This is a genomic window from Ruegeria sp. G2 (assembly GCF_056533505.1).
On the sequence record NZ_JBQFON010000003.1, the window covers coordinates 1 to 57,671 of the forward strand.

At 56.3% G+C, this 57,671-nt stretch carries 43 protein-coding genes and 2 tRNA genes (1 of these 45 running past the window's edge); 26 read left to right on the forward strand and 19 right to left on the reverse strand.

Going from position 1 to position 57,671, the window contains the following annotated elements:
• The first annotated feature begins 8 nt into the window (after positions 1–8).
• The 5 genes from ACR0DU_RS07105 (at position 9) to rpoC (ending at position 10,677) form a co-directional block, all read left to right on the forward strand.
• Positions 9–85, forward strand: a tRNA-Met gene (locus ACR0DU_RS07105).
• A gap of 939 nt (positions 86–1,024) precedes the next feature.
• Positions 1,025–1,543, forward strand: a complete 519-nt coding sequence (rplJ, locus tag ACR0DU_RS07110; protein WP_010441181.1) for a 50S ribosomal protein L10 — start codon at positions 1,025–1,027, stop codon at positions 1,541–1,543.
• 80 nt (positions 1,544–1,623) lie between these two features.
• On the forward strand, positions 1,624–1,998 hold the full coding sequence (rplL, locus tag ACR0DU_RS07115; RefSeq protein ID WP_010441182.1) for a 50S ribosomal protein L7/L12: 375 nt from the start codon (positions 1,624–1,626) through the stop codon (positions 1,996–1,998).
• Between the two features lie 250 nt (positions 1,999–2,248).
• Positions 2,249–6,385, forward strand: coding sequence for a DNA-directed RNA polymerase subunit beta (gene rpoB / locus ACR0DU_RS07120; protein WP_260024248.1), 4,137 nt, complete (start codon positions 2,249–2,251; stop codon positions 6,383–6,385).
• A gap of 50 nt (positions 6,386–6,435) precedes the next feature.
• Positions 6,436–10,677 (forward strand): DNA-directed RNA polymerase subunit beta', encoded by a 4,242-nt coding sequence (gene rpoC / locus ACR0DU_RS07125; protein WP_480873302.1) that lies wholly within the window; start codon positions 6,436–6,438, stop codon positions 10,675–10,677.
• A gap of 53 nt (positions 10,678–10,730) precedes the next feature.
• On the opposite strand, the gene fosX is transcribed toward rpoC, so the two are convergent.
• The gene (gene fosX / locus ACR0DU_RS07130; RefSeq protein WP_480873304.1) at positions 10,731–11,135 is read right to left on the reverse strand and encodes a FosX/FosE/FosI family fosfomycin resistance hydrolase; all 405 of its coding nucleotides are present in this window, start codon (positions 11,133–11,135) and stop codon (positions 10,731–10,733) included.
• 170 nt (positions 11,136–11,305) lie between these two features.
• On the opposite strand from fosX, the gene ACR0DU_RS07135 reads away from it, so the two are divergent.
• On the forward strand, positions 11,306–12,175 hold the full coding sequence (locus ACR0DU_RS07135; RefSeq protein WP_480873306.1) for a DMT family transporter: 870 nt from the start codon (positions 11,306–11,308) through the stop codon (positions 12,173–12,175).
• On the opposite strand, the gene ACR0DU_RS07140 is transcribed toward ACR0DU_RS07135, so the two are convergent.
• The gene (locus tag ACR0DU_RS07140; RefSeq protein WP_480873308.1) at positions 12,160–12,975 is read right to left on the reverse strand and encodes a putative rhamnosyl transferase; all 816 of its coding nucleotides are present in this window, start codon (positions 12,973–12,975) and stop codon (positions 12,160–12,162) included. The genes ACR0DU_RS07135 and ACR0DU_RS07140 overlap by 16 nt on opposite strands.
• A 397-nt stretch (positions 12,976–13,372) precedes the next feature.
• Here ACR0DU_RS07140 and rpsL point away from each other — a divergent pair, with 397 nt between their 5' ends.
• From rpsL to ACR0DU_RS07165, 5 genes are read left to right on the forward strand one after another with little or no spacing between them, the layout of a single operon-like run.
• On the forward strand, positions 13,373–13,744 hold the full coding sequence (gene rpsL, locus ACR0DU_RS07145; protein ID WP_005621086.1) for a 30S ribosomal protein S12: 372 nt from the start codon (positions 13,373–13,375) through the stop codon (positions 13,742–13,744).
• Between the two features lie 15 nt (positions 13,745–13,759).
• Entirely contained in the window at positions 13,760–14,230 is a 471-nt protein-coding gene (rpsG, locus tag ACR0DU_RS07150) for a 30S ribosomal protein S7 (RefSeq protein WP_010441203.1), read from the forward strand.
• Positions 14,231–14,248: 18 nt separating this feature from the next.
• Positions 14,249–16,366 (forward strand): elongation factor G, encoded by a 2,118-nt coding sequence (fusA, locus tag ACR0DU_RS07155; protein ID WP_170782203.1) that lies wholly within the window; start codon positions 14,249–14,251, stop codon positions 16,364–16,366.
• 60 nt (positions 16,367–16,426) lie between these two features.
• Complete coding sequence (tuf, locus tag ACR0DU_RS07160) at positions 16,427–17,602, forward strand: elongation factor Tu (protein ID WP_010441214.1); 1,176 nt, start codon at positions 16,427–16,429, stop codon at positions 17,600–17,602.
• An 8-nt stretch (positions 17,603–17,610) separates the two neighbouring features.
• On the forward strand, positions 17,611–18,531 hold the full coding sequence (locus ACR0DU_RS07165; RefSeq protein WP_480873310.1) for a hypothetical protein: 921 nt from the start codon (positions 17,611–17,613) through the stop codon (positions 18,529–18,531).
• Positions 18,532–18,680: 149 nt separating this feature from the next.
• On the opposite strand, the gene ACR0DU_RS07170 is transcribed toward ACR0DU_RS07165, so the two are convergent.
• Complete coding sequence (locus ACR0DU_RS07170) at positions 18,681–19,022, reverse strand: RidA family protein (RefSeq protein WP_260024731.1); 342 nt, start codon at positions 19,020–19,022, stop codon at positions 18,681–18,683.
• A 643-nt stretch (positions 19,023–19,665) separates the two neighbouring features.
• Positions 19,666–20,370: a lysophospholipid acyltransferase family protein gene (locus ACR0DU_RS07175; RefSeq protein WP_319546499.1), complete on the reverse strand. Its 705-nt coding sequence runs from the start codon at positions 20,368–20,370 to the stop codon at positions 19,666–19,668.
• A 132-nt stretch (positions 20,371–20,502) separates the two neighbouring features.
• Between ACR0DU_RS07175 and ACR0DU_RS07180 the strand changes: the two genes are divergently transcribed.
• From ACR0DU_RS07180 to ACR0DU_RS07220, 9 genes are all read left to right on the forward strand, one after another.
• A tRNA-Trp gene (locus tag ACR0DU_RS07180) sits at positions 20,503–20,578 on the forward strand.
• A 227-nt stretch (positions 20,579–20,805) separates the two neighbouring features.
• Positions 20,806–24,111 (forward strand): adenylate/guanylate cyclase domain-containing protein, encoded by a 3,306-nt coding sequence (locus ACR0DU_RS07185; protein ID WP_480873313.1) that lies wholly within the window; start codon positions 20,806–20,808, stop codon positions 24,109–24,111.
• A gap of 123 nt (positions 24,112–24,234) precedes the next feature.
• Positions 24,235–25,800, forward strand: coding sequence for an FAD-binding oxidoreductase (locus ACR0DU_RS07190; RefSeq protein WP_480873315.1), 1,566 nt, complete (start codon positions 24,235–24,237; stop codon positions 25,798–25,800).
• Positions 25,801–25,839: 39 nt separating this feature from the next.
• On the forward strand, positions 25,840–27,513 hold the full coding sequence (locus ACR0DU_RS07195; RefSeq protein ID WP_480873317.1) for a hypothetical protein: 1,674 nt from the start codon (positions 25,840–25,842) through the stop codon (positions 27,511–27,513).
• Complete coding sequence (locus tag ACR0DU_RS07200) at positions 27,506–29,266, forward strand: ferritin-like domain-containing protein (protein ID WP_480716501.1); 1,761 nt, start codon at positions 27,506–27,508, stop codon at positions 29,264–29,266. The genes ACR0DU_RS07195 and ACR0DU_RS07200 overlap by 8 nt, the downstream gene beginning before the upstream one ends.
• Complete coding sequence (locus ACR0DU_RS07205; RefSeq protein ID WP_480873319.1) at positions 29,263–30,573, forward strand: radical SAM protein; 1,311 nt, start codon at positions 29,263–29,265, stop codon at positions 30,571–30,573. The genes ACR0DU_RS07200 and ACR0DU_RS07205 overlap by 4 nt, the downstream gene beginning before the upstream one ends.
• Before the next feature lie 4 nt (positions 30,574–30,577).
• Positions 30,578–31,993 carry a flavin-dependent monooxygenase QhpG gene (qhpG, locus tag ACR0DU_RS07210; protein WP_480873321.1) on the forward strand — a complete coding sequence of 472 codons (1,416 nt, stop codon included), beginning with the start codon at positions 30,578–30,580 and terminating at the stop codon, positions 31,991–31,993.
• Between the two features lie 72 nt (positions 31,994–32,065).
• On the forward strand, positions 32,066–33,199 hold the full coding sequence (lptF, locus tag ACR0DU_RS07215; RefSeq protein WP_480873323.1) for an LPS export ABC transporter permease LptF: 1,134 nt from the start codon (positions 32,066–32,068) through the stop codon (positions 33,197–33,199).
• 85 nt (positions 33,200–33,284) lie between these two features.
• Positions 33,285–33,875 (forward strand): HD domain-containing protein, encoded by a 591-nt coding sequence (locus tag ACR0DU_RS07220; RefSeq protein WP_480873325.1) that lies wholly within the window; start codon positions 33,285–33,287, stop codon positions 33,873–33,875.
• On the opposite strand, the gene speB is transcribed toward ACR0DU_RS07220, so the two are convergent.
• From speB to ACR0DU_RS07270, 10 genes are all read right to left on the reverse strand, one after another.
• The gene (speB, locus tag ACR0DU_RS07225; protein ID WP_480873327.1) at positions 33,872–34,714 is read right to left on the reverse strand and encodes an agmatinase; all 843 of its coding nucleotides are present in this window, start codon (positions 34,712–34,714) and stop codon (positions 33,872–33,874) included. The two genes, ACR0DU_RS07220 and speB, sit on opposite strands and share 4 nt — an antisense overlap.
• Positions 34,711–35,880, reverse strand: coding sequence for a carboxynorspermidine decarboxylase (gene nspC / locus ACR0DU_RS07230; protein WP_480873329.1), 1,170 nt, complete (start codon positions 35,878–35,880; stop codon positions 34,711–34,713). Before nspC ends, speB begins: the two co-directional genes overlap by 4 nt.
• A 108-nt stretch (positions 35,881–35,988) precedes the next feature.
• Complete coding sequence (locus ACR0DU_RS07235; protein ID WP_480873331.1) at positions 35,989–37,200, reverse strand: saccharopine dehydrogenase family protein; 1,212 nt, start codon at positions 37,198–37,200, stop codon at positions 35,989–35,991.
• Positions 37,201–37,214: 14 nt separating this feature from the next.
• Positions 37,215–39,104 carry a biosynthetic arginine decarboxylase gene (speA, locus tag ACR0DU_RS07240; RefSeq protein WP_480873333.1) on the reverse strand — a complete coding sequence of 630 codons (1,890 nt, stop codon included), beginning with the start codon at positions 39,102–39,104 and terminating at the stop codon, positions 37,215–37,217.
• A gap of 102 nt (positions 39,105–39,206) precedes the next feature.
• Entirely contained in the window at positions 39,207–40,292 is a 1,086-nt protein-coding gene (locus tag ACR0DU_RS07245; RefSeq protein WP_480457732.1) for a DUF1513 domain-containing protein, read from the reverse strand.
• 3 nt (positions 40,293–40,295) lie between these two features.
• A complete protein-coding gene (locus tag ACR0DU_RS07250; RefSeq protein WP_480873335.1) occupies positions 40,296–41,306 on the reverse strand; it encodes an imelysin family protein in 1,011 nt (336 codons plus the stop codon).
• A 3-nt stretch (positions 41,307–41,309) separates the two neighbouring features.
• Complete coding sequence (locus tag ACR0DU_RS07255; RefSeq protein ID WP_480873337.1) at positions 41,310–42,800, reverse strand: di-heme oxidoreductase family protein; 1,491 nt, start codon at positions 42,798–42,800, stop codon at positions 41,310–41,312.
• Between the two features lie 16 nt (positions 42,801–42,816).
• Positions 42,817–43,302, reverse strand: a complete 486-nt coding sequence (bfr, locus tag ACR0DU_RS07260; RefSeq protein ID WP_010443342.1) for a bacterioferritin — start codon at positions 43,300–43,302, stop codon at positions 42,817–42,819.
• On the reverse strand, positions 43,250–43,543 hold the full coding sequence (locus ACR0DU_RS07265) for a (2Fe-2S)-binding protein (RefSeq protein ID WP_010443341.1): 294 nt from the start codon (positions 43,541–43,543) through the stop codon (positions 43,250–43,252). The genes bfr and ACR0DU_RS07265 overlap by 53 nt, the downstream gene beginning before the upstream one ends.
• A gap of 128 nt (positions 43,544–43,671) precedes the next feature.
• Positions 43,672–44,940, reverse strand: a complete 1,269-nt coding sequence (locus ACR0DU_RS07270; RefSeq protein WP_480873339.1) for an imelysin family protein — start codon at positions 44,938–44,940, stop codon at positions 43,672–43,674.
• Positions 44,941–45,212: 272 nt separating this feature from the next.
• On the opposite strand from ACR0DU_RS07270, the gene ACR0DU_RS07275 reads away from it, so the two are divergent.
• A complete protein-coding gene (locus ACR0DU_RS07275; protein ID WP_480873341.1) occupies positions 45,213–45,707 on the forward strand; it encodes a ZrgA family zinc uptake protein in 495 nt (164 codons plus the stop codon).
• A 6-nt stretch (positions 45,708–45,713) separates the two neighbouring features.
• On the opposite strand, the gene ACR0DU_RS07280 is transcribed toward ACR0DU_RS07275, so the two are convergent.
• Positions 45,714–47,024 (reverse strand): GH1 family beta-glucosidase, encoded by a 1,311-nt coding sequence (locus ACR0DU_RS07280; RefSeq protein WP_480873343.1) that lies wholly within the window; start codon positions 47,022–47,024, stop codon positions 45,714–45,716.
• 1 nt (position 47,025) lies between these two features.
• Positions 47,026–48,057 carry a LacI family DNA-binding transcriptional regulator gene (locus ACR0DU_RS07285; RefSeq protein WP_480873345.1) on the reverse strand — a complete coding sequence of 344 codons (1,032 nt, stop codon included), beginning with the start codon at positions 48,055–48,057 and terminating at the stop codon, positions 47,026–47,028.
• Between the two features lie 213 nt (positions 48,058–48,270).
• Between ACR0DU_RS07285 and ACR0DU_RS07290 the strand changes: the two genes are divergently transcribed.
• The 5 genes from ACR0DU_RS07290 to ACR0DU_RS07310 all read left to right on the forward strand — a co-directional run bounded on the left by ACR0DU_RS07290 (position 48,271) and on the right by ACR0DU_RS07310 (position 54,611).
• Positions 48,271–49,626, forward strand: coding sequence for an ABC transporter substrate-binding protein (locus ACR0DU_RS07290; RefSeq protein ID WP_480873347.1), 1,356 nt, complete (start codon positions 48,271–48,273; stop codon positions 49,624–49,626).
• 65 nt (positions 49,627–49,691) lie between these two features.
• On the forward strand, positions 49,692–50,699 hold the full coding sequence (locus ACR0DU_RS07295) for a carbohydrate ABC transporter permease (protein ID WP_170476810.1): 1,008 nt from the start codon (positions 49,692–49,694) through the stop codon (positions 50,697–50,699).
• Between the two features lie 12 nt (positions 50,700–50,711).
• On the forward strand, positions 50,712–51,860 hold the full coding sequence (locus ACR0DU_RS07300) for a carbohydrate ABC transporter permease (protein WP_480873349.1): 1,149 nt from the start codon (positions 50,712–50,714) through the stop codon (positions 51,858–51,860).
• A gap of 9 nt (positions 51,861–51,869) precedes the next feature.
• Entirely contained in the window at positions 51,870–53,525 is a 1,656-nt protein-coding gene (locus tag ACR0DU_RS07305) for an alpha-glucosidase (RefSeq protein ID WP_480873350.1), read from the forward strand.
• 3 nt (positions 53,526–53,528) lie between these two features.
• On the forward strand, positions 53,529–54,611 hold the full coding sequence (locus tag ACR0DU_RS07310; RefSeq protein WP_480457719.1) for an ABC transporter ATP-binding protein: 1,083 nt from the start codon (positions 53,529–53,531) through the stop codon (positions 54,609–54,611).
• A gap of 666 nt (positions 54,612–55,277) precedes the next feature.
• Here ACR0DU_RS07310 and ACR0DU_RS07315 read toward each other — a convergent pair.
• The 3 genes in view from ACR0DU_RS07315 to ACR0DU_RS07325 are tightly spaced (each overlapping or abutting the next) and all read right to left on the reverse strand, a layout consistent with a single transcriptional unit that may run on beyond the window.
• On the reverse strand, positions 55,278–56,789 hold the full coding sequence (locus ACR0DU_RS07315) for a mannitol dehydrogenase family protein (RefSeq protein WP_480873352.1): 1,512 nt from the start codon (positions 56,787–56,789) through the stop codon (positions 55,278–55,280).
• On the reverse strand, positions 56,789–57,562 hold the full coding sequence (locus tag ACR0DU_RS07320; protein ID WP_480873354.1) for an L-iditol 2-dehydrogenase: 774 nt from the start codon (positions 57,560–57,562) through the stop codon (positions 56,789–56,791). Before ACR0DU_RS07320 ends, ACR0DU_RS07315 begins: the two co-directional genes overlap by 1 nt.
• Positions 57,559–57,671: the final stretch of an ABC transporter ATP-binding protein gene (locus tag ACR0DU_RS07325; RefSeq protein ID WP_480873356.1), read on the reverse strand. It continues 892 nt past the right edge of the window; 113 of the gene's 1,005 nt are visible here — the last part of the coding sequence; its start codon lies beyond the right edge, outside the window; it ends in the stop codon at positions 57,559–57,561. Before ACR0DU_RS07325 ends, ACR0DU_RS07320 begins: the two co-directional genes overlap by 4 nt.

Consider the following 57,671-nt stretch of genomic DNA (forward strand, 5'->3'; position numbering starts at 1 on the left):
CTAAGTGTCGCGGGATGGAGCAGCCCGGTAGCTCGTCAGGCTCATAACCTGAAGGTCGCAGGTTCAAATCCTGCTCCCGCAACCAGCGTCAGAAAACCCCAAAACAGCCCGTTCAGACTACAATTGATCCACTGGATCAATTGCTTAACGTCTTCACCTCGGCACCATAACCAGATGCTCAGTGGGGCAAATGTAAGCGTTGCATCTGCCCCTATGGTGCGGACTGAATTGGAGTGCGTTCCCGACAATGACAAGCTGCGCGCAGCTTTGTGTATGTGCTGCCTCCTGGCAGTTCGATCTGACAACTACGCCGCCTCCAACACACCCAGACCGGACCCCGTGTTACAAGTTTTCGTCAGAGGCTATCTAGCCAAAGTTTCAAAGTAGTAGTTTGGTATCGGCAGATTTCTGATCAGTGCACAGGCGTCAATGATAACGTTCACTTGTCCAGCAGTTACGAACAGATTTGGTGGAGACCAAAAAGACAAAAGGAATCTCGGCTGCATTCAGCACTGGAAAGCGTGCAATACACCAATTCGAAGTGATAATAGGCGCTACAAACGTCGCAATCGCTTTGAGCTTGTGTTTGGTGGGCAGAAAAAAGGTGGAGCATAGCAACCCGTTACCACAAAGGTTCAAAGGTCTTTCTCTCGTAGTCGCTTTGGCTGTCCTCGTTATCTAACGTGTATGAGAGTTGCACCGAAAGTATGCTTATTTCTGAACGTTCGAAACGCACTCATAGGTGCAAATTACCTCTTGGAAACCCGGCCTATCTGTCCTAAGTAGACCTGCGGAATAAAGCGTGCGATTCGTCGTGCGCTTTATTTTGTTTCGTCCAAGACGGTGGGTGGTGCCATGCGGCCCCTTAATTCCCTGCCTGAGACGGGTAAGACCAAAGAATTCTGAGGGTCACGATCCTCGGGCGAGTTTTGGCCCATCCCGTAACAACGGACCTGAACGCCGGAGCGTAAGCTGCGGCAAATATGAGCCGGGGTGAGATATCGCCCCTAACTTGGAGAGAACTGTGGATAGAGCCCAGAAAGAGAAAGTGGTCGAGGAACTCGGCCAAATCTTCGAAAGCTCTGGCGTCGTAGTGGTTTCGCACTACGCCGGTCTGACAGTTGCCGAGATGCAGGACCTTCGCGCACGTGCTCGTGACGCGGGTGGTGCCGTGCGTGTTGCCAAGAACAGGCTCGCCAAAATCGCCCTTGAGGGTAAGCCGTGTGAAAGCATGGCCGACCTGCTGACAGGGATGACCGTTCTGACCTATTCCGAGGACCCTGTGGCAGCAGCCAAGGTGGCCGAGGACTTCGCCAAGGATAACAAGAATTTTGAGATCCTCGGCGGTGCTATGGGCGAGAACGCTCTGGACCGCAAAGGCGTCGAAACAGTTTCGAAAATGCCGTCTCGTGAAGAGCTTATTGCTTCGATCGTTGGCTGCATTGGCGCACCTGCTTCGAACATCGCCGGCGCGATTGGCGCACCTGCAAGCAACATCGCAAGCATCCTTTCCACCATCGAAGAGAAGGCGGAAGCTGCGTAAGCGGTTGGCACTGAATGATCTGCGTAGGGGAATACCCCTGACGTTGGAACACACACTGTAAAACGGAAAGAGCTAATACAATGGCTGATCTGAAAGCACTCGCAGAAAGCATCGTGGGTCTGACCCTGCTGGAAGCACAAGAACTGAAAACCATCCTCAAAGACGAATACGGCATCGAGCCCGCAGCTGGTGGCGCCGTAATGGTCGCAGCTGGTGGCGACGCCGGTGGCGCAGCTGAGGAAGAAAAAACCGAATTCGACGTCGTTCTGAAGAACGCCGGCGCTTCGAAAATCAACGTGATCAAAGAAGTTCGCGGCATCACCGGTCTGGGCCTGAAAGAAGCCAAAGAACTGGTCGAAGCTGGCGGCAAGATCAAAGAAGGCGTGTCGAAAGACGAAGCCGAAGAAGTCAAAGGCAAGCTGGAAGCAGCTGGCGCCGAAGTCGAGCTGGCCTAAGCCAACCGACAGGTGCATCGCTGATGCGCCGCAAATTTTGGCTGGGCCCGGAGAAATCCGGGTCCAGCCGAACCTGTCTTGGAAAGGGCCTCATTATCTGGGGCGTTTTCTAAGACACGGTTTTCGGATCGGGAGGCCACCTTCGGGACGGTGGCCACGAATTGATCCGGACGTGTCGTCTCGAATGTGCAAGATGCCGGGGCCCGACGGTGTCTTTGCCCGCTGAGAACATCGAAAGGTGACATCTGACATGGCTCAAACGTTCCTTGGCCAGAAACGTCTTCGTAAATATTACGGCAAAATCCGCGAAGTGCTGGAGATGCCGAACCTCATTGAGGTCCAGAAATCTTCTTATGATCTTTTCCTGCGCTCCGGCGATGCAGAACAGCCCACAGACGGCGAAGGCATCAAAGGTGTGTTCCAGTCGGTTTTCCCGATCAAGGATTTCAACGAAACCTCCGTTCTGGAGTTCGTGAAATACGATCTGGAAAAACCCAAATACGACGTCGAAGAGTGCATGCAGCGCGATATGACCTACAGCGCTCCGCTGAAGGTCACTCTGCGTCTGATCGTTTTTGATGTCGATGAGGACACCGGCGCCAAATCGGTCAAAGACATCAAAGAACAGGACGTATTCATGGGCGATATGCCCCTGATGACACCGAACGGGACGTTCATTGTGAACGGCACCGAGCGTGTGATCGTGTCCCAGATGCACCGCTCCCCTGGTGTGTTCTTTGACCACGACAAGGGCAAAACCCATTCCTCGGGCAAGCTGCTGTTTGCCTGCCGCATCATCCCGTATCGCGGCAGCTGGCTGGACTTTGAGTTCGACGCCAAGGACATCGTGTTCGCCCGTATCGACCGCCGCCGTAAGCTGCCTGTGACAACCCTGCTCTATGCGCTGGGTTTGGATCAGGAAGCGATTATGGACGCTTATTACAACACCGTGTCCTACAAACTGGATAAGAAGAAGGGTTGGGTCACACCGTTCTTCCCTGAACGTGTGCGCGGTACCCGTCCGACTTACGATCTGGTTGACGCCAAATCCGGTGAAGTGATTGCCGAAGCGGGCAAAAAAGTCACTCCGCGCGCGGTCAAGAAACTAATCGACGAAGGTAGCGTCACCGACCTGTTGGTTCCCTTCGATAACATCGTCGGAAAGTACGTCGCCAAGGACATCATCAACGAAGAAAACGGCGCGATCTATGTCGAAGCCGGTGATGAGCTGACGCTGGAGTACGACAAGGACGGTGACCTGATCGGCGGCACCGTCAAGGACCTGATGGATGCGGGTATCACCGACATCCCGGTTCTGGACATCGACAACGTCAACGTAGGCCCCTACATGCGCAACACCATGGCTCAGGACAAGAACCTGAACCGTGAAAGCGCGCTGATGGACATCTACCGCGTCATGCGCCCGGGCGAGCCGCCCACCGTCGAAGCGGCCTCGGCCCTGTTCGACACCCTGTTCTTCGACAGCGAGCGTTATGACCTGTCCGCCGTTGGTCGCGTGAAGATGAACATGCGTCTGGCACTGGACGCGCCTGACACCCTGCGCACCCTGCGCCGCGAAGACATCGTGGCTTGCATTAAGGCGCTGGTTGAGCTGCGCGATGGCAAAGGCGACGTGGACGATATCGACCACCTCGGCAACCGTCGTGTGCGTTCGGTCGGTGAACTGATGGAAAACCAGTACCGCGTCGGTCTGCTACGCATGGAGCGCGCGATCAAAGAGCGTATGTCGTCTGTCGAGATCGACACCGTCATGCCTCAGGATCTGATCAACGCGAAGCCGGCCGCCGCCGCTGTTCGCGAATTCTTTGGCTCGTCGCAGCTGTCGCAGTTCATGGACCAGACCAACCCGCTGTCGGAAGTCACCCACAAACGCCGTCTCTCGGCGCTTGGCCCCGGTGGTCTGACGCGTGAGCGTGCGGGCTTTGAGGTGCGCGACGTACACCCGACCCACTATGGCCGGATGTGCCCGATTGAAACGCCTGAAGGTCCGAACATTGGTCTGATCAACAGCCTCGCCACTTTTGCCCGCGTGAACAAGTATGGCTTCATCGAAACACCGTACCGCGTCGTCAAAGACGCCGAGGTGACCGATGAGGTTCATTACATGTCCGCCACCGAGGAAATGCGTCACACCGTGGCGCAGGCGAACGCGACGCTGGATGCCGATGGCAAGTTTATCAACGATCTGGTGTCGACCCGTCAGGCCGGTGACTACACGCTTGCCCCGCGCGAGAATGTGGACCTGATCGACGTGTCGCCGAAACAGTTGGTCTCGGTCGCTGCATCGCTGATCCCGTTCCTTGAAAATGACGACGCCAACCGCGCTCTGATGGGCTCGAACATGCAACGTCAGGCGGTTCCGCTGCTGCGGGCCGAGGCACCGCTGGTCGGTACCGGGATCGAGGAAAAGGTTGCGATCGACTCAGGCGCTGCGATTCAGGCGAAACGCGCCGGTATCATCGACCAAGTCGATGCCCAGCGTATCGTTATCCGCGCGACTGAGGATCTGGAACTGGGCGACGCTGGCGTTGACATCTATCGTCTGCGCAAGTTCCAGCGTTCGAACCAGAACACCTGCATCAACCAGCGTCCGCTGATCAAGGTGGGTGACACCGTCCAGAAGGGTGAAGTCATTGCCGATGGTCCGTCGACCGATATGGGTGAACTGGCCCTAGGTAAGAACGTGGTCGTCGCGTTCATGCCGTGGAACGGTTACAACTACGAAGACTCGATCCTGATCTCGGAACGTATCGCGCGCGATGACGTCTTTACCTCGGTTCATATCGAGGAATTCGAAGTCGCCGCCCGTGACACCAAGCTGGGCCCGGAAGAGATCACTCGCGACATCCCGAACGTCGGTGAAGAAGCGCTGCGCAACCTCGACGAGGCGGGCATCGTTTACATCGGCGCGGATGTTGAGCCGGGCGATATTCTGGTCGGCAAGATCACTCCGAAGGGCGAAAGCCCGATGACCCCGGAAGAAAAGCTGCTGCGCGCCATCTTTGGTGAGAAGGCATCTGACGTGCGCGACACCTCGCTGCGCGTGAAGCCGGGCGATTACGGTACGGTCGTTGAGGTCCGGGTCTTCAACCGTCACGGCGTCGAGAAAGACGAGCGTGCGCTGCAGATCGAGCGTGAGGAAGTCGAACGTTTGGCCCGTGACCGGGACGACGAGCTGGCGATCCTTGACCGCAACATCTATGCGCGTCTGCAGGGCCTGATCCTGGGTAAGACCGCTGTCAAAGGCCCGAAAGGCGTCAAGCCCGGCTCGGTTATCACCGAGGAGCTGCTGGAAACCCTGACCCGTGGTCAGTGGTGGCAGCTGGCACTGGAAGGTGAGCAGGACGCACAGATCGTCGAAGCTCTGAACGAGCAGTACGAAGTGCAAAAGCGTGCTCTGGACGCCCGTTTCGAAGACAAAGTCGAGAAGGTCCGCCGTGGCGACGACCTGCCGCCGGGTGTGATGAAGATGGTCAAAGTCTTCATCGCCGTGAAGCGCAAGCTGCAGCCGGGTGACAAGATGGCCGGTCGTCACGGGAACAAGGGTGTGATCTCCAAGGTTGTTCCGATGGAAGACATGCCGTTCCTGGCCGATGGTACTCCGGTAGACTTCTGTCTGAACCCGCTGGGCGTGCCTTCGCGTATGAACGTTGGTCAGATCCTTGAAACCCACATGGGTTGGGCCGCACGCGGTCTGGGTCTGAACATCGATGACGCTCTGGGTGAATACCGCCGTTCCGGCGATCTGACCCCGGTTCGCGAAGCGATGAAGCTGGCCTATGGCGAAAATGTCTACGAAGAAGGCATCACCGGTCTGGACGAGGATGGCCTGATCGAGGCTGCGGGCAACGTGACCCGTGGTGTTCCGATCGCAACCCCGGTCTTTGACGGTGCCAAAGAGGCGGATGTCAACGACGCGCTGGTGCGTGCGGGCTTCTCGGAAAGCGGTCAGTCGGTTCTGTTTGACGGTCGTACCGGTGAGCAATTCGCGCGTCCGGTAACCGTGGGCATCAAGTACCTGCTGAAACTGCACCACCTGGTGGACGACAAGATCCACGCGCGTTCGACCGGGCCGTACAGCCTGGTGACCCAGCAGCCGCTGGGTGGTAAGGCGCAGTTCGGTGGTCAGCGCTTTGGTGAGATGGAGGTCTGGGCTCTTGAAGCTTACGGCGCCGCCTACACCCTGCAGGAAATGCTCACCGTGAAATCGGATGACGTCGCCGGCCGGACCAAGGTCTATGAGTCGATCGTCAAGGGCGAGGATAACTTTGAAGCGGGCGTACCGGAATCGTTCAACGTTCTGGTGAAAGAAGTCCGTGGCCTCGGCCTGAATATGGAACTCCTGGATGCGGAGGTTGAGGAGTAAGGGCCTTGCCCTTTCTCCCGTCCCCCCTTCCGCAAGATTTGAGGTAACAAATGAACCAGGAAATCACCAACAACCCGTTCAACCCGCTGACGCCCCCGAAAGTATTCGACGAGATCAAGGTCTCGTTGGCGTCGCCCGAGCGGATCCTGTCTTGGTCCTATGGCGAGATCAAGAAACCCGAAACCATCAACTACCGGACGTTCAAACCCGAGCGTGACGGTCTGTTCTGCGCGCGTATCTTTGGCCCGATCAAAGACTACGAATGTCTGTGCGGCAAATATAAGCGGATGAAGTATCGCGGCGTTGTCTGCGAAAAGTGTGGCGTGGAAGTCACCCTGCAGAAAGTCCGCCGCGAGCGTATGGGCCACATCGAACTGGCCGCACCCGTTGCACATATCTGGTTCCTGAAATCGCTGCCGTCCCGCATCGGTCTGATGCTGGACATGACGCTGCGCGATCTGGAACGCGTTCTGTACTTTGAAAACTACGTCGTCATCGAGCCCGGTCTGACCGACCTGACCTACGGCCAGATGCTGACCGAAGAAGAGTACATGGATGCGCAGGATGCCTATGGCATGGACGCGTTCACCGCGAATATCGGTGCCGAAGCCATCCGTGAGATGCTGGCCCAGATCGATCTGGAAGCCGAAGCCGAGCAGCTGCGCGCTGATCTGGCCGAAGCAACCGGCGAACTGAAGCCCAAGAAGATCATCAAGCGTCTGAAGGTTGTTGAATCCTTCCTCGAGTCGGGCAACCGGCCTGAGTGGATGGTGATGACCGTGATCCCGGTCATTCCGCCGGAACTGCGTCCGCTGGTTCCGCTGGATGGTGGTCGTTTCGCGACCTCGGATCTGAACGATCTGTATCGCCGCGTCATCAACCGGAACAACCGTCTGAAGCGTCTGATTGAGCTGCGCGCGCCTGACATCATCGTCCGCAACGAAAAGCGGATGCTGCAGGAATCCGTTGACGCTTTGTTCGACAACGGCCGTCGTGGCCGCGTGATCACCGGCGCCAACAAGCGTCCGCTGAAATCGCTGTCGGACATGCTGAAAGGTAAGCAGGGTCGCTTCCGTCAGAACCTTCTGGGTAAGCGCGTCGACTTCTCGGGCCGTTCGGTCATTGTGACCGGTCCGGAACTCAAGCTGCATCAGTGTGGTCTGCCCAAGAAGATGGCGCTGGAACTGTTCAAGCCGTTCATCTATTCGCGCCTTGAAGCCAAGGGTCTGTCTTCGACTGTTAAACAGGCGAAGAAACTGGTCGAGAAAGAGCGTCCCGAGGTGTGGGATATCCTCGACGAGGTGATCCGCGAACACCCTGTCATGCTGAACCGCGCGCCGACGCTGCACCGTCTTGGCATTCAGGCGTTCGAGCCGGTTCTGATCGAAGGTAAAGCCATCCAGCTGCACCCGCTGGTCTGCTCGGCCTTTAACGCCGACTTCGACGGTGACCAGATGGCCGTTCACGTGCCGCTGAGCCTTGAGGCCCAGCTGGAAGCCCGTGTTCTGATGATGTCGACGAACAACGTTCTGTCGCCTGCAAACGGTGCGCCGATCATCGTTCCGTCGCAGGATATGATCCTGGGTCTGTATTACGTGACCCTGGAACGCGAAGGCATGCCGGGCGAAGGCAAGGTCTTTGGCTCGATCGAAGAAGTTCAGCACGCGCTGGACGCGGGTGAGGTGCATCTGCACTCGAAAATCACCGCGCGGATCACGCAGATCGACGACGAAGGCAACGAAGTTCAAAAGCGCTATGAAACCACTCCGGGCCGTCTACGTCTGGGTGCGTTGCTGCCGATGAACAACAAAGCGCCGTTCGAGCTGGTCAACCGCCTGCTGCGGAAGAAAGAAGTGCAGCAGGTGATCGACACCGTATACCGTTACTGCGGTCAGAAAGAGTCGGTCATCTTCTGTGACCAGATCATGTCGATGGGCTTCAAAGAAGCGTTCAAAGCGGGCATCTCGTTCGGCAAGGACGACATGGTCATCCCCGATGACAAGTGGGGCATCGTTGATGACACTCGCGGTCAGGTGAAGGACTTTGAACAGCAGTACATGGACGGCCTGATCACTCAGGGCGAAAAGTACAACAAGGTTGTCGATGCCTGGTCGAAGTGTAACGACCGCGTCACCGAGGCGATGATGAGCACCATCTCGGACGTCGCCAAGGCCGAAGACGGGTCGGATCAGGAACCGAACTCGGTCTACATGATGGCCCACTCCGGTGCGCGTGGCTCGGTTACTCAGATGAAACAGCTGGGCGGTATGCGCGGCCTGATGGCCAAGCCGAACGGTGACATCATCGAGACGCCGATCATCTCGAACTTTAAGGAAGGTCTGACCGTTCTCGAGTACTTCAACTCGACCCACGGTGCCCGTAAGGGTCTGTCGGATACCGCTCTGAAGACGGCGAACTCGGGTTACCTGACCCGTCGTCTGGTAGACGTGGCACAAGACTGTATCGTTCGTGAGATCGATTGTGGCACCGAGCGTGCGATCACTGCCGAAGCAGCCGTGAACGATGGTGAGGTTGTCGCCTCGCTGGCCGAACGTGTGCTGGGCCGTGTCTCTGCCGATGACGTTCTGCGTCCGGGTACGGACGAGGTTCTGGTCGCTGCAGGTCAGTTGATCGACGAACGCATGGCGGACACCATTGACGAAGCCGGTGTTGCTTCGATGCGTATCCGCTCGCCTCTGACCTGTGAGTCCGAGGAAGGCGTCTGCGCCACCTGCTACGGTCGTGACCTTGCACGCGGTACCATGGTGAACACAGGTGAGGCTGTCGGCATCATCGCCGCGCAGTCCATCGGTGAACCCGGTACACAGCTTACCATGCGGACCTTCCACATCGGTGGTGTTGCGCAAGGTGGTCAGCAGTCGTTCCAGGAAGCCAGCCAGGAAGGTGTCGTTTCCTTCGAGAACCCGCAGATTCTGGTCAATGCCGCAGGCGAAAGCCTCGTTATGGGCCGGAACATGAAGCTGGTGATCAGCGATGAACACGGCGAAGAGCGTGCCAGCCACAAGCTGGGCTACGGCTCTAAGCTGTTCGTCAAGGACGGCACTAAGGTTGCGCGTGGCGATAAGCTGTTCGAATGGGATCCGTACACCCTGCCAATCATCGCTGAGAAAGCTGGTACGGCGAAATATGTCGACCTTGTTTCGGGCATCGCTGTCCGCGATGAGACCGACGATGCAACTGGTATGACCCAGAAGATTGTGATCGATTGGCGCGCTGCCCCCAAAGGTAGCGACCTCAAGCCCGAGATCATTCTGGTCGGCGAAGATGGCGAGCCGGTCCGCAACGACGCGGGCAACCCGGTTCACTATCCGATGTCGGTGGATGCGATCCTGTCGGTCGAAGATGGTCAGCAGATCGAAGCCGGTGACGTTGTCGCGCGTATCCCGCGTGAAGGTGCCAAGACCAAGGACATCACCGGTGGTCTGCCGCGTGTGGCCGAACTGTTCGAAGCCCGTCGTCCGAAAGATCACGCGATCATCGCAGAAGCCGATGGTTACGTGCGCTTTGGCCGCGACTACAAGAACAAGCGCCGCATCAGCATCGAACCGGCGGACGAGTCCATGGAGACCATCGAGTACATGGTACCCAAGGGCAAGCACATCCCGGTCGCCGAAGGGGACTTCATCCAGAAGGGTGAATACCTGATGGACGGTAACCCGGCTCCGCATGACATCCTGTCCATCATGGGTGTCGAAGCGCTGGCGGATTACATGATAGACGAGGTGCAGGATGTTTATCGTCTGCAGGGCGTGAAGATCAACGACAAGCACATCGAAGTCATCGTGCGCCAGATGCTGCAGAAGTGGGAGATCCTGGATTCAGGCGACACCACCCTGCTGAAAGGCGAACATGTCGACAAGCAGGAGTTTGACGCAGCCAACGAGAAAACACTCTCGCGTGGTGGCCGTCCGGCTCAGGGTGAACCGATCCTCTTGGGGATCACCAAAGCCTCGCTGCAGACGCGTTCGTTCATCTCGGCGGCGTCGTTCCAGGAAACCACTCGCGTGCTGACCGAAGCTTCGGTTCAGGGCAAGAAAGACAAGCTGGTTGGCCTGAAAGAGAACGTCATCGTTGGTCGCCTGATCCCTGCCGGTACCGGTGGGGCCACTCAGGCCGTCCGCCACATCGCGCAGTCGCGTGACAATGTGGTCATCGAAGCCCGCCGGGAAGAGGCCGAAGCGGCCGCTGCTTTGGCCGCTCCGACATTCGACGACGACATGGTCGGTGATGAGCTGGACGTTCTGGTGGAAACACCGGAAAGCCGCGAATAAGCACCGCAGCATAAAACAAATGAGGCCCTGCAAAATTGCGGGGCCTTTTTAATTTAGCCCGCGGCGTACCGTTTTAATCGTTCCTCCAGCGTACCGCTGTGCAGTTCAAACATATGGTTGTCGTAGTCATAAAAATAGATTGATTGCCCTTCCCCGGGTACGCGGGATCGACCCTCCCGGATTTCAAGGCCCAGCGACCGGATGCGTTGCAACCTGTCGTCATATTCATCTACGCTCATCTTGAACGCGACGTGATTGTAGGTTTTTTCGGACAGCGGATCGCCCTCCATAATCGCGACCCAAACACCCCCGATATCGAAAAACCGCTCTTTTGAAAGCGAGAAAGTCCGATCGCCGCTATCGTAGATTTTTTTGGCATTCAGAATTGTTGTCAGTACCTCTTCCATCTTGTCCAGATTTCGGGTGATGAAGGTAATATGGCTCAGGCCCTCAATCACAGTGCACCTCTTCAGTTTGACCGGACTTCAAAATAACAATGTACCGGTCAAAGTCAGCCTCTAGGTCCCTCCTGACTCACCTGCGATGGCTGATTATCCATTGCAGAGTTGACATTGGGTTTGCCTGATTGGCCAATGGGCACATTGTAGTGGGATCGGGCGAAACCAGAATGACACCAAATCTAAGGGGCGCCTTGCTGATGATGGGCAGCATGGCTGCCTTTACTGTCAACGATACGCTCGTGAAGGTGGTGGGGCAGGATATGCCGCTGTTCCAGTTGGTCGCCACACGAGGGGCGTTGGCAACGATTCTCGTGTTCTTTCTTGCACGCCATCTTGGGGCGCTTCATTTGGATTTTTCCCGCCACGATAAGTGGTTGGTAGTGTTTCGATGCCTTGCCGAATTGTCGGCGACATTCTTCTTCCTGACTGCGTTAATGCACATGCCGTTGGCCAATGTAACGGCGGTGTTGCAAGCGTTACCCTTGACCGTGACCCTGGGGGCTGCGTTGTTTTTTCAGGAAAAAATCGGGTGGCGGAGGATTGTCGCGATTGCAATGGGATTTGTTGGCATGTTGTTGATCGTTCGGCCCGGCCCCGATGGCTTCAGCATTTACGCCATTTATGCACTGATCGCGGTTGCATCGGTTACGGCCCGTGATCTGATCACGCGACGCATGTCCGCAGAAGTGCCATCCATGGTTGTGACGTTGGCAACATCGCTTTCTATCACCACTGTCGCTGCAATCGTGTCAATTTTCGAGGGGTGGGTACCGGTTTCGACTGCATCAGGTGCGATGGTGGCCAGTGCTGCAGTCTTTGTTTTGATGGGGTACCTTTTCAGCGTCATGGTGATGCGTGTGGGTGAGGTCGGTTTTATTGCGCCATTCCGCTATTCCAGTCTGCTTTGGGCACTCGGGCTTGGATGGGCGGTTTTTGGCGACTGGCCCGACTCGATTACCCTTTTGGGTGCGGCATTGGTCGTCGGGGCAGGGATGTTCACACTGTTTCGCGAACGATCGCGTCAGGCGGAGGACTGATGTAACCGCACGAACCGCGGATTTATCGCGAAACGTGTGGCAAATTCGGATTCGATCTCCGGTGTTATCGGAGCAAGTTGCGCCTTCTGTTTCCCTGCGCGCGGCGAGTCGTTGGAATTGTTCAGCGACCTGATCCACATCGGTTGATCAGGATAGCTGATCACCGGCATGAAGCGCCCGATCCGGTTGTGGGTGAAGCTCATGATTGTATGGGTGCATCCGCCCGAGACCAGCATGCCCAGTCCAACCCCGAGCAAAGACTTGTAGACCTGCGCTGCCTGTGTGCCTGCGGGTTTAAAACTGGCCTGATACCCGTTATTGAAATCTATTCCGATCGCTTGATTTTTCTTGATCAAACCTGCGCCGTCATCTGCTGCTTCTCGGAGTTTTTCCACGAAATCTATGGAGACGCTGTCGTCGTCGTCATGACGGAACTGAAGACAAGGCCGGTCTGGATGCGAGCGCGCGTTTTGAAGGATTTGTTTCATGACCTGCCGGTGTTTCTGATCCGGATCGACTGCTCTTTGGATGATCTGAACCTGCTTGATGTCAGTGGTTAGATCTTTGAGGCGGTCGAGCGCCGTTTTAGGTAGACAGTCTCCGACGGCGATCAGAAGCTGGAAATCCTCATCGGTCTGTGCGCGAAAGCTGGGCAGGGTTAGGGATTCAAACAGGCGAAACCGCTCTTCCAGACGGGTAGGGTGGTATAAATGGCGGCGCCGCTCTTCAACCGTGTCGTGTTCGATTTGGAAATCGCCGAGGGCAGGGAATGAAAATCGGCACAGGCCAACGACTTGCATGGATCATCCAATGGATAGCGGGGCGCGCCCACTATGCACGCGGTAGGTATAAGCCGCAATGCAGGCGAACAGTGGAATTCCCAGCCCAATCCTGATAAATGGCTGATATCTTGATGTGCCACACGCCTTTGTTGCATGGCTGTTGACACTCGGGCCGACTCCCCCTATTACGCGCGACATCTCGGTACCGGGGGCCGCCCCGTAACCGATTTCAGTAATGAACTGGTCAAGGCCCGGACTCTTTTATCGTTCGCGCCCTCTGATAACAAACCGCGACGTTCACCTCGGAATGGGAACGCTCGCGGGTTTTGCGCTTGTGGACGCATAAGTGCAGCGAATTTAACCGCACGCAGCCGCGTGCATGTCATGTGTGTTGCAAAACGGGGAAGAAACCGGAATGCCAACTATTCAACAGCTGATCCGCAAGCCGCGGCAGCCCAAAGTAAAACGCTCGAAGTCCATGCACCTGGAGCAGTGCCCGCAGAAACGCGGCGTCTGCACACGTGTTTACACCACCACACCGAAAAAGCCGAACTCGGCTATGCGTAAGGTTGCCAAGGTGCGCCTGACCAACGGGTTTGAGGTCATCTCGTACATCCCCGGTGAAAGCCACAACCTGCAGGAACACTCGGTTGTTCTGATCCGTGGCGGCCGTGTGAAAGACCTTCCAGGTGTGCGTTACCACATCCTGCGCGGTGTTCTGGATACTCAGGGCGTCAAAGACCGTAAGCAACGCCGTTCGAAATACGGCGCGAAGCGTCCCAAGTAAGAAGGAGAGGCTGATATGTCACGTCGTCACGCCGCCGAAAAACGCGAAGTCCTGCCTGACGCCAAATTTGGCGACAAGGTTCTGACCAAATTCATGAACAACCTGATGATCGACGGCAAGAAGTCGGTCGCAGAGCGCATCGTTTACAACGCGTTTGACCGCGTTGAGAACAAGGTAAAGCGCGCTCCTGTCGAAGTGTTCCACGAAGCGCTCGACAACATCAAACCATCGGTCGAGGTTCGCTCGCGCCGGGTTGGTGGTGCAACCTATCAGGTTCCGGTCGAAGTCCGCCCCGAGCGCCGCGAAGCACTGGCCATCCGCTGGCTGATCACCGCTGCCCGTGGCCGCAACGAAAACACCATGGAAGAGCGCCTTGCAGGCGAGCTGTTGGACGCTGTTCAGTCCCGCGGTACTGCCGTCAAGAAACGCGAAGACACCCACAAGATGGCCGAGGCGAACAAAGCCTTTAGCCATTACCGTTGGTAATCCCAGAGGCTTAGACAAATGTCACGCGAATATCCTCTCGAACTGTACCGTAACTTCGGTATCATGGCGCACATCGACGCAGGTAAGACCACCTGCTCGGAGCGTATCCTGTATTACACTGGCAAATCCCACAACATCGGTGAGGTGCACGATGGTGCAGCCACCATGGACTGGATGGAGCAGGAGCAGGAACGCGGCATCACCATCACTTCGGCTGCGACCACCACTTTCTGGGAGCGCACCGAGGACGGTCAGACCGCCGATACCCCCAAGCACCGCCTGAACATCATCGACACCCCCGGCCACGTTGACTTCACCATCGAAGTCGAACGTTCGCTGGCGGTTCTCGACGGTGCCGTCTGCGTTCTGGACGCAAACGCCGGTGTTGAGCCCCAGACCGAAACCGTGTGGCGTCAGGCTGACCGCTACAAGGTTCCGCGTATGGTTTTCGTCAACAAGATGGACAAGATCGGCGCAGACTTCTTCAACTGCGTTCGCATGATTGAAGACCGTACCGGCGCACGCGCTGTTCCGGTTGGTATCCCGATCGGTGCCGAGTCTGAGCTGGAAGGTCTGATCGACCTGGTCACCATGGAAGAGTGGCTGTGGCAGGGCGAAGATCTGGGCGCAAGCTGGATCAAAGCTCCGATCCGCGACAGCCTAAAAGACATGGCTGACGAATGGCGCGGCAAGATGATCGAAGCGGCCGTCGAAATGGACGACGACGCGATGATGGAATACCTGGAAGGCAATGAGCCCGACGTTCCGACACTACGCGCCCTGCTGCGCAAAGGCACCCTGGACATCGCGTTTGTGCCGGTTCTGGGCGGTTCGGCGTTCAAGAACAAAGGCGTTCAGCCGCTGCTCAACGCTGTGATCGACTATCTGCCCAGCCCGCTGGACGTTGTCGATTACATGGGCTTCAAACCCGGCGACGAAGAAGAAGTTCGTGACATCGCCCGTCGTGCCGATGACGACATGGCCTTCTCGGGCCTAGCGTTCAAAATCATGAACGACCCCTTTGTTGGCTCGCTGACCTTCACCCGGATCTACTCGGGCACCATGAATAAGGGTGACTCGATCCTTAACTCGACCAAAGGTAAGAAAGAGCGCATCGGTCGTATGATGATGATGCACTCGAACAACCGGGAAGAGATCGAAGAAGCGTTTGCAGGCGACATCATCGCGCTGGCGGGTCTGAAAGACACCACCACCGGTGACACCCTGTGTGACGCGAAGGATCCGGTGGTTCTGGAAACCATGACCTTCCCCGATCCGGTGATCGAGATCGCGGTTGAGCCCAAAACCAAGGGCGACCAAGAGAAGATGTCCCAGGGTTTGGCGCGTCTGGCTGCCGAAGACCCGTCCTTCCGTGTGGAAACCGACCTGGAATCCGGTCAGACCATCATGAAGGGCATGGGCGAACTTCACCTGGACATCCTGGTTGACCGCCTGAAGCGTGAGTTCAAGGTTGAGGCCAACATCGGTGCGCCTCAGGTGGCTTATCGTGAGACCATCGGTCACGAGGTCGAGCATACCTACACCCACAAGAAACAGTCGGGTGGTTCGGGTCAGTTCGCCGAAGTAAAGATGATCATCTCGCCGACCGAGCCTGCCGAAGGTTACTCGTTCGAAAGCCGCATCGTTGGTGGTGCAGTTCCGAAGGAATACATCCCCGGTGTTGAAAAAGGCATCAACTCGGTCATGGACAGCGGCCCGCTGGCTGGCTTCCCCGTGATCGACTTCAAGGTTGCCCTAATCGACGGTAAGTTCCACGATGTTGACTCGAGCGTTCTGGCGTTCGAAATCGCGGCCCGTATGTGTATGCGTGAAGGCATGCGCAAAGCTGGCGCGAAACTGCTGGAACCGATCATGAAGGTCGAAGTGATCACCCCGGAAGAATATACCGGCGGTATCATCGGCGACCTGACCTCGCGTCGTGGCCAGGTTTCTGGTCAGGAGCCACGCGGCAACGCAATCGCGATCGATGCGTTCGTTCCGCTGGCCAACATGTTCGGCTACATCAACACACTGCGTTCGATGTCGTCGGGCCGTGCCCAGTTCACCATGCAGTTCGACCATTACGATCCGGTTCCGCAGAACATCTCGGACGAGATCCAGGCGAAATACGCATAAGCGAAGATTTGAGGGAGTCCGGATCACGGGCTCCCTTCATTACCGAAAAAGGAGGCCATCATGGCAAAGGAAAAGTTTGAGCGTAATAAGCCGCACGTCAACATCGGTACGATTGGCCACGTTGACCACGGCAAGACCACGCTGACCGCAGCAATCACCAAGTATTTTGGTGACTTCAAAGCGTATGACCAGATTGACGGCGCGCCGGAAGAAAAAGCACGTGGCATCACCATCTCGACCGCCCACGTGGAGTACGAGACCGACAACCGCCACTACGCGCATGTCGACTGCCCCGGCCACGCCGACTACGTCAAGAACATGATCACCGGTGCCGCTCAGATGGACGGCGCGATCCTGGTTGTGAACGCAGCTGACGGCCCGATGCCGCAGACCCGCGAGCACATCCTGCTGGGCCGCCAGGTTGGCATCCCGAAGATGGTCGTGTTCATGAACAAAGTTGACCAGGTCGACGACGAAGAGCTGCTGGAACTGGTTGAGATGGAAGTTCGCGAACTGCTGTCCAGCTACGAATACCCCGGCGACGATATTCCGATCATCGCAGGTTCGGCTCTGGCCGCAATGGAAGGCAACAACCCGGAAATCGGCGAAGAGAAGATCAAAGAACTGATGGCGGCTGTTGATGACTACATCGACACCCCTGAGCGTGAAGTTGACAAGCCGTTCCTGATGCCGGTCGAAGACGTGTTCTCGATCTCGGGTCGTGGTACTGTTGTGACCGGTCGTGTTGAGCGTGGCGTGATCAACGTTGGCGACGAGATCGAAATCGTTGGCATCCGTGACACTCAGAAAACCACCTGTACCGGTGTTGAAATGTTCCGCAAGCTGCTGGACCGCGGTGAAGCGGGCGACAACATTGGCGCTCTACTGCGCGGTATCGACCGTGACGGCGTTGAGCGTGGCCAGGTTCTGTGTAAGCCGGGTTCGGTTACACCGCACACCAAGTTCGAAGCCGAAGCCTATATCCTGACCAAGGAAGAAGGCGGCCGTCACACTCCGTTCTTCGCGAACTACCGCCCGCAGTTCTACTTCCGGACCACTGACGTGACCGGCACCGTGACCCTGGCGGCTGGCACCGAGATGGTTATGCCTGGCGACAACGTCGGTTTCACCGTCGAGCTGATCGCCCCGATCGCGATGGAAGACGGCCTGCGTTTCGCCATCCGTGAAGGCGGCCGCACCGTCGGCGCCGGCGTCGTGTCGAAAATCATCGAGTAAGGCTGTTAATGCCTGAGAAAACCACAAAAAAAATTGCGGTTTTCTTTAATGTCGAGCCTGGACCTCTTGAGGTCCAGGCTCATTTATTAGTCAATTCCCTCAAGCTTTTCTGCGAAGACTATCATTCGCTGCACGCACATTGCCGGTCTGATCGAATTGATGAGTTGCAGCCGGAAACGAGAACAATGTTGGCGTCAAGAGATGTTGAACTCAGAGTGCTCGAAAATCCGTTTAGCGATGGCTATCCTGCGGGAAACAAGATAGCAGGGGCTGCCCTGGAAAGAGACGCTGACTTCTCTCTGTTTCTCGATACCGACACGTTTCTGACGCAAAATACATCGTTTGCCGAGATAGCCTATCCGCAGAAAGTATCGGTCTGCCCGGAAACGCGAAATGCCTGGACAAACCGCCCGCGTGTTTGGCGTCAGGTCTATGCGTTATTTGGACTGCCCAAACCTGAAGCAAAGGTTCAGTTGCTACTAGGACAGTTTTCACATCCATTCTTCAATGCCGGGATGGTACTCTTTCCAACTGGTTCATTCGGTGACTTGTGGTTGGATACTGCACAACAGATTGATAAGATGACAGGATTGAGGGGACGCAGACCCTGGCTCGATCAGATTTCATTGCCAGTAGCAATTGCCCGTTATGGTCAGGACGCGTTGAATTCAGTTGGTCGTATCTGGAACGACACCCCGGATCTACCTGATGAGGGAACTCGGCTGCTGCACTACCATCGTCCCAGACGCTTGCGTGTGCGGGGGAGGATGCATCTGGCGGATCTCGTCTTTCAATCCAGCGGTTCAGAATTCGAAAGCTACGGCGATCTCATTCGGTATTATTCGGCCAAAGGCGTTGTCTCTGATGCGAAAGCTCTCTCGCATGTAAATCTCTCCACACCAATTCCAAAGCCGCGACCAAATTCCTGACTAAAGAAAAAAGGTGACCGCATTCTCGGCATCGACGCTGTTTTGGAAATCATCGGGTCAAGGGTGTAGGTCGGGCTCAAGTCCGGCACATCGTCGAAACTTAGAAGGCCACCCAAGAACAAGGGCGGCCCCTTTTGATTGCAGCGAACTTAGTCGCAGGCAGCGTCCACTATGAATTCTACCTTCAGTTCTGGGCGTGCCAGTTTGGCTTCACCACAAGCGCGTGCAGGGGCGTGGCCTGTTGGAACCCAAGCGTTCCAAACCTCGTTCAAACCAGCGAAATCCTTCATATCAGCCAGCCATATCGTGACGCGCAGCATTTTTTCGCGTGACGATCCCGCCTGTACGAGTAGGGCATCTATTTTGTTGAGGCAAATCTGAACCTGCTCCTGAATCGTCTCACCCTCGGCAACTTGTCCAGTCAGATAGGCCACGCCGTTGTGCTTCACGATTTTCGAGGACCGTTCGCCGGTATCAATGCGTTCAATCATGGGCATTCTCGTTGTCTTAGATTTGGTATGGTTGTTCTTGGTCACAAGATGCCTTGCTTGGCAAACAGAATTCTATTGAGTGGGCTTCAGCGAAATTGAATTAGAGGTGATCGAGTTTGGCGTGAACATATGTTCTGAAGAAGGACTCTGGATCATTGAAGACACACCAAACTTCTCGAATACATCGGGGATGATGCGAAGATTCTTCATCGAATAATCTTGGGCCCACAATGCAGAGGTGAAAAGAAACACGAATAGGGCTTTTCTTAATCAGACGTTCACCCCAATCAAAGACTAAAAACCCACCTGTGAAATGCAGCGAGTGACGTGGAACGCGGAAGCGGCGAACCGCTGAGATCAGGGGGAAATCATGTTTAGTTTTGAATGCATCAACTATGGAACTCAATTCCTTCACAGCAAGGATTTGGAAGATATGCGAGACGCAGTTCTAGGCGGAAATGACCACGAAGTTGATTGCAATGTCAGCGATTTTTGCCGTGAGCGAAAACGGTTCGACATCAAGCTTGCTGACGTATCAGAAAGCGCACAACGGGTCAGTGCCAGATACAAATCATGATTCGCATGTACTGGGAATAGTCGGGTGCGGGCTGATCCGTTTGGGCATTTTTGCGTTGGAGAGTTATCAAGTGCCTTTGGACCAAGGCTCCCGCCCCATCATGCGGTCGGCTTCGGCAGTGATGTCGTTCATATGCTGCTCGAGACTTAACCGCAGCGTTTCTATTTGTTCTTCGGTTGCCTTTCGCGGAACTGGGTCGGTCCACTCACGGCACAGGAACACGCCTTCGTTGCGCCAGGGGCGGGGCATCAGCAGACGATCCCAGGTTCCTGCTTCGCGCCCGTGCCTGGCGGAATAGGTGATCCCAAAGACACGTTTGCCCGACGTCCGCGCCCACACCAGCGGTACAGTTGAAGACACCCGTTCAGGACCTCGGGGACCATCGGCGGCGATTCCGATTGAGATGCCCTGTTTCATTTTCCCGAGCACCTCGCGGGACAAGGCGACGTGGCGTTTGCGGCTGGACATCGCAATCGTGTCCATACCAAACAATTTCTGCACACGGCCCACCATACTGCCTGCGCGGGCAGCAGAGGTGATCGAGCAGATGCGGCCCTTGTCCAAGGGAAAGAAGTAAGGCGACTGAGCCAGACGCTGGTGCCAGAGAACCACGATGACGGGTTCGCCCTGTTCGGCCAGTTGATCTAGTTCTTCGTATCCTATGCGCCGCCAGTTTGTGTTGCGATTGACCATCCTGATATAGCTGGCAATTCGCCGCGCGACCCAGTTCAGAACGGCTTCGCTGTCGGCGATTTTCTTGCGGATGCTCAAGGCAGCGCTCCTTTTACTGGCCGAACCTTGTCTTAAAGAACTGCGCGCGGGGTGCAACTTTTTTGTCGGCGGTAAAAACTTAAAAAGCCTCTTGAGTCCGCTGCGCCTCTGGCATATCTGATGGCCCAGCCTAGGGGTATAGCTCAGTTGGTAGAGCGACGGTCTCCAAAACCGTAGGTCGCGGGTTCGAACCCTGCTGCCCCTGCCACTCTCTCAAATCGATGATGTCGCTGCGACAGACACGTGTATTTGGCGCGCACGTCAGACTCAATTCTCTTGACGTTTAGGGCAAGAAAGAAAATGCTTGAACTAGGCTTGCGGAGAGGCCATCAGGGTTGTCCGCCTAACGTGCTAAGGTCGCTCGACTTTTGTGCTGCTGGCAATAAGCCTGACCGGGTAGGGGAGCCCGGAGCCAATCTGGGGCAAATGGGGATAATGGCAGAGATCGACGTATTTCTTGAAGGGCTCGGGCTGACCAAATACGCCCCTGTGTTTGCTGCCAACGAGGTCTCTCTGGCTGATCTTGTACATCTCTCTGAACACGACCTGATAGATATGGGGCTACCGTTGGGTCCGAGGCGCCGATTGACGGCAGCTTTGGGTCAGGCGCGCGAGGCGAATCCGGCACCTATTCATGGCCACGGGAAAATTGTGGCTGAGCGACGGCAACTGACTGTCATGTTTGTTGACCTCGTTGGATCGACTGCCCTGTCAGAACGTCTGGACCCGGAAGATCTGGGTGAGCTGCTGCGACGGTTCAAAGAAATCTGCTCAACCTCAGTAGCTCGGTTTGGTGGCCATGTTGCAAGCTTCATGGGCGATGGGGCGATGATCTATTTCGGCTACCCTCACGCGCTTGAAGATGCAGCGTCACGGGCAGTTCATGCCGGACTGGATATTCTGGGCGGGCTGGCCCGCATCGAAGGTCAGGAAAAACTGAGCGCACGGATCGGGGTGTCGACGGGTCTTGTCGTTGTGGGCGAGATACACGGCGAAGGGCTGAAAGAACATGACGTGGTTATGGGGCGCACGCCCAATCTAGCCGCTCGATTACAGGCGTTGGCCGAGCCAAATACCCTGATCATCAGCCCTTCGACCCGGCGATTGATTGGCAATGCATTTGAGTTAGAGGATCGGGGCTCATTCGCACTGAAAGGATTTTCGGAGCAGGTCCAGGCCTGGACAGTTACAGGACAGGCTCGGATCGAGCGTAGATTTGACATTATGCCGGATGCCGGGGCTGGGAGGCTTGTCGGGCGACAGGTCGAGTTTCGCAAACTGATCGAAAAGTGGCGAGAGGCCTGTCAGGGTGCCGGTCAGTCTGTGTTGGTTTCTGGTGAGGCCGGAATTGGCAAATCACGTTTGATCGAGGGGTTAAGCCAAGAGCTGGAGGATCAGGGCGCACTTCGGCTCAACTTTCAGTGCTCACCATTTCACGCCAACTCGGCGCTTTATCCGATCATTCAGCATTTGGAGCGCGCAGCGGGGTTCACGCCAACCGACAGCGACGACGAGAAGCTCGGGAAACTCTCGTACCTCCTGCGACATCATCCGCGCGCGCATATGCGCCTGATCGCCGATTTGTTGAGTGTCGAAGCGGACGCTTCATTAGGTCCGCTTGATCTGCCGCCACAGGCGAAACTTGAACAGACGCTCGACGCAGTGACCGAGCAACTAGCAGCGTTGGCCTGTGAGAAACCTGTCTTACTGTTGTTTGAGGATGCCCATTGGGTCGATCCGACCACATTGTCGCTGACCGACCGAGTGATCGAGCGCATTCGGGATTTGCCGGTTTTGATTGTTATTACCGCTCGCCCCGGATTTGATCCAGGCTGGGGGCACCATAACAATACGTTGCACTTGCCGCTGAAGCGTTTGGAAAACCGGGACATTGCGGAGATCGTGGCGGAAGTGGCAGGAGGGAATTCTATTCCAGCCGAAGTCTGCGATCTGATTGCGGCCAAAACCGATGGCATTCCGCTTTTCGTTCAGGAAGTAACGCGCGGCCTGCTGGAATCCGGACAACTAAGACTGACCGACCAGGGTTATGCCTTGCGCGGTCCACTGCCAGCGCTTTCTGTGCCGAATACGCTCAAGGATTCTCTGATGGAGCGTTTGGACCGGCTGGGAACCGCCAAAGAGGTTGCACAAACTGGTGCTGTCTTTGGTCGACAGTTTTCAATCGCGTTGCTGGCCTCGGTCTCAATTTTGTCACCAACGGTCTTGGAGGCTGGGCTGGAACAGCTTTCCTCTGCCGGTATCATTTTGCAGGCTCCGGATGAGGCAGAAGATGAGTTCATCTTCCGCCACGCATTAATACGCGACATGGCTTATGACAGCTTGCTGCGCACGGAACGGCAGGTGCTGCACGACCGGGCGGCAGGTGCGCTGCTTGAAAACCAGCCGCAGCTTGCCCAGACTCAACCCGAGCTACTGGCGCAGCACTACACGTTAGCGCACCGTGCGGATGAGGCGGTGATGCATTGGCAAAGCGCCGGGCGGCGGGCGATTGAACGTTCGGCCCAAACCGAGGCATTGACGCATCTGTCAAAAGCTCTGGATCAACTGGCAGATCTTCCCAAAAGCAAAGATCGAGATCTGCAAGAGATTGATATTCAAATCCTGCGCGCCGGAGTGCTGCGGTCAACCAGCGGTATCTCAGGGGATGCCACAGGCGAAGCGTATGGCCGGTTGCGAGACCTCTGCCATCGAGCGGATGAGACCGACAGGCTGTTTCCGGTTCTTAACGGGCTGTATGCCTTCCATCTGGTGCGGGCTGAATATCGGTTGGCGCAAGATGTATCGTCGCAAATTCTTGATCTGGCGGCGGAAAGCGGCAGGACTGAACACCGAATGGTGGGCCATCGCGCGATGGGTGCTGTGCAGTTGCATTTGGGTAATCTGCCTAAGGCAAAAACCCATCTGGAACAGGCCTGGTCGCTATATGATTTTGATCAACACAGTCAGTTGGCCTATGTTTATGGGACTGATCATGCCGCCATTACTTCGGCCTTCCTGGGGACGTGTTATTGCCTCATGGGGCGGCACCAAGAAGCCTTGCAGATTCAACGCACGGCTTTGGGCTGGGCGAAAGAATTAAAGCACGCCCACAGTGTAGCGCAGATATTGGTCTATATGTGTAAGGTTCATCTGCTGGCACGCGACATACCCGCGTTGCAGCAGGATGTCGAAGCGTTGTCCAAAGTTGCTGAAGAGCATTCGCTGCCATTCATGGCCACCATCGCGCGATTGTGGGAAAGCTGGGCCAACGCGACCGAATCCTCGGATATTGCGCATATCGATGATCTGCGCCAAGCATCAGAGGACTGGTGGGCAGTCGGGGCGGGGAACTACAAATGTTTCTTCCCCTCTCTGATTGCCGAGCTTCTTATAAACGCGGGTGATCATAAAGCGGCTAAGCAGACATTGTCGCACGCGGCCCAAATGCTGGCTGAAACCGAAGAGAAATGGGCCGAAGCTGAACAGCTGCGAATCGAAGCCAGTTTTGTTGCCGGCACCGGGGGCGACCCAGAGCCTTTGCTGTTACGGTCGATCGAAACGGCGCGACGGCAAGGGGCACACTTGTACGAACTGCGTGCAGCGGTTGCGCTGACACGTTGGCGGCTGGACCATGGAAAGCCTGCGGGCGATGCACTTAACACCGCTTTGTCTCATTTCGAATCGAACGCATATCTGGCGGATCTGGAAGAGGCACGAGGGTTATTGGAAACGACCACTTGACCGACAGGGGCCATTGCTGCCAGCTTGGACAGCGGCAGATATGGGATGATACCGAAAATTCATAGTTGTGGCGTGGGGATATGCGTTTCCACGCTACCAATTCATTTGGTGTGAGGAGACCCGATGAAGAAGATCAGCAAAACGCTTCTGGCCAAGGATATTGTGGCGCAAAGCCGCACTGATCTGGCGCTGCAGCAATATCACTCGATCACGCCCGAGCAGATACGCGCGTTTGAAAGGAAACTGATCGGAACGGTCACTCTGCCCACCGACCCCGACTACAACAATGACCGGCAGGTTTGGAATCCGGCCTTTCAGGATTACCCTGAGATCATCGTCTATTGCGAGACAATTCAGGATGTGCGCGCCAGTCTTGCTTTCGCACGTGAGCACGACTTGTGGGTTGTGGCACGGTCTGGTCGCCACAGCACGGCGGGGTATTCGGTCAACAACCAGATGGTGCTGGACACCAGCAAAATGCGGTATGTCACCGTCGATCCTGAGGCGCCGATGGCTTATGTCGGTCCGGGTACGCCGTTCAAGATGCTGAACTCTGAGTTGAATTCCTATCACCTGCATGTGCCGGGCGGGGCCTGTCAGGATGTCTGCGTCGCAGGCTTCATGATGGGTGGCGGTTATGGCTTTACCTCTCGCCGCTACGGGATGGCTTGCGACAATGTCCTGGGCGTAACCGTGATGCTGTGGGATGGCAGCATAGTGATCGCGGACAAAAACACGAACCCCGACCTGTTCTGGGCCATCCGGGGCGGGACGGGCAACAATTTTGGGGTGTTGTTGGAGATCCGTTACCAGCTGCACCCGCTGTTTATGGTCTGGGGCTGCCATATCACATGGCCGCTGGACAAAGCCGCAAAGGCGTTGGAGTTCCTTCAGGCCAATTATATGAGCACCTGCGATGATGATCGGTTCGGAGCTTATATTTTCCTTGCTTTTCAGGGCGATAAGAAAGTGCTGCTGGTGTCGGCGCTTTATGATGGGACGGCCGAAGAGGGTAACGCATTTATCCAGCCCTTGCTCAGCGAAGAAATCGGCGGCGAGATGGGGCCTGATGACCGGAATTATGGCACCTATCAGGAAATCAACTCGTGGCTTTACGACGACAAGTACGACATCCCTGTCGTGCCCGATCAGGCGCGCGAAGATAAGCAGGCCGGGTATATCAAACGCCAGCTCAACGCGGGCGAATGGCAGCGCGTCGTGGACTACCTCGACAGCACGCCCAACGCCTATGGCGCGGTTGCGATCGAACCCTATGGCGGCGCGATCAACCGGATGCCACTGGGCAAAGAGGGTAACGCCTTCATCCACCGTGATGTTTCGCTGAACTTCTACGTTGATGTGTTCTGGGTGTCGGAAGAAGAAAAAGAGATCGTCGTGCCCTGGCTCGACGGGTTCATGGAACTGATGACCGAGGAAGGTTATTTCATCGACCGGGTCTATCAGAACTACCCTCGTCGGACGCAAAAGAACTATCGCTGGCAGTATTGGGGCGAATATTTCAACTCACTGCTGTTCGTGAAGCAGAAATTCGATCCGGGCAATTTCTTCCACTATCAGCAGAGCATTTCACCGGTGCCGGATGATGCGCCGCCGGACATTATCCGCGACACGTCCGAGTCGATCTTTGATGATATGACCATCACTTATGAGACCTATTCGAACCCCTGAAAGCGGGGGCAGCCAAGGCCGAACGGGGGAGGGCCCAGCATGGATACCATCCGAGAGATTTTCTTTCTGCCACCCATGGCGGTTGCTCGCCTGGGGCCGGGTGAAACACCGCTGGAAAGCTATGAGTGGCAGCAGGACATAGATGCCCATGGCAACAACAAGACGGTCATCCGCTCGAACATAACCCTGCACGAAGTCGAAGATGGCAGCGTATCGGCCTATCTTCCCGACCCCGACACGATCCGCTTTCGCGACGAAGGCGGCGCATTGCGTCCGGTTGCTCCGTTCTTTGAGTTGTGGGCGCGGATGCATGACGCCGAGACGGGCGAGGAATATGAGACGCCGGTAACGCTGGATCTGCTCGACGGTCAGGGGCTGTCGCTGCAGAACGTGCGTTATTCGGTCACCGTCGGAAACACCAAGGCAGAGCGTCGGACTGGTGACGCGGCCTGCGGATTTCGCGCTCGGGTCGAGATTGCGGGGCAGGATTTCGCCCCGAAACCCCTGCTGGCTTTTAGCCCCTACACCTCGGAACAGCAGCCGATGGTCTATGAGCACAACCCGATCCCGCTGGGCTCGATCCGCGCGATCCATCCGGTGCAGGGTCATGATGAACCGGTCGAGGGAGAATTCATCGACCGCAGCATCCTGCGTCTGCGGTTCATGCCCCCCAAGGGCGAGGTTTATGGCCCGCCCGATGCAGCCTACGGCCCGGCGACGCTGGCGGTTCCGGGATACCAGAACGACCCGCCGAAATCGGAATATGGCCGTATCCATGAAATAGTGCCCGAACAGAACCGCATCCTGAACCCCGACACTCCTTGGTCGAAATGGGTCATGATGTCCGGCACCTCAGATGACCCAGAGCCGCATGACAGTTACGACGGTGCGCGCGTCGGCAATGACCAGTCCTGGGGCGTGGCAGACGACACCAGTGATGGCGTGATCGAAGCAACGCTCGCCGTGCGTGGCGAGCGCTTGACGGCGCGCGCGACGATCATGACCGGCCCACCCGATTTTGCGCCGGATGCTAGGCCGTTTTACAGCCTTGAAGATGATCTGGCAGACCGTGATCTGTCGTTGATTTCAGTGACCAAAGAAAACTACACGCAGGCCAAGGACGAGGTGGTCGATATTTTCCGCCGCGCCTTTGAGACCAACAGCTTGATCAACCTCGACGATATCCGCGCGCAGGGTCTGAAAGATAATGCCAAGCTGCAGGCCAAGACCGGGATTTCCCCGACGCCGGGCCTGCCATCAACCGACGCAAAATCCATGACGGAAGAGGATGCAAGGCCGCCCGACAAGATCGACGAACTGATCCGACCGCAGCCGATCTCGGTCTTCTCGAACTCGGTGCCCAATGACCGGCTACCTTATACCGTAGCCACGAAATTCGTGCATGAGCAACTGATTGACGAGGCGAATCTGCTGGATTTCCTACGCCGCCGCCCGGATTTCGTGAAAACGCTGCTGCGCCCGCCCTACGGCATCCTGACCGAACTTGAGACCGACCCGAACCCCGATCAGGCCCCGAACCCGGAGTTCCGCGATCCCCGGATCATCCGCGACTCGATGCACGATGCGCGGATGCCGCCTTATATGCGTGATTCCAACTATTACCCGCTATCCCTGTCACGCAGGCAATACCATCTGGTGATCTCGTTCATCGACTATCTGGTTGCACAGGAATCGGAGGCTCAGAATGTCTGATCAACCCGGCCAAATCCGCGTCAAACCCCGCAACCTGACCGCCCGCGCGGCCTATAAGGTACCGGGCAACCCTGACAACACGCGACTAGATGGATCGGTGGGCAATTGCTTTCCCGGTCTGGAAATGGATGTACGCAATCTTGATCGGCGTTTTTTCCCCGGTCTGGTTTTCAACGCCGCACGGGTGCCGCTGAACCCCGTGCCCGAGGCGCCGAAGAATTCACAGGGCTTCCATCTGGTTTTTGTCGATTATTTCTACGACCCGATGCTGCCTGACAACAGCCCCGAAGAATGGGTGCAGACCTTGCTGGAGGCCTACAGCGGCGACGTGGGCGTAAAGCTCAGCCAAGGGCGCTGGTTCCTGTCATGGGTCGAACAAAGCGGCAAGCGCATCACTTTCAAGGAGGAAGACGGCACGCCCTATGACGGGCTGATGATCTGGCGGTTTATCCGCAGTCTGGAACATGGCGATGACAAACCGGTCAGTATTGCTCTGGAGCGGCGTAATCACGAAGGCATTGTGGATACTGAGCAGGTGGTCCTGCACGGGTTTCGGCGCCAGTATAGAACCGAGGCGGGGGTCTTCAGCGAAGCCTATGACCCCGGTGAATTGACGCAGAGCCTGTGCAATCCGTGGTCCCATGACTTCCGCGATTGCGGCTGCCACTACTGGCCCTCAAACCACCCCGATGTGGTGATGGCCGAGGTGGCACATGACGACCAGCTGCCATCGGGCCAGTCGAAGAACCCGATCGAAGCCGAGACCTATCTGGACTGGCTGCGCTCGGACAAATCTCCGTCCGGCAATGTCGCAGCGCTGAATACGGTGGAACAGAACCGCCCCTATCAGATCGACCACTATCAGGTTAACCAGATGTGGAGCGAGCTGCCCATCGTCGTCGAAAGTCGCGAAACGGGCGAGGTTTACGAGGTTGATCCCGAAATGCCGGGCGTGGAACCCTATGACACGCCGGAGACGATGATCGAGGACCTTAAGACGCGCCTGGCCGCGATGGAGATGACGCTGAGCCTGCAGTATCTCTATGCCTATTTCTCGTTGGCGGATCCCGAAACGGCGGACACCCAGAAATGGCCGACACTGAAGGACGACCTGATCTTTGCCCGGCGTTCCGTGCTGGAGGTCGCGATTGGCGAGATGACCCATATGCGCTGGGCGAACCAACTGCTGTGGGAGCTTGAGCCAGAAGGGTATGAACCCATCCTGACCCCGTCTGAAACTCTCCCTGCGGGTAAGGGTAAGACGCAGCCCCGCGCGCTGAGGCCACTGACGGCTGAGGCGCTTGCGGATTTCATCGAGATCGAGCGTCCCGGTGGCTTTATCGACCGCGCCTATGCGCAATGTGTTGCAACGCTGGAGCAGGCGGACTTATTCCCCGAGCGCCGTCTCTATGCGCTGGCGGTGCGGATCGACACCGACGGGGACGAGCATTTCCTGCGCTTTAGCCAGATGAAGGATGTTCTGGCCAAGTACGATACCGGCGAAGGTACTCCTGCTTACTTGCGCCCGATTAAGGTCGGGACCGAAGAGCAGGCCAAAACAGCGTTGGAACTCTACGCTAAGGTCAAGGATGGGTTGGCCAATGCCTATACGCTTGAAGCGGATGGCAAATTCGAAGAGTCTCAGACCTTTATCCAGCAGGTGCGCGATGACATGAAGCTGTTCCGGGTCGAGGGCGAAGCGCTGGCGGCCCAAGGGATCGGCATTCCCTTCTGGACGGAGGGCAAGGCGTGATCGCACCCGCCGCACAGGTGCATTTCTTCGAAACAGGGCATGGAGATCACATGCTCGCCATCGATGGCTCGCGCGTCTTCGACGTCCCCGAGGGCACGGCGGGCCGGTTTGAGGCGATGAACACCGCGGGCCAAAGTGCTTTCCTCAGGTCCATGGGGTTGGATGGTACTCCATTCATCGACGATACAATGCCACAGGACCTGCCCGTGCGCTCGCTGTCACTGGCCGTGGCGCAGAAATGCAATCTGGCCTGCACCTATTGCTATGCGGCGGGTGGCGAATTTGGCGGCCCCGCGCGGAATATGGAGTGGGAGGTCGCCAAGGCCTCGGTTGATCGGCTGGTGGCCGAAGCCGAACCCGGTGTGCGGATCAACCTCGCCTATCTGGGCGGAGAACCTTTAATCAACCGTGATCTTGTGCATCGAACCACGGACTATGCTGTGAAACAGGCGCAGGCAAACGGATTGAGCGTTGGCTTTTCGATCACCACCAATGGAACCTTACTGCGACCCGAGGATGCCGCGTTTTTTGAGGCACATGGATTTGCGGTCACCATTAGTCTGGATGGCGTGGGCAAGGTTCACGACAAACTGCGCCCAAATCGAGGAGGGCGGGGCAGTTTCGACATGATCCTGAAACGGGTCGAGCCGCTTCTGGCCGCACAGCACCGGATGCAGGTCGATGCCCGGGTGACGGTCACGCCGCAGAATATGAACCTGCCAGAGACGCTGGAGCAGTTCGTGGGGATGGGATTTCACTCCATTGGTTTTTCACCGATGCTGGCCTCACCCAATGGCCAGCATGAGCTGGACCGCAACGATTTGGATGAAATGCTGACCCAGATGATCCGTTGCGGTGAGGTGTTCGAAGCGGCGGTGATCGAAGGGCGGCGCTATCCGTTCTCGAATATGGCAGCGGCGATGCAGGAAATCCATCGCGGTACGCATCGGCCCTATGCCTGCGGGGCAGGGGGCGGATATTTCGGCGTGTCCGCCGATGGCGGCCTGTTTGCCTGCCATCGCTTTGTCGAGGACGAAGCCGGAGCCATGGGCGATGTCTATGATGGCCCCGACTTGCGACGGGAAAACTGGTTGGCGGACCGTCATGTGCACACCCAGTCACCGTGCAATACGTGCTGGGCGCGGTATTTATGTGGCGGTGGGTGTCATCACGAGGTCATCCACCGCGGACGTCCAGCCTGCGACTACATTCGCGGCTGGCTGCACTATTGCCTTCAGGCCTATGTCCGCTTGTCCGAAGTAAGGCCCGATTATTTTGGCGTGCCTACGCAGGCCGCCTCTGCCTGATCGGATGATCATTGAGACTGAAATCTGCGTAATCGGTGGCGGCCCAGCAGGCAGCGCGGCGGCGCTGAGGTTAGCTCAACTGGGTCGCCGTGTCTGCCTGGTCGAAAGACAAACCTTTCCGCGCCAGCATGTCGGAGAATCTCTGCCACCATCAATCTGGCCGATCCTGAACCTTCTGGGCGTCGAAGAAACCGTGGCGCAAGCCGGGTTTCTGCGCGCAAGCGGATCGATCCTGCATTGGGCCGGAACGTTTGAGCGTCGCGGTGCTGACGGCGATTACCCCGGTCTGTTAGTGGATCGAGGCCAGTTTGATGCGGTACTGCTGCAAGCCGTGCGGGCGGCGGGAGTTGAGATCATCCAGCCCGCACGGGCATACCGCCCGATGCGCGGAAGATCAGGCTGGGAAATACCAGTCCGCAGCGATACGGAAGCATTCCAGGTTCAGGCTCGGATCCTTCTGGATGCCGCAGGCCGGCAAGCCGGGCTGGGCCGCAGGTTTCGATCAGCCTCTCAGCCTTTATTGGCGCTCTATGCTTATTGGCAGGTTCCCCCAGGCTTCGGCCCACAAGCGCGGGTCGAAGCAGGCAAGTCGCACTGGTACTGGGGTGCGCTGTTGCCGGGTGGGGTGGTCAATGCAATGGTTTTTGTTGAACCCGAGAGCTGCACAGGGCTTTCACCTGCGGACCGGCGCGATCTTTACCTGAACCTGTTGGCGCAATCGACCTTGTTATCCCCTTGTCTGGAACAGCGCCGGATCGGGCCAGTCCGGAGGGTGGACGCAACCAGCCGAACCGAGGTCACACCTCCGGCGCGAGATCTTCTCCGGGTCGGGGAAGCCAGTTTCTCGGTCGACGCTTTATCATCGCAAGGGGTGCAATTGGCCATGGGGCAGGCAGTGCAGGCCGCAGCAGTGATAAACGCGCTGCTGGATACGCCCGAACACAGCGAACTGGCTTTGACATTCTACACAGACCGCCAGTTTGAGCGTGTACAGACCCACGCTGCGCTGTCGGCAGATTTCTATGCGAGGCAGCATGCGGTCAGTCCTTCGCCGTTCTGGGCCGAGCGCGCACATCCGTTGGACTGGCTCAAATCGCCTCGAACCGACCCTAACCCAGAGATGTTGCGCAACGATCTGGCCCTGACCCTGTCTTCGAAAGCAAAGCTGATTACGTCTGGGGTTCAGGTCGCCGCGCATATTGAGCCGGGACTTGTTTTGAAGCACCCAAATCTGCAGCGGCCTGTCGCAAATCTCGAGGGTGCTTCGCTTGGCCTTCTGTTGCAGCGCTTACATTGGCCACAAAACGCGAGCAAGATCGTTGCATGTTGGTCAGATACACTCGATGCCGAACGAGCGGCTCGCATTCTGGACTGGCTTTGGCACCATCGCATACTGATCCCGGTAACTGATCGGGATTAATCACGGTTCCCTCTGCCATCCGAATGGCATAAGCTTCGCCGCAACGCCAACCGCCAAGTAACAAGAGGTCGTATGTCGCGTTTTGATGGGTATTTCCTGCGGCAATTGCTGGTGCTGTTTGGCTTTTTCACACTGGTCCTTGTCGGTGTCTTCTGGATCACACGTTCGGTCAGCCTGTTTGACCGCGTGATCAGCGGCGGCCAGTCTGCAATGGTGTTTCTGGAATTCACCGCGCTAACCCTACCGACACTGATCCGGACGGTTATGCCGATGGCGGTGTTCGCCGCCGCTGTTTACGCGACCAACCGCTTGAGCCGGGAAAGTGAGATGATGGTGATGTTGGCGACCGGATCGAGCCCTTGGCGTCTGGCGCGCGCGGTTTTGATGTTCGGGCTGAGCGCTGGGTTGATAATGGCGGTCATCAGTGTGTTTCTTCGGCCTGCATCGGTTGATCAGCTGGAACAAAGACAGGATGAAGTCGCTGGTGATGTGACTGCTCAGCTACTGAATGAAGGCGAATTCCTGCACCCGGCAGACGGTGTAACCGTCTATATTGGCAGTATTGATCTGGACGGAACGCTGCGCGAGGTCTTTGTTTCGGACCGGCGAGAAGCGATAAATCCCGTCAGCTATTCCAGCACCACAGCTTATCTGGTCAACCAGACCTCAGGCATTCATCTGGTTATGCTAGACGGGGTTGCGCTGCGATTTGATGAGGCTGGCAACACGTTGTCATCAACGTTGTTCGAAGATGCATCCTACGATATTTCAGAGCTGACACTGAACTCGGAAATGGGCCACCGGAGCCTTGAGGCGATACCTACGATCGAGCTGATCTGGGATCGGGAAGCTGTTGCCGTGAAAGATGACCACAGCGTCGGGCATCTGGTTGATGAACTGCATCAGCGATTCTCATGGATCGCTATTTGTATTGCGGTTGCCTTGGTCGGCTATTCGGCGCTCATGCTCGGCAGTTTTTCGCGTTTTGGCTTGTGGCCCCAGATACTCGGAGCCTTCACGATTCTCGTATTGTTGGAAGGCGTTAGGGGGTTTGTTTCACCTGTTGTGATCGGAGATCCACGTTTGTGGATTTTGCTTTACCTTCCGGCGATACTAGGCGTCGTTTTGTCAGGATTGTTCCTGACTATTGCCGGACGCCCCTTGTTCCGTAAGTCATCCGGCACCGGCGCCATTTCCTCTGTATGATACTTGGTGTTTGTCGCGTCGAATTCTTTTGCGTTGTTGATCGGTCTGTCTAATCTAGGCGCGAAAGCAGCCACAGGAGCGCGCCATGCTGGACAAAACCCACAAACCCACCTGGACCAGTTTTGAAAAGGCAACGAAGGCCGATTGGGATGCGGTCATGGAGTATGAAGAGGCCTATAACGCGGCTCTGCCAGATCGTATTTTGGATGCCATCCGATCGCTAGACGAAGACTGGACGCCTTATCCAGTGAATCGTTACCAACACAGCCTGCAAGCCGCGACACGCGCTTATGAGGATGGTGCCGATGAAGAGCTGGTTGTAGCAGCTTTGATCCATGACACTGGCGATATCCTGTCGCCTTATAATCACGGTGAATTATCAGCTGCGATGATGAAGCCATATGTAAGCGCGAGAACCCATTGGATCCTCAAGCACCACTGTGTGTTTCAGGGATATTACTATAATCACCATCTCGGCGGTGACCGGAATGCGCGCGACAACTATCGCGACAGCCCGTATTGGGAGGACTGCCGATATTTCTGCCACGAATACGATCAGAAAGCGTTTGACCCTGATTATCCAACAAAGCCGCTGGAGTTCTTCGAACCCATGCTACGCCGCGTCTTAAGCAAGGGCGAGGGGCATATGGAGTTGAACGAGACGTCAGAAGGTTAACAAGCGGCCATCAGTCGATAGACGATCTGAGCGGCGGTAAAGTCCCAGGCGGCATTGCCGTCTGGGGCCAACTCGACCACATCGAAGCCCACACATTTCCGGCCCTTCAGGGCGTGCTCGACCAGGCGCAGCGCCTGATAGTATCCCAGCCCCCCAGGTACGGGCGTGCCGGTCGCAGGCATTTGTGATGGATCCAGCCCGTCCACGTCAAAGCTGACATAAATCAGTTTGGGAAAATCCTCGGGCAGGTCGACCGAATGGATATTACCAGTCACCAATTCTTCGGCGTCCACATGGAAAATGCGGTTCTTCAGACGGCTCTGCGCCTCCTCGGTCGAGAAGGCACGAACGCCGAATTGCGCCAGCCGGATGCCTTCTTCGGCCAAAAGGTGCATAACTGAGGCGTGAGAGTGTTTCTCTCCCTGATAGGCGTTGCGCAGATCAGCATGGGCGTCGATCTGGACGATGCCGATGGGCTGGTTTAGCGCACGGGCGACACCCATCACTGCACCAAAACTGAGCGAATGTTCCCCGCCCAAGGTCACGGGCACTTTGCCCGCAAGGATGGCGGCTTCGGTGCGTTGGGCGAGGCGTTCCATGACTTCGGGCAGGGCGGCGTCGCAATCGATGGGTTTCTCGGTGAAAATGCCTTCTACGCAAGGTTCTGCGTGGCCCATGATGCGCTCCAACTCGTTGCTGGCCTCAATGATCGCCTCAGGCCCTTTTGCGGTGCCGGATCCGTAAGAGACCGTGCGCTCCAGAGGCACCGGGATCACGCGAAAGCGGGCGTCCTCGGTGCGCTCGGATGTGGTCAGTTCACTATCAAGAAAAATGCTCATGAAAGGCGGTCCTTAAAGTCGTCATAGCTGAACTTTTTGATGATTTTCAGTTCGTCTGTTTCGCTGTTCCATAAGGCGATGGTGGGCAGGGGAACACCGTTGAAGGTGTTGGTCTTGACCATCGAGTAATGCGCCTGATCGAGGAAAGCAAAGCGCTGGCCGATCTCCAGAGGCTTGTCCCATGTGTAATCGCCAATCACATCGCCGGCCAGACAGGACGGACCGCCCAGACGGTAGGTATGGCCTGACGCGGCCTCGTCCATCAGGGCGGGGCGATACGGCGCTTCGATCACGTCGGGCATGTGGCAGGTGGCCGAAATATCGGTGATTGCGAGGTTCATGCCATTTGTTGGTAGGTCGAGGATTTCTCCGATCAGAATGCCCGCGTCCAACGCCACCGCCTCCCCGGGTTCGAGATAGACGTCGACGTTGTGTTTTGCGCGGATGGCTTTGATGAAGGCCACCAGCCCGTCGCGGTCATAGTCATCGCGGGTGATATGATGGCCGCCGCCGAAGTTCAGCCACTTGAGCTGGTCCATGAAGGGGGCGAATTTGGGTTCCACAGCGTCCCAAGTTCGTTGCAGCGGCTCGAACCCCTGTTCGCAGAGTGTGTGCATGTGCAACCCATCGACGCCGGTCAGGGCGTCTGCGGTCAATTGGCTGACAGGCGTGCCGAGACGTGAGCAAGGTGCGCAGGGGTCGTATTTGGGGATCTCACCCTCGGAGTGCTCGGGGTTGATACGCAGGCCAACCTGTACGCCTGCTGCCTGGGCTTTGAAGAGGAAGCGATCCTTCTGAGCCGGAGAGTTAAAGATGATATGGTCGGACAGAGTGAGAATTTCATCTATGTCTGCGTCTTTGTACCCGGCGCAGAAGGTCGCGACCTCGCCGCCATATTCTTCACGACCCAAACGTGCCTCATAGATACCGCTCGCGCAGGTGCCGCCGAGGTATTGGCGGACCAATGGGGCGAGCGAGAACATTGAGAAGGCTTTGAGCGCGCTCAGGACATGCGCGCCTGAGCGGTTGCCGATCTCGGCGAGCATGCTCAGATTCCGCTCGACGGCTATTTCGTCGACCACAAAGCACGGCGTGGGAACCCGGCTTAGATCGAAGTTGCGAAAGGCTCCGGCGTCGCCGGCCTGCGTGGTCATCATGTCGGACATAGCCGGCGTCTCCGTTGGGTGGAGAGGTCCGGGGAACCAACCCCCCGGACCCCCCGGATATTTTGGGCCAGATGAAACAGTGTGGTCGTTCAGACCGACCCTGAGGGATCAGAACTCGACCGGGCCGTCGAGCTCGTGGACCTGCCACGGCAGGCCGTGTTCGTTCAGCATGTCCATGAAGTTGTCTGGATCCAGCTGTTCCATGTTCCAGACGCCGGGCTGCACCCAGTTGCCTTTCAGCACCTGTGCGGCACCGATCATCGCGGGTACGCCGGTGGTGTAGCTGACGGCTTGGCTGCCGACCTCGGCATAGCATTCCTCGTGGTCGCAGATGTTGTAGATGTAATAGGTTCTCTCGCCCGAGCCGTCTTTGGCCTGGCCCGTGGCGATGTCCCCGATGCAGGCTTTGCCTTTGGTTTCTGCACCCAGGTCACCGGGATCAGGCAGCAGAGTTTTCAGGAACTGGATCGGGATGATTTCCTTGCCGTCATGCATAACCGGATCAATGCGGGTCATGCCGACATTCTCCAGCACTTTGGCGTGGGTAATGTAGGCATCGCCGAAGGTCATCCAGAAGCGGGCGCGTTCGATTTCGGGGAAGTGGGTCGAGAGTGATTCCAGTTCCTCGTGATACATCAGGTACATGTTCTTGGGGCCGATGGCAGGAAAGTCGAACTCGACCTTATGGGTCATGGCGGGGGAATGTTTCCATTCGCCGTTCTCCCAGTGACGTACTTCGGCCAGCACTTCGCGCAGGTTGATTTCGGGGTTGAAGTTAGTGGCGAATTCCTGATCGTTCGAACCGCCATTAGCGTCCAGCACATCGATCTGACGAATGGTGTCCAGCTTATGTTTCTTCAGCCAGGTGGCGAATACGCTGGTCACGCCCGGATCGAAGCCAGAGCCGAGTATCGCTGTCAGACCGGCCTCTTTGAACTTATCCTGATAGGCCCACTGCCAATGGTATTCGAACTTGGCCTCATCCTCGGGCTCATAATTTGCGGTGTCGAGATAATGGATGCCCGCCTCAAGGCACGCGTCCATCAGCACCAGATCCTGATAGGGCAGGGCGAGGTTCACAAGGATTTCTGCGCCGGTTTCCTTGATCAGCTTGACCGTGTCTTCGACCTTGTAAGCGTCCAGTTCGGCGGTCTTGATATCGACGCCCACACGCTCTTTCACCGCCTTGGCGATGACGTCGCATTTCGATTTTGTGCGGCTGGCCAAGGTGATTTCGGTGAAAATGTCCGAATTCATCGCCATCTTGTGCACTGCAGCGTGAGATACGCCGCCCGCGCCGACAACCAGTGTTTTGCCCATGGTCTGTCTCCTTTTTATTCGTAATAGGTGTAGCCGTTGATCGAGTCGCGATAGGCGCTCATCAGGGTTTTGCGGTCCTTGGCTTTCAGAGTACCGGTCGAGATCGCCTCGTCCACCATTTTGCGGAAGGCGGCGACGCAATCCTGTGGGTCGAATTCCACGTAAGACAGGACCTGGCTGATCGTGTCGCCCTCTTGTTCGTGCAGCAGATCAAAGCCTCCGTCAGCACGCAGGTCGATGGTGACGACGTTGGTATCGCCGAATAAGTTGTGCAGATCGCCCAAGGTTTCCTGATAAGCGCCAACGAAGAAGACACCCATGAAGTACTCATCATCTTCGGGCAGGGAATGCACCGGCAGACTGGGTGAGACACCGTCGGCCAGAATGAACCGGTCGATCTTGCCGTCGCTGTCGCAGGTGATGTCTGACAGAACGGCGCGGCGGTCAGGCGTTTGATTCAGGCCTTGTAGTGGGACGATGGGGTGAAGTTGATCGATGGCCCAAACGTCAGGAAGGGATTGGAACAGTGAGAAGTTGCAGTGGTAGATATCGGCCACTTTCTCTAATTGGTCGTCCACATCCGACTCCAGATCATCATTTGCAGCCAGAGACTTGAGGCGTGCCATAAGCGACAGGTAGATCCGTTCAGCACGGGCCATCTGGCGCAGGTCGACATAGCCCCGCCGGAAGAGCGCGCGCAGCTCGTTGCGGTAGAAGGTGGCGTCGTTCCAGCATTCCTGCAGCCGATCGCTGCTTAGATAGCCATGAACTGCAGCGAGGTCCGAGACCATATGATGATCATCAGCTTCGACTTCGGGACCGGTCGGGGCGTCGTAAAGCGTGCTCTCCAGAACATTAAAGACCAGCATCGAAGATGTGGCCACGACGGCCCGCCCGCTTTCAGTGATAAGCGTAGGATGATCGATTTTAGCTTCGTCCATGGCATAGGCCACAGTTTCGACCACGTTTGCGCAGTATTCTTCAACCGTATAATTGATTGAATTTTCTGCGGCTTTCTTTTCGCCGGTATAATCCACACCCATACCGCCGCCTAGGTCCAAATGGGTGAGCGGTACGCCTTCGCGCGTGAGTTCGGTATAGTAGCGGCACGCCTCGCCTACAGCGCGGCGCACGTCGTTGACGTCCTGTACCTGTGAGCCCAGATGTGAGTGCTGCAGCTTCAGGCAATGCAGCAGGCCGGCGTCACGCAGCTTGTCCACTGTGGCAACCAGTTGGTCGGTGTTCATCCCAAAGGCGGATCGGTCGCCCGAACTTTCTTCCCATTTGCCGCTGATCTGATTGGTCAGCTTGACCCGTACGCCGATCAAGGGCTCGATGCCAAGCTCGTTATATACCTGGATAACCGTGTCAGCCTCTTTTGGGCTTTCCAGAACGATGACCGTATTGAAACCGATCTTGCGGCTGAGGATTGCGAGCTGGATGAACTCGGCGTCCTTGACGCCGTTGCAGACAATGAGCGCCTCAGAGGCCAAGCGGTGGGCCAGCGCGACGACCAGTTCGGGTTTGGAACCGGCCTCAAGCCCATAATTGTATTTCTTGCCGAACTCGACGATCCGATCGACGACCTGAGCCTGCTGGTTCACCTTGATCGGGAAAACGCCGCGATATTGGCCTTTGTAGTCAACGCGCTTGATTGCGTCGCGGAAACTTTCATTCAAATGCGCGATCTCATGTTCCAGATAAGACGCCACACGTAGCACCATCGGCGCCTTGATGCCCCGATCATCCAAGTCACTTAGGATACCCGGCAGGCTAATCGCAGTGGCATCAGGAACCATCGGATTACGTAGACCGATCTCGCCCTGATCCGTCACCTCAATGAGGCCTTTGCCCCATTTCTCAACCCCGTAGATGGAATGCGGTGCGATGGGCGGTTGTTTCAATCAGGTTTATCCTTGGAATCAGGGTGCAGGTTTCGCGCCTGCCAATACGGTAGCGGTTCGATTCGTCCAAGCATAAACTGCGAATCGGATTCTCGCTGCGTATTAATCGGTTGTTTGGATTGGGATCAAATGGTTGTCCCATTGGCAATCCTGCCGAGACGAGATTTTGGCGTGCGCGGCATTCAGAGACCCAAAGGCACCGGTACCGGTGGTGAATACCAAACCTTCTGCGCCAGCGCCTAATCCGCAGACGTCCTCAAGCGTGTAGGCATTCATTAAAGCACCGCTCGTCACATCGAAGCGATGTAGCGTGTTGCCTCTGGGGCAGGTTATTGCAACTGAATGTCCATCGGTGGAGAACGCGATGCTGCCAGCATACCCCTGCAAGTCGCTTTGCTGTCTTTCAGGGGCGGAAAGCAGGCGAGGGATTTCGCCAAGTTTGTGCAAGCCCAACAAGGGTGGGTGCTTGGTCTGATTGCCCTGCCATTGCATCGCGAAACCCACAAGACCATCGCCACGCACAGCAAGATGACGGATCGAGTTTTTGTGCTGCGCGCCGGTTAACTCCACTTTTGCCAATACCGAACCCGATATGTCGACATAGGCGAGATTGGGTAACATTGTAGGCAAGTTAAGCTTTGTTCGGCCGGTATCGGGGTGGGTTTCGATACCGCCATTGGCAATAACAAGCATGTCAACGCCGGGCATAAGCCTTATGTCGTGGGGACCAACGCCGCCCGAGGCGAACTCTCCAATCCGAGTAAATTTGTTGGCGTCCCAAACGCCTATGACGCCTTCTGCGGCTTCAAATTTGTTCTCGGTCGTGAAGAACCGTGTGCCATCGGACGAGAATGTTCCGTGCCCGTAGAAGTGGCGGCCATTTGGGGCTGTCAGTCGTTTGATGACGCGGCCGCTTTTGCAATCGATCACAACGGCGAATGTGCCCGGACGGCGTGCAAAGGCGACGGCTTGCGCCTTGGACGGATGGGCAGCCGCAGCATGGCCTCGTGATGGCAGAGGGATCGAGAACAAGATGGCGCCTGCGTTGTCCAGCCCGGAAAGCCGATAGCTGCCATCGGGGAATAGCCCGGCGGCAAGATAAACAGGCGCGCCCACCGATGACCAGCCGGATGCGGGCGTCAGGCTGGCAGCGGCAAGACCTGCAAGGAAATTGCGCCGGTTGGTCAAAGCTCAGTCTCCGTCCAGTGAGTTGAACCCAGCACTGATGCCGAGCGTTGGACCAAGCTCGGTTGAGGCGATCTCGCGAATCTTGTGGATCGATTGTTGCAACGCTTCGACCCGGATGCGGCCCTGCGGTGTGTCGACCTTGGCAAAGACGGGGTCATCCAGCGACTGAGCCCTAGCAATTGCCTGTGCAAAGGCTGTATCAAGATCAGCTGCGATTTCGGGGTGGTCAAAGGACAGGCGGGCGGCCAGATCGCGTAGCGCGATCAATGATAGCTCCACATGGCGCAATGATCGCTTTGACCGGCGCGCTTCGGCGCGGTTTGGACGAGGACGTTCGAATGTGCCCAAGGGGCGACCAAGCCGCGTATCAGCGGTGAATTCGAGGCCTGTTGTTAGCGCCCGGTACAGTTCCTGCATCGCCTCATCGTCCGAGCGATAGGGGCTGTTGTCACCCGGTTGGGTCAGATTGGGTGTGAAACTCTGCCAATCGGCGTTCATTGCATCTGCATTCCGATCAATGTCGGTAGCGATGGCGCGGATCAGCGCGCAGCGATAGGCGGCGTTGCCTTGTTCGGCCATGGCTGGATCGTACAGCATTCGTTCAAGCGCCAGAAATCCGCGCCCGGCAATCGACGTTTCGGCATATGCGGCAGGCGACTCGACAGCTGTGTCTTCGTCTTCGATGTGCCGGGACAGGGTTTTTGGTGTGAAACCTTTGGTGTCGGGCCAGAAGGCCATGGCAAAGGCCCGATCATCCGTCTCGGTTGGACCGAACCGCAAATGACTGGCTGAGATCCAGCTATCGAATGCTGCAGAATAGGCTGCACGCAGGGTATCCGATTGTGGCTCACAATCGGCCTGCACGGTGGTGGCCAAGGTGTCAGTCGCATCCGCCAATTGCGCAAAGCGCGGCAGGATATGTGTTTCAGTCACATCCATCAGAATCGGCGCGCGATCCTGCGCATAAGCGCCGAATGGGATCAACAAAGCGGTAAATAGGGTAAGGCTTCGCATCAACTATAGGCTCTCTAGAAATTGGATCAGCGCATCACGGTCAGACTTGGGCATTGATACCACCGTGTCGCGGGCGGTTTGGGCCTCTCCGCCATGCCATAAGACAGCCTCGAGCAGAGAGCGTGCCCGACCGTCGTGCAGGAATTGGGTGTGGCCCGAGACACGTTCTGTCAATCCAATCCCCCACAGCGGCGGAGTACGCCATTCACGGCCCGTGGCGCGGGCCTCGGGGCGGTTATCGGCCAGTCCTTCACCCATGTCGTGCAGCAGCAGGTCAGTGTAGGGCCAGATCAATTGAAAACTGTGTTCGGGTCGGTCGGGCATTCGATGGGTAACATAGGCAGGTGTGTGACAAGAGGCACAGCCAGATGTGTGGAATACTTCTTTGCCGCGCAGAACCTTTGGATCATCAGTTTCACGCCGGGCGGGGACACCCAAATTGCGGCTGTAAAAAGCGACGAGATCCATGCCGATTTGGTCAATCTCAAACCCGCGCACATCAGTGTCACCGTGCGGGGCATCTATGCAGTTGGTCTGCAGCTCGGTGCAATCGCCGAAGGGGGCAGGGTAAAGCGGGCTAGAAATGCCAATATCACCCGCGAAGGCCGCCGATGATTGCTCCATCACCGTAGGCATTCCGGCTTTGTGGCCAAAGCGGCCCATCATCGGTTCGCCAAATTCTAACGACCACACGATGTTCGGTCGTCCCGATATCCCATCGCCATCTTCATCATCAGGATCGGCCCGTGCCAACAGGTCCTCAACCGGGATGGATTCGAGCAATCCCAAGCCGATCATCTGCGGCGCAACTCGGGGGCTGAGCATGGCGTCGGGATGCAATGGGCCATACCCCAAGTCGGCCGCATGGTAGGTCGGGCGGCGAAGCGAAGCAATTTCACCTTCGGACAGCTCGATTGGGACTTCTTCGTATGTGATGCTCAACCGATATTCTGCCGGATGGCCGGCCAGTGCGAAATCCTGCATCTGCCCGCCATAATTCGGGTCGGGCAAGGTGGCGATATAGTCCTCAATCTCGGCAGGAGCATCCTCTGGGTTGCCAGGAATCGAGACCCGTAGAAACATCGAAATGGCGTTGTCATCCGGTCCATTAGGTGTATGGCCGCGCCCATCCTTGATGTGGCACCGCTGGCACGAGCGGGCGTTATAAAGCGGGCCCAACCCATCTGAAGCCAGTGTTGAGGAGGGCGATGAGACCCAGATTTTCTTGAACAATCCATTGCCTACTTTGAAATCCAGTTCCTGTTCGAAACTGATGTTGGCGGAGGGCTGAGAAAACGCATCGGCATCGGTACGAACGCGTACAGTCGCCGCGCCAGCAGATAATTCTTCGAACCGCTGGGGTGCACTGAACTTTTCGGGTGAGGCTGTCACCGCAGCAATCCGCGCACGCTCTTCGTCTGTTCTGGGAATGAAGTTTAGATGTGGGTCCCTTAGCTCGGTCGCGAGGGAGGGGGTGGCCGACAGTGCGGCCACCGATGCCAGGGCGAGCCTACTCGCCCTCGTCCATGGTTGATGCGTTGAGTTGCGCATAGTTGGCTTCGCCAATCCTTTCATAGAGGTCGAGCTGTGTTTCGAGAAAGTCGATATGGTCCTCTTCATCGGACATCAATTTCTCAAACAGAGACATCGACACGTAGTCGCCGGCATCCCGGCAATACTCGCGCGCTTCCTTATAAAGAGCTCTTGCATCAATTTCGGCTGCCAGATCGCATTCAAGAGTTTCCTTGGGTGTCTGGCCGATCCGCAATGGATCAAGTTTTTGCAGGTTGGGGTGACCTTCGAGAAAAATAATACGTTCAATCAGCTTGTCCGCGTGCTCCATCTCTTCGATGGATTCTTCGCGACTTTTCTTAGCCATATGGCCAAGCCCCCAATCTTCCTGCAGGCGATAGTGCAACCAGTACTGGCTAACAGCCGTCAGTTCATGCCGCAGTGATTTGTTTAGATATTCGATAACCTTGGGATCGCCTTTCATGTGACTTCTCCTGTGATGCTCCGGACCGCAATGTTCGAAGCTGCATGGGGACTTCCAGATTATCGTCAGAACGCATTGTGTCTAGGAAAAGAGGCATACATCCGCCGCAATCCGCTGATTTACCAAGGGCATGATAGATCTTGCCAGGGGTGATTATGGTCTGCGGGTCTGCGGTGCGCATCCAGCTGATCGCGGCGCGGATGTCGTGGTCTGAGATATTGGTGCAGTGGCATATAATCATGGCGACTCAGCCTGATTTCGTTATTCTTAGTGAAATAGTTGGTTTATAGTTTTGCGTCCAGTGTCAAGACGCCACACCCATTTCGTAGAAGGGGCAGAGCGCAATTCCATCGCGCCCGGCCATAGCGTTTAATGGAATACCGCGTCAGGATTATCCAGGCTGTCCGAGCCTTCGAACTCGATCTGGTCAAGTTCCAGCAGAGTCACGATACGTTCAATGGTTTTGGTTTGGTCGATCAGTCCATTCACGCCACCCATGATCAGAGCTTCACCGCCTTCGTTGCCGCGCTCCAGCATCTGATCATAAGCAAAACCAGCCTCGGCAGTCGACTTGATGTTGCCCAAAGCTTTCATGGTGCTCGCGAGCTTGGCTTTCATCTCTGCATCCAACGACGGATCGGTTGCGACAACCAGATCGGACAACGATGCACCAGATACCGGAGTGCCATCAATGCGGGTGTAGCTTCCCAGATACACGTTCTGGATGCCCAGACCATCGTAATAGTGGCTGTTATGGGTGTTGTCGGCAAAGCAATCATGCTCTTCTTCGGGATCGTTCAGCATCAGGCCCAAGCGCATGCGTTCACCCGCCTGTTCACCATAGGACAGCGAGCCCATGCCGGTCAGGATTGCACTTACACCGGCAGTCTCGTCTACTGCCAGTGCGGCACGCGCATCACCGCCTTCAGCCCACTGGGCCGTCATCCATTCCAGATCGCTGATCAGCAGATCGGTTGCGGCGCTCAGATACTGGGCCCGACGATCGCAATTACCGCCAGTGCAGCCGTCACCGTCTACATAGTCGGTGTAAGGACGGTTGCCTGCGCCCGCCTCATGACCGTTAAGGTCCTGGCCCCAAAGCAGGAATTCGATGGCGTGATAACCGGTCGCGACGTTTGCTTCGATCCCGTCAGCTTCGTGCAGCGTGTCCGACAACAGGGTCGGAGTGATATCACTGGCGTCGATGGTTTCGCCAGACAGTTCAAAGCTGGGGTTGGCGATGACGTTCAGCACGGCGAACTCGTTCTCATCGCTCGGGCCTCCGTACGACGCGTCCACATAGTCGATCAGGCCTTCGTCCAATGGCCAGGCATTCACTTTGCCTTCCCAGTCGTCGACGATAGCGTTGCCAAAGCGATAAACCTCGGTCTGCTGATAAGGCACGCGCGCGGCGACCCATGCGGCGCGGGCGGCGTTCAGCGTGGCATCAGACGGGTCAGCGATCAGAGCGTTGACGGCAGCTTGCAGCTTCTTCGCGGCAATCAGGCTGTCGTCAAACTTGGCTTCCGCGATGTTGGCATAGGTGCTCAGAATATCTGCTTTAGACGGGGCGTCGGCGACAGCTGCACCTGCGATGCACAACGTAAGGGCGCTGGTCGCAGTGAATAATTTGGTCATTTGGAATTCATTCCTTTTCAACGGGTTCGGTTCCCGTACAGTTACGGGGTGGACGCGGAAATATCTGAGTTAATTAGTCAACAAAGTCAACCTGACTTTTATTGTCGGATATAAAGTCTGAATTTGCTTCCCCATATCTGGTGGGGTTGAAATGCATGTAAGCCAATTGCGCAGGAGGGTAATTAGACTAAAATAATACGAGATTTGTTTGTTTAATGGTGTTTGAGATGAAATGCGCGGCAGTACTGTTAATGCTCTTGCCAACCATACCAATGGCTCAAAAGTTGGCTGCGGTCGAAGCGCATACCCACAGTGTTGGGCGAGTGGCGATATCAATGGATAGTAATGAGTTCACCGTGATTCTTGCGGCCCCGGGCATGGATGTCGTGGGCTTTGAGCACTCAGCAGAAAACGACGAAGAACGGGCAGAAGTTGCGGCCGCGATATCGGATCTCTCAGAACCGTTGAGGTTGTTCAATTTGCCATCAGAAGCTGGATGCGAAACCGCGTCTGCGAATGTGGCCCTTGTTGGGGTTGGTTTTGGGCAAGTGGATGACAAAACCGAAAATCACACCAGGGAACACGCCGAATTTCAAGCGGACTATGTGTTGGAATGCGAGGAAATAGATTTGGTGACGTCGATCCGGTTCACCTATTTTGAATTATTTCCCGACGCTCAGAAACTGGACGTCAGTTTGATTTCGGTCGAAGGCGCCTTCAGCTATACGGTGTATCGCGATCAGCCGGTGCTGACCCTGCAGGACTAGTGTGCGTTAGTTTTGCGTCAGCGCGTTTTTCAAGGCAAAATATGATGCTTTGGGTGTTCGCTCCAACGTTTTGAAATCTACATCGACCAGTCCAAAGCGTTTTTCATACCCCAGCGCCCATTCGTAATTGTCCAGCAACGACCAGACAAAATATCCTTTGATCGGCACACCGTGATCCAAAGCCCGACGCACTTCAGCCAGATGTTGATCCAGATAATCAATTCGATCCTCATCCTGTTGGCGCTCAACGCTCGCCATACCGTTTTCAGTGACATATATCGATAGATCGCCCGTGTAATCGCGTGCAGTTCGGATTAGAAATCGCGAAAGCGCCGCAGGATCAATTTCCCATCCCATCTGTGTTTTGGGCAGCGGGCCTGGAACCTCTTTTAAAGCGGGCCAGGCCGAGTCGGAGTGTGTAATTAGCTTGCGCGTATAGAAATTCAGCCCACACCAATCGACCGGACTGCCGATTGTCTCAAAATCGTCCTGCCAACCTTTGGGTAGGTGCGGTGCTAAACCCTCCAGAACATTCTCGGGGTAGGATTTGTTAAAGACCCCGCTCAAGAAGAACCGGTTGTAGATCCCGTCATATAGGGCCGCCGCAGAACGTGCTTCGGTGCTATCATCGGCAGGTTCCGACCATTCCAGATTGAACACCGCACCCAGATTGGACATGCCCAATTCACGCATAACCTCGATTGCGCGACCATGGGCAAGCAAGACATGATGCATGGCACGGGCGGTAGCGCGGATATCACGCAAGCCAGGGGCATGTTGGCCCTCGAAATGACTGAGCCAGCTTACGCACCAGGGCTCGTTGATGGATGCCACGCTGAACATGCGATCGCCGATACGGCCCATGATGATTTCTGTAAAATCAGCGAACCAATTCGCGATATCTCGGTTTCGCCAGCCGCCTAAGTCAGCAAGCGGCGAGGGGAGTTCCCAGTGATACAGCGTTGCGCAGGGTTTGATGCCGCGTTCAAGTAGGGCGTCAACTAAACGATCATAGAAATCAAGGCCTTGTTGATTGACTGGCCCGCGTCCCTCGGGTAAGATTCGAGCCCAGCTGGTCGAGAAACGATAGCAGTCGAACCCAGCGTCCCGGATCAGATCCAAATCCTGTTCATATCGATTGTAGTGGTCGCAGGCCAAATCGCCGTTTTCAGCGTTTACGACGTTTCCTGGAGTGGCCGCGAAACTGTCCCAATGGGTCTTTCCTGCGCCACCCTGAGCATGACCCTCAATCTGGTAGGCCGACGTTGCAACGCCAAACTGAAAATCTACCGGAAAATCCGAGCGTTTGTGTTTCATTTCACATCCTCTGTGGAGCTGGACCGGTTGAGCTGCCAACAACAAGCTCGGCCTCTAACAGGCGCGTTTTGGGTGGGTCGTTGGGGGCGTTGATCCGTCCAATCAGCATTTCAGCAGCCAACTCTCCGGCATGTCTTACCGAGGACCGCGTGGCGGTGAATATCGGAACATCTATGCCGTTGCGCATGTAGGACAGTTCGTCATCATGCGCGATGACTGAAATATCCCGCCCCATCTTCAGGCCGCGATTTTCCAGGGCCCTCCGGACACCAACGGCTGAGATGATTGACGAGGCAAGAATGGCCGTCGGCGGATCGTCCAGATCCAGCATGTCGCAGGCGGTTTGATGCCCGTAAATTTCTGTCATCTCGGCGCTGCGCAACAGCTCCGGCGCAATCTCAATTCCTGAGTGTTTTAACGCTGAGACGTATCCATTCCGACGGCGCTGAGCAAAGTCCATCTCTTCCAGCCCGTTGATCAGTGCAATGCGCCGGTGGCCGAGATCGATTAAAAATTGTGTCGCCCTCTCGAATGAGCGCTGATTGTTCACGTCGATCCAGTCGTAAGGAACGTCGGCACCCGTAGAACGACCATGTACAATGAACGGCACCCCCATTTGCGACAGGGCGGATATCCGCGGCTCGTTGACTTTGGGGCCTTGAAGCACGACGCCGTCCACGACCCCTCGGTTGAACAGGCTTCGATAGGAGTCTTCGACTGAGGTGTCGGGCGCGTGCGTGAACATCATATCATAGTTATTCTGTGCGTAAGTGCGCGCAGCACCTGCAACAAAATCACCAAATATCGGATTGACCATCTCGTGCTGAGAAGAGAACGGGATCACGTGCCCAATTACCATGGATCGCCCTGTCGCCAGTCCTTTGGCGCGGCTATTTGGGCGGTATCCGTGTTTAGTAGCGGCAGCCTGAACCCGGATACGCGTTTCCTCATTCACTTCGGGATAACCGTTCAGCGCTCGGCTGACGGTTGTCTGTGAAAGACCAAGAATCTCTGAGAGTTTCTTTAGGTTCATAGTATTCAAAGCGCTTTCAAGTTGCGGTCCTATTGTTTTGTTTGGAATTTCAGGTTCCGTCAACCCGTTTTGATATTTGAGCCTAATAACTCAATATTACGGCAACTATTTGCGAGATGTTGACAGACTCGGAATGTTAGCGGATAAAGTGATCTATCCAAAGCGCTTTGAAAACGAATCTTGTTTGCGCCGTAAAGTCTGGGAGGAAAATTCATGAAACGCTCGCTTTATGCAGGTGCGGCAGTGACCGCTCTGCTGGCAGGGACCGCGTGTGCCGAAGACTTGGCCTTTACACCTGGTGAAGGGCCGTTCAACTGGGATAGCTATAAAGCCTGGGCTGAAAGTGCGCCTGATCTGAGCGGTCAGACCGTCACTATCGCTGGTCCTTGGTTGACACCGGAAGATGGTTATTTCAACAACATGACTGCCTATTTCGAGGCGGCGACCGGCGCGGATGTGATCTACACTGGCTCTGACAGTTTCGAGCAGCAGATCGTTATCGATGCCGAAGCGGGCTCCGCCCCGAACATCGCCGTATTCCCTCAGCCCGGACTGGCGGCGATCATGGCCTCCAAAGGACAACTAACGCCTTTGGGTGAAGGCATGGCCAGTTGGGTTGGCGACAACTATGCGGCCGGAAATTCATGGGTTGACCTGGGCACCTATAAAGATGCCGATGGCAATGACCAGATGTACGGCTTCTTCTACAACGTGAACGTCAAGTCTCTGGTTTGGTACAACCCGGAGAACTTCGAGGATGCCGGGTACGAAGTACCAACGACCATGGAGGAACTGAAAGCACTGACCGAACAGATCGTCGCTGACGGTGAGACACCTTGGTGCATTGGTCTAGGATCGGGTGCCGCCACGGGCTGGCCAGCGACTGACTGGGTGGAAGACATGATGCTGCGCACGCAGCCACCTGAAGTTTATGACCAGTGGGTGACAAATGAGATACCGTTTGATGATCCACGCGTGATCGCCGCAATCGAAGAATTTGGCTGGTTTGCACGCGATGACGCGAAGGTTTCTGGTGGGGCAGGGGCCGTGGCCTCGACTGACTTCCGCGACAGCCCCAAAGGCATGTTCTCATCGCCGCCGCAATGCTACATGCACCGTCAGGCCTCCTTCGTTCCGGCCTTTTTCCCCGAAGATGTTGAGTTCGGTCTCGATGCAGACTTCTTCTACATGCCGTCTTTCGCCGACAAAGACTTGGGTAACCCGGTTCTAGGCGGTGGTACGCTGATGGCCGTCAGTGATCCCTCGGATGCGACTAGCGCGTTCATGGAGTTCCTGAAGCAGCCAATCGCGCATGAGGTGATGATGGCGCAAACAGGTTTCCTGACCCCGCATAAAGGCGTTAACACCGAAGCCTACAAGGACGATACTCTGCGTGGTCTGGGTGACATTCTGTTGGGTGCGACGACCTTCCGCTTTGATGGATCTGACCTGATGCCGGGCGCCGTGGGCGCGGGTACATTCTGGACCGGGATGGTCGACTACACCGGAGGTAAATCCGCCGAAGATGTCACCAGCGAAATCCAGTCGTCCTGGGACGCACTCAAGTAAACCACTGAACCTTTGGGCAACCTATCATTCAGGTTGCCCGGAACCCTAGCAAGGGAGAGGACGCCATGAATCCGGCAATTCAGGGCCTGCTAACAATCGTAATCGGTGTGTCGGGATGCGTGGGCTATTTCTATCTGTCCAACCAGTTCTTGGATAAGGTCCTGTTTCCTGCGCGTGGTCCTAATGCGGGGCGTAATATCAACCGCGCGAACATGATCCGGCCCTGGTTGTTCCTGCTTCCCGCGATCCTCGCGCTTGGGGTCTATCTTGCCTATCCGGTATTCGAAACACTGCGCCTTTCGCTGACCGATCGCGTAGCCGGTGGCGGATACGAATGGGCGGGTTTCGATAACTACTCCCAAATGCTCGCCGAGCCCAAATTCTGGGAGGCAATGCGCAACAACATGCTTTGGCTGATTGTTGTGCCTGCGATGTCCACTGCCTTTGGCCTGTTAGTCGCGCAGCTCACGGATCGCATTCGTTGGGGCAATGTCGCTAAGTCGCTGATCTTTATGCCGATGGCGATTTCCTTCGTGGGTGCCTCGGTGATCTGGAAATTGGTCTATGACGCGCGCCCACCCGATCAGGATCAGATCGGCGTTCTGAACGCGATCTATATCTTCTTTGGTGGAACCGAGACGCATACTTGGCTGACGCTTCCATTCTGGAACAATTTTTTCCTGATGATTGTGCTGGTCTGGATTCAAACCGGCTTTGCCATGGTCATCTTGTCTGCTGCCTTGCGCGGTATCCCGGAAGAGACCATTGAGGCCGCCATTTTGGACGGGGCCAACCCGTTTCAGATTTTCTTTAAGATCAAGGTGCCACAGATCAAAACGACGATCATGGTTGTCTGGACCACCATCACCATCGTGGTGCTCAAGGTCTTTGACATCGTCTTTGCCATGACCAACGGCCAGTGGGAGACGCAGGTTCTGGCCAATTACATGTACGACAAGATGTTCCGCGCCAATGACTGGGGCGTGGGGTCGGCATCCGCCATGGTGATCATGTTGCTGGTGACACCGATCCTGATCTGGAACGTGCGCAATGCGCGCAAAGAAATGCAGTAGGAGGTTGGGGATATGAGCGATATTGCAGGAACCCGCCCAGCCCTCAGATGGGTTGTCCACGCTTCGGTCGTGCTGCTTGTGGTGCTTTGGGTATTCCCTACACTGGGTTTGTTGATTTCGTCCTTCAGAACAGGAGATCAAATTGCCAGTAGCGGTTGGTGGCGGGCCCTCTTCCCGTCTGAGCAGAACCTGACTCTGCGCGCGGCTGCACCTGAAACGCAAGTTTTGCAGGATGGTCTCTATGTGATTGAAGGCAATATCTTCGATGGTGAACGGGCCTCGGACATTTCGCGATGGGGTGTGAATTCGCGCGCGATTGATGCCTTTGCTCCGGGTGAAAAAGCCGAGCTGCGTCGCGGTGGGATGATCACGGTTCAGGCCAATGGCGACTATCGCATGGAAAACACCGAAGAGTTTTCGGGTAAGCGCGGCTCCCGGGTCTTTGTGACCACAACTCTGCCACCAGAATTCACCTTCGAGAACTATGCCCATGTTCTGTTCAACGCAAATAGTTCAGACAGTATGGGCAAGGCCTTCTTTAATACTCTGACGGTGACGATCCCGGCGACGATCATCCCGATCCTTGTTGCGGCTTTTGCGGCCTATGCGCTGGCCTGGATGGATTTCCCTGGGCGGGCGCTTCTGATTGCTGCGGTGGTTGGCCTGTTGGTGGTGCCATTGCAATTGGCACTGATCCCTTTGCTGAAGCTGCATCTCAATATCGGCATAGGCAAAGGATATCTGGGTGTCTGGATGGCTCATACCGGGTTCGGGATGCCGCTGGCGATCTATCTGTTGCGGAACTACATGGCCGGGCTGCCGCGTGATCTGATCGAGAACGCGCGGGTCGATGGTGCGACTGAGTTTCAGATATTCACCAAGCTTATCCTGCCGCTCAGCTTCCCGGCACTGGCATCCTTTGCGATCTTCCAGTTCCTGTGGACATGGAACGATCTGCTGGTCGCTAAAGTGTTCCTGATCGATGCCAGCGGCCAGACAACGGTGATGACCAACCGCATCGTCGAGCTCTTGGGCACGCGGGGTGGTAACTGGGAAATCCTGGCCACGGCGGCGTTTGTCTCAATCGCGGTGCCGTTGGCAGTCTTCTTTGCAATGCAGAAATATCTGGTTCGCGGCTTGCTGGCCGGTTCCGTAAAATAAGGGCGTGTGATGAACGTGCAGACTAACGCGACAGCATTTGAAGCAACCAAAGCGGCGTCAGACTGGTGGCGGGGCGGGGTAATCTATCAGATCTATCCGCGCAGCTTTCAGGACAGCAATGGCGACGGGATCGGAGACCTCAAGGGCATCACACAGCGGCTTGGCTATATCGCCTCGCTGGGGGTTGATGCGATCTGGATATCGCCGTTCTTCAAATCTCCGATGAAGGATTTCGGTTATGACGTCAGCGACTACCGCGATGTCGATCCGATGTTCGGCACCATGGCGGATTTCAAAGAACTTTTGGATCAGGCTCATGCGCATGGGCTGAAGGTGATGATCGACCTCGTGCTTTCGCATACGTCGGATCAACACCCATGGTTCAAAGAAAGCCGCGCAAGCCGAGAGAATCCGCAATCCGATTGGTATGTCTGGGCTGATCCCAAGCCGGACGGGACACCTCCGAATAACTGGCTTTCGATCTTTGGTGGCTCGGCGTGGCAGTGGGATGCCCGGCGGTTGCAGTATTATCTGCACAACTTCCTCACGTCACAGCCCGATCTGAACTTCCATTGCAAGGATGTTCAGGATGCCCTGCTGGATGTCGCTCGGTTCTGGTTGGATTTGGGAGTCGATGGGTTTCGTCTGGACACGATCAACTTCTATTTCCACGATGCCCAGCTGCGCGACAATCCCGGCCTGCCGATGGATCAACGCAACGCGTCAATTGCCCCGATGGTGAACCCGTATAACCATCAGGACCACCTCTATTCCAAAAGCCAGCCCGAGAATATCGCCTTCCTAGAACGGCTGCGCGCCCTGACTGACGAATATGAAGGCCGCGCCTGTCTGGGTGAGGTCGGTGACGCACAGCGCGGGTTGGAGATCATGGGGGAATACACCAGTGGTGATAAGCGGATGCACATGTGCTATGCCTTCGAATTCCTTGAAAAGCGGGCTTTGACGGCAGCTTACGCAAAGCAGGTTTTTGACCAGCTTGAGGACAAGGCAGGTGATGCATGGCCCTGTTGGGCCTTCTCGAACCACGACGTGCAACGCCATGCTTCGCGTTGGGGTTTGGACGATTCAGCTGTCCGGCAGCACGCTGTTCTCATGATGTGCCTGCGTGGCTCGGCCTGCCTGTATCAGGGTGAGGAACTGGGTCTGCCCGAGGCGGATGTTGCGTTCGAGGATTTGCAAGACCCCTATGGCATCGAATTCTGGCCTGAATTCAAAGGCCGTGACGGATGTCGCACACCAATGGTCTGGGCCGCGCAGGACGAACAATCCGGGTTCAGCGCGGGTCGCCCCTGGTTGCCGGTCAGTGCCACTCAAGCTGAGCGGGCGGTGGACCGGTTGGAACAAGACCCGGCGTCGATGCTGCACCACTACCGCCATGCGATTGCTTTGCGCCATTCGCACTCGGCACTGATGTCCGGCAAGCAGACAGGGATGTCACAAATCGGTTCGGTCTTGACCTTCACCCGCGAGGATGAAGCAGAGCAGGTTTTCTGCGCCTTCAATCTGGGTGACGATCCGGTGGACGTGACACTGCCAGAAGGCGACTGGAAAGTAATCGGGGAGATGTTGGGCGGCGTTCGCGGGGAAGGCACGTTGATGCTGAACGCCGCTCAATTCGGTCTATTGGCTCGGGAAAAGAGGTAAACCATGTCGGAACTCAAGCTTACAGATGTGGCCAAATCCTATGGCCCGGTCGATGTTCTGAAGCATATCGATCTCGAGATCGAGCAAGGCGAATTGATTGTCTTCGTTGGCCCATCAGGTTGCGGCAAGTCTACTCTGCTGCGGATGATCGCGGGTCTTGAAAAGATCACGGGCGGAACGCTTGAGATCGAAGGGCAGGTGGTCAATGACGTACCACCCGCACAGCGAGGCATCGCGATGGTGTTCCAGTCCTATGCGCTTTATCCGCATATGACGGTGCGCGAGAACATGGCCTTCGCGCTCAAGATCGCCAAGTTGCCCAGTGCCGAGGTTGATGCCGCAGTGGAGCGTGCGGCGCAGATCTTGCAGCTTGAGCCCTTGCTAGATCGCCTGCCCAAAGCGTTGTCCGGCGGTCAGCGCCAACGCGTAGCTATCGGTCGTGCCATTGTTCGCGATCCGAAGGTCTATCTGTTCGACGAGCCGCTTTCGAACTTGGATGCTGCCCTGCGCGTAGCGACGCGGATCGAGATCGCTCGTCTGAAAGAAGCGATGCCTGACAGCACGATGATCTACGTCACCCACGATCAGGTTGAGGCGATGACGCTCGCCAGCCGCATCGTCGTTCTGGCCAACAAAGGAATTGCGCAGGTTGGTACTCCGCTGGAATTGTATGAGACGCCTGACAATGAATTCGTCGCGCAGTTCATTGGCTCGCCTGCAATGAACCTGTTGCCGGGTACTATCACCTCGACCGGAGAGACGACGACCGTAACACTGGACGACGGCGGTGTTGCGGTCTCATCCATCCAGACAGAGGCAGCGGATGAAGGCAAACAGGTCAATATCGGCGTTCGGCCCGAAGATCTGGAGATGACTGAGGCCGGCGCGATCTACTCAGGTGTTGTGGATTTCACCGAAGCTCTGGGTGAGGTTACATTGCTTTACTTTGCAGCGCCCGGGGGACGAGAGGCAGTGATCGCTAAACTGCCGGGAGTTCAGCGCAATCTGCGAGGGCAAAGCGTATCCGTCACTGCCCCTCCGGAAAAGGTGCACTTGTTCCACAACGGACAATCGATGCGTCGCTAACTGCACGCGGTCGGATGGGGCTTGGCCCAGTCAGGTAAGATTCAATTCGCCTGGCGTGATCGCGACTTAAGATTTGAGTTTGTCTGGTGCTTGAAACCTCGGTTCTCAGCGGCGCATCAAGTTGCCAATTCAACTCCGCGTCCTCACATGCTGGACCGAACGAGCACGATTTCTCTCTCCGGTGCCATTTCGACCGGCCGCTCGACGGATTCAAAGATCAGAGCTGTGATTAGATATTGACCGGACGTGTCAGCGCGCTTTCGCGCATTGGGGTGCGTTGCACTCTAATCTACAGTGACTGAGGACTGGTACACACTGCGTGTCAGGCATAGATTTTGCCCCTAGGTTTCATTGGTTTTCGTGAATTCGTGGCTGGAGTGGCAGGGTCTATTGTCAACATATTGAAATTTAACAATATAAAGGAATTTTGCTCAATTGGCAGTGCTCGTAAGTCGGTTTGAGTCGAGTTTCGTGTCGCACATTTCTGCTTTTGATCACTTTGGTATTTGGTGCCTTGTCGGTCATTCGATGTTTTGCGGGATCGGAGGGAAGCAGGCTGTGGCTGTAACAGTATTTTTCGAAGGCCGAGTGTCTGAGGCGGACATTGCCGTTCCATCCTAAAACAACAATGTGTGTCCGCGACCCATTGATCGAAGTAACGCGAAGTTAGTGCGACAATGAATTGGTCGCGACATACTCAGCTAATACTGCTCGGCTACCACGCTGCCAGATCTTGGTTAGCCACGAGGCAAAGGCGTTGGAAAATTGTGTGCCGCGGTCAAAGTCACCGCTGTACAGACTTTGTTCGAGCCACAGTCCTGGATCGGTTCTGGCAGCCAACGCGGTTTCACATAGATTTTCCCAAAGGGGATCATTCGGGGCGATTTCGGAACCGTCTTCACGAACCCCCGCACACATCCGGCACCAGAATGCTTCGGCCAGCGCAAGCCCGATTACTGAAGAGCCCGATGCAAGTGCATCGCGTAGCGATGGCAGTAGAAATCCCGGATGCCGCGCCGATCCGTCGAACGCGACCCTGCGCGTTGTGTCATGAATCGCTGTGTTTGCAAATCGCCTCTCAACCAACTCAAGGTACTCTTTCGCTGTCGTTTCGGGGACAGCTTCGACATGAGGCAGAATCTCTTCGATCTGAACCGTTCTGAAGAATGCCAGGATGTCCGGATCCTGCATGCAGGATGAAATCGTCGGGACATTCAAAATTTCCCCAACGTTTGCGAGAAGTTGGTGGCCTCCGTTCAAAATGCGGAGTTTCATTGACTCATAGCTGTGAACATTCTGGGTCAGCGTTACCCCGACCTGCTCGAGGGGTGGTCGCCCGGCGCAGAATTCATCCTCGATCACCCATTGACGAAAGTTCTCGTGCGAGACAGGAGCGCGGTCATCCACACCAAGGATGCGGCATTGCGATACCAACTCGTCAGTCGTTGCTGGCACGATGCAATCTACCATCGAGTTGGGGAATGCGCCGTTTTGATCAATCCAGTTGGCCAGATCAGGATCAGACATGCGCGCCAAGCCAACTACGCAGTTCCGCAGGATTGTGCCGTTGCCCTGAAGGTTGTCGCAGCTTAGCGCGGTGAAGGGTTTGAGGCCATTTGCTCGGCGCTGTTTGAGTGCCGCGACTATGGAGCCAAAGGCCGTTCGAGGCAGGTTTGGGTTTGCGGCATCGTAGCGGATATCTTGGTGATCGGTGTTAAGCGCACCGGTGTTGGAGATCAGATAGTACCCGCCTTCGGTAACTGTGAGAGAAACAATACGAACGGCAGGGTCGGCCATCTTCCGGATTAAGGCAACATTACCTGCCTCAATCGGTAAATAGTCAACCATCGGACCAATGACCTCGGCGGATGTCCTTGTAGGGTCTAGCTCAATCAACGTGGTCAGACAGTCCTGAGCCAGCAGACGCTCTCTCATCTCCGCGTCGTAGTTTCGTATGCCGGCCCCGATGATCGCCCAATCATGGGCTTGGCCTTGCTGCATTAACTGGTGAATGTACCACGCTTGATGCGCACGGTGAAAATTGCCAAGCCCGATATGGACGATGCCCGGCCTCAGATCCGACCGCCGATAGGCAGGGTGCCTGACGGTAGCGGGCAGGTCTGCAAGGCTGTCGAGTCGCAGTCGCACCGGAGTTTTTGCATTCGCTGCAGGATCCATCAGCTCATCCAGTTTCCGCCGTCTACATTGTAGGTTTGTGCGACGATGTAATTGGCATCGTCAGAAGCCAGGAAAACCGCCATCCCGGTCAGGTCATCGGCCCGACCCATGCGACCATAAGGGACGGTTGCGGCGACTTCGCGTTTCTTTTGGCCGGGGGGTTTGCCTTCGTGTTTTGCGAAGAACGCATCTACGCCGTCCCAGTGTTCGCCATCGACGACACCGGGGGCAATCGCGTTCACGTTGATACCGTGAGATACCAGGTTCAGCCCCGCCGATTGAGTCAGAGAAATGATTGCCGCCTTACTGGCGCAGTAGATAGCGACCAAAGGTTCACCTCTTCGCCCGGCCTGTGACGCCATATTGATGATCCGGCCTCTGGTCCCTTTTTCAATCATGTGGCGCGCGACGGCTTGCATGGTGAACAAGGTGCCAGCAACGTTGATGTCAAAAACGCGGTTATAATCCATGCGCTCGATCTCAACGATTGGTGCGGCGGTGAAGATGGCTGCATTGTTTATCAAGATATCAATGAGGCCGAAATGGGCAGCTGTTTTTGCCACCGCCTCATCTATGCTCTGCTGGTTGGTCACATCCATCTCGATAGCCAAAGCAGCCTCACCGATCTCAGAAGCTGCGTCTCTCGCGCGCTGGATGTCGATGTCTGCGATGGCAACACGTGCGCCCTCGGTGACGTAAGCTTTGGCAAAGGCCAATCCGATGCCTCGCGCAGCCCCGGTGATCAGGGCGGTTTTGCCAGCCAAGCGTGTCATTCGATCCGCAAGCCTTTCGCGTCGAACCGGTGGATTACGTCAGCCCGCGGTGTCATATGAATGCGATCCCCGTGGCGGAAGCCCACTTCGCCATCTGCACGGACTGTGA

Excerpts from the sequence above, each read along its gene's own strand:
- rplL (WP_010441182.1), top strand. The coding sequence starts at position 1,624 with ATGGCTGATCTGAAAGCACTCGCAGAAAGCATCGTGGGTCTGACCCTG.
- rpoB (WP_260024248.1), top strand. The coding sequence starts at position 2,249 with ATGGCTCAAACGTTCCTTGGCCAGAAACGTCTTCGTAAATATTACGGC.
- rpoC (WP_480873302.1), top strand. The coding sequence starts at position 6,436 with ATGAACCAGGAAATCACCAACAACCCGTTCAACCCGCTGACGCCCCCG.
- ACR0DU_RS07135 (WP_480873306.1), top strand. The coding sequence starts at position 11,306 with ATGACACCAAATCTAAGGGGCGCCTTGCTGATGATGGGCAGCATGGCT.
- ACR0DU_RS07140 (WP_480873308.1), bottom strand. The coding sequence starts at position 12,975 with ATGCAAGTCGTTGGCCTGTGCCGATTTTCATTCCCTGCCCTCGGCGAT.
- rpsL (WP_005621086.1), top strand. The coding sequence starts at position 13,373 with ATGCCAACTATTCAACAGCTGATCCGCAAGCCGCGGCAGCCCAAAGTA.
- rpsG (WP_010441203.1), top strand. The coding sequence starts at position 13,760 with ATGTCACGTCGTCACGCCGCCGAAAAACGCGAAGTCCTGCCTGACGCC.
- fusA (WP_170782203.1), top strand. The coding sequence starts at position 14,249 with ATGTCACGCGAATATCCTCTCGAACTGTACCGTAACTTCGGTATCATG.
- tuf (WP_010441214.1), top strand. The coding sequence starts at position 16,427 with ATGGCAAAGGAAAAGTTTGAGCGTAATAAGCCGCACGTCAACATCGGT.
- ACR0DU_RS07165 (WP_480873310.1), top strand. The coding sequence starts at position 17,611 with ATGCCTGAGAAAACCACAAAAAAAATTGCGGTTTTCTTTAATGTCGAG.
- ACR0DU_RS07170 (WP_260024731.1), bottom strand. The coding sequence starts at position 19,022 with ATGATTGAACGCATTGATACCGGCGAACGGTCCTCGAAAATCGTGAAG.
- ACR0DU_RS07185 (WP_480873313.1), top strand. The coding sequence starts at position 20,806 with ATGGCAGAGATCGACGTATTTCTTGAAGGGCTCGGGCTGACCAAATAC.
- ACR0DU_RS07190 (WP_480873315.1), top strand. The coding sequence starts at position 24,235 with ATGAAGAAGATCAGCAAAACGCTTCTGGCCAAGGATATTGTGGCGCAA.
- ACR0DU_RS07195 (WP_480873317.1), top strand. The coding sequence starts at position 25,840 with ATGGATACCATCCGAGAGATTTTCTTTCTGCCACCCATGGCGGTTGCT.
- ACR0DU_RS07200 (WP_480716501.1), top strand. The coding sequence starts at position 27,506 with ATGTCTGATCAACCCGGCCAAATCCGCGTCAAACCCCGCAACCTGACC.
- qhpG (WP_480873321.1), top strand. The coding sequence starts at position 30,578 with ATGATCATTGAGACTGAAATCTGCGTAATCGGTGGCGGCCCAGCAGGC.
- lptF (WP_480873323.1), top strand. The coding sequence starts at position 32,066 with ATGTCGCGTTTTGATGGGTATTTCCTGCGGCAATTGCTGGTGCTGTTT.
- ACR0DU_RS07220 (WP_480873325.1), top strand. The coding sequence starts at position 33,285 with ATGCTGGACAAAACCCACAAACCCACCTGGACCAGTTTTGAAAAGGCA.
- speB (WP_480873327.1), bottom strand. The coding sequence starts at position 34,714 with ATGAGCATTTTTCTTGATAGTGAACTGACCACATCCGAGCGCACCGAG.
- nspC (WP_480873329.1), bottom strand. The coding sequence starts at position 35,880 with ATGTCCGACATGATGACCACGCAGGCCGGCGACGCCGGAGCCTTTCGC.
- ACR0DU_RS07235 (WP_480873331.1), bottom strand. The coding sequence starts at position 37,200 with ATGGGCAAAACACTGGTTGTCGGCGCGGGCGGCGTATCTCACGCTGCA.
- ACR0DU_RS07250 (WP_480873335.1), bottom strand. The coding sequence starts at position 41,306 with ATGCGAAGCCTTACCCTATTTACCGCTTTGTTGATCCCATTCGGCGCT.
- bfr (WP_010443342.1), bottom strand. The coding sequence starts at position 43,302 with ATGAAAGGCGATCCCAAGGTTATCGAATATCTAAACAAATCACTGCGG.
- ACR0DU_RS07265 (WP_010443341.1), bottom strand. The coding sequence starts at position 43,543 with ATGATTATATGCCACTGCACCAATATCTCAGACCACGACATCCGCGCC.
- ACR0DU_RS07270 (WP_480873339.1), bottom strand. The coding sequence starts at position 44,940 with ATGACCAAATTATTCACTGCGACCAGCGCCCTTACGTTGTGCATCGCA.
- ACR0DU_RS07275 (WP_480873341.1), top strand. The coding sequence starts at position 45,213 with ATGGCTCAAAAGTTGGCTGCGGTCGAAGCGCATACCCACAGTGTTGGG.
- ACR0DU_RS07280 (WP_480873343.1), bottom strand. The coding sequence starts at position 47,024 with ATGAAACACAAACGCTCGGATTTTCCGGTAGATTTTCAGTTTGGCGTT.
- ACR0DU_RS07285 (WP_480873345.1), bottom strand. The coding sequence starts at position 48,057 with ATGAACCTAAAGAAACTCTCAGAGATTCTTGGTCTTTCACAGACAACC.
- ACR0DU_RS07290 (WP_480873347.1), top strand. The coding sequence starts at position 48,271 with ATGAAACGCTCGCTTTATGCAGGTGCGGCAGTGACCGCTCTGCTGGCA.
- ACR0DU_RS07295 (WP_170476810.1), top strand. The coding sequence starts at position 49,692 with ATGAATCCGGCAATTCAGGGCCTGCTAACAATCGTAATCGGTGTGTCG.
- ACR0DU_RS07300 (WP_480873349.1), top strand. The coding sequence starts at position 50,712 with ATGAGCGATATTGCAGGAACCCGCCCAGCCCTCAGATGGGTTGTCCAC.
- ACR0DU_RS07305 (WP_480873350.1), top strand. The coding sequence starts at position 51,870 with ATGAACGTGCAGACTAACGCGACAGCATTTGAAGCAACCAAAGCGGCG.
- ACR0DU_RS07310 (WP_480457719.1), top strand. The coding sequence starts at position 53,529 with ATGTCGGAACTCAAGCTTACAGATGTGGCCAAATCCTATGGCCCGGTC.
- ACR0DU_RS07315 (WP_480873352.1), bottom strand. The coding sequence starts at position 56,789 with ATGGATCCTGCAGCGAATGCAAAAACTCCGGTGCGACTGCGACTCGAC.
- ACR0DU_RS07320 (WP_480873354.1), bottom strand. The coding sequence starts at position 57,562 with ATGACACGCTTGGCTGGCAAAACCGCCCTGATCACCGGGGCTGCGCGA.